We start from the raw sequence: 57671 nt of genomic DNA on the forward strand, positions 1-57671 counted from the left end.
CAAATACGGGGGATTAGCTCAGTTGGCCAGAGCATCTGCCTTGCACGCAGAGGGTCATCGGTTCGACTCCGATATCCTCCACATTTTTGAATTAGTTCTTTACATGATGATAATGGCTTAGGGCCTGCTGGTTCATAATCAGATTATCAACAAAATCCTGAGGATTTGCGCGAGCAGATTTTAGGATCAAGTTCTTTGACATATTGGAAAAATATTGTTAGGAGAGTACCTAACATAACTGATCACAATTTTTGAACATCACACCATTTTTTGGTTGGTCTGAAGAAATGTGGTCGGGTAACAAACTACAATAAACTAATTTTTTAGATCTAGTTTCTAATTTTTTTAAAGCAATTAAGGGCGTACGGTGGATGCCTTGGGTCTGAGAGGCGAAGAAGGACGTGGTAAGCTGCGATAAGCCAGGGGGAACTGCACACGAGTATTACATCCCTGGATTTCCGAATGGGACAACCCGTCATGCTGAAGGCATGACATCCTGCTGTAAGGCAGGAAGCCAACCCGGAGAACTGAAACATCTAAGTACCCGGAGGAAAAGAAAATAACAATGATTCCCTAAGTAGTGGCGAGCGAACAGGGAAGAGCCTAAACCTATGGAGCGTGCTCCATAGGGGTTGTAGGACTGCATTTAGAAATCATCATCAAGTTGAATTTTTTGGAAAATTAAGCCATAGAGGGTGAAAGCCCCGTAAACAGAAATTGATGAGGACGAGCAGTATCCTGAGTAGGGCGGGACCGGAGAAATCCTGCTTGAATCTGCCAGCACCATCTGGTAAGGCTAAATACTCCTCAGACACCGATAGTGAACCAGTACCGTAAGGGAAAGGTGAAAAGAACCCTAAATAAGGGAGTGAAATAGTACCTGAAACCATACGCCTACAAGCGGTCGGAGTCTCGCAGCAATGCGGGATGACGGCGTGCCTTTTGCATAATGAGCCTACGAGTTACTCCTCACTGGCGAGGTTAAGTTTTAAATAACGGAGCCGCAGCGAAAGCGAGTCCAAATAGGGCGAATAGTCAGTGGGGGTAGACGCGAAACTTTGTGATCTATCCATGGGCAGGTTGAAGTTCTGGTAACACAGAATGGAGGACCGAACGCGTTGACGTTGAAAAGTCTTGCGATGACCTGTGGATAGGGGTGAAAGGCCAATCAAACTGAGAGATAGCTCGTTCTCCCCGAAATGTTTTTAGGAACAGCCTCGGATTATGAAGTGTACTAGAGGTAGAGCTACTGATTGGGCTAGGGGGCTTCACCGCCTACCAAACCCTGACAAACTCCGAATGCTAGTACATATCTCCGGGAGTGAGGCTGCGGGCGCTAAGGTCCGTGGCCGAGAGGGAAATAACCCAGAATAGCAGCTAAGGTCCCCAATACATGGTTAAGTTAGTCAAACGATGTGGAGTTTCTATAACAGCCAGGATGTTTGCTTGGAAGCAGCAATTCATTTAAAGAGTGCGTAACAGCTCACTGGTCGAGAGACTCTGCGCGGAAAATAATCGGGTATCAAACCATGAACCGAAGCTCTATGTTTTTCCACTTCGGTGGAAAAGCGGTAGGGGAGCATTGAAACCAGCATCGAAGGTGTGCGGCGACGCATGCTGGAGCGGTTTCAAAAGAAAATGTAGGCATAAGTAACGATAAATAAGGTGAAAAACCTTATCGCCGAAAGTCTAAGGGTTCCTGATCAACGTTAATCGGATCAGGGTTAGCCCGGTCCTTAGTCAAACCCGAAAGGGGTAGACGATGGAGAGCAGGTTAATATTCCTGCGCCTGCTATGCATTAAAAGTGACGAAGAATGCTAGCCACCTAAGCTGACGGATTAGCTGAGCGGATCCTTCGGGTGAGGCGGAGTGGTGAAAGTTCTTCCAAGAAAAGCGAGCATAGCAGCCGGTACCGCAAACCGACACAGGTAGACGGGATGAGTATTCTAAGGCGCTCGGGTGAGCCGTGGAGAAGGAACTAGGCAAATTGACGCTGTAACTTCGGGATAAAGCGTACCCCACTTCGGTGGGGTCTCAGTAAAATGGTTCAACCAACTGTTTAACAAAAACATAGGGCCCTGCAAAATCGAAAGATGACGTATAGAGCCTGACACCTGCCCGGTGCTGGAAGGTTAAGGAAGGATGTTCGAGCCGATTTATCGGCTCAAAGCTTCTGACTGAAGCCCCAGTAAACGGCGGCCGTAACTATAACGGTCCTAAGGTAGCGAAATTCCTTGTCGGGTAAGTTCCGACCTGCACGAATGGTATAATGAGTTGAACGCTGTCTCCTCCACGAGCCCGGTGAAATTGTAGTATCGGTGAAGATGCCGGTTACCCGCCACGGGACGGAAAGACCCCGTGAACCTTCACTACAACTTTGCATTGATTTTGAATTACGGATGTGTAGTATAGTTGGGACGCTACGAAGCCTTGCCGCCAGGTAGGGTGGAGCGGTCGTTGAAATACCAACCTTCTTTGATTTAGAATCTAATCCCTGACGGGAAACAGTGCATGGTGGGTAGTTTGACTGGGGTGGTCGCCTCCTAAAGCGTAACGGAGGCTTGCAAAGGTTCCCTCAGTACGGTTGGTAATCGTACGCAGAGCGCATTAGTATAAGGGAGCTTGACTGTGAGGCATACAGGCCGAGCAGGGACGAAAGTCGGCTAAAGTGATCCGGCGGTTCTGAATGGAAGGGCCGTCGCTCAAAGGATAAAAGGTACTCCGGGGATAACAGGCTGATCTCCCCCAAGAGCTCATATCGACGGGGAGGTTTGGCACCTCGATGTCGGTTCGTCACATCCTGGGGCTGGAGAAGGTCCCAAGGGTTCGGCTGTTCGCCGATTAAAGTGGCACGTGAACTGGGTTCAGAACGTCGCAAGACAGTTCGGTCCCTATCTGTGGTGGGCGTTAGTAAATTGAGAGGACATGACCTTAGTACGAGAGGACCGGGTCGTACATACCGCTGGTGTATCTGTTGTGCCGCCAGGTGCAGTGCAGAGTAGCTAAGTATGGCAAGGATAAACGCTGAAAGCATCTAAGCGTGAAACCTTCCTCAAGATGAGTTTACTTTTAAGGGCCGTCAGAGACTATGACGTTGATAGGCTACAGGTGTAAAGGTGGTAACATCAAAGCCGAGTAGTACTAATTGCCCGTAAGCTTTAATTTTTTTTTAGTTAGGTACTTTTCTAACTTTTCCAATATGTTAAGTTATTAAATGCGGTTAGCCGCATCATCTATTTGTGGTGGTTATACCAAGGGTGTTCACCTCTTCCCATTCCGAACAGAGAAGTTAAGCCCCTTAAGGCCGATGGTACTGCACCAAAATGCGGGAGAGTAGGTAGCTGCCTCATTCTTATTAAGACCCTTCAGTTTTATGCTGAGGGGTTTTTTGTTTTTAGCCGAACAGAGAAGTTGATCCGCCTTTGGCGGACGATGGTGTATAGCTACCTAGTTTTTAAAATCCTGGCAAAAAAAACCTTTAATTACTTATTCTCAGTAACAGGGCTATAACGATTTCGTAGATAATGCAAAGGCATACAGCAAAATGATTTAGGTTTGCCCGGGCGCGTTGGACGCCAGAAGACGATCGCCGCTCTGCAGAAGAATCTTCAAGATCTTAAAAAATTAATGTACTTTTCGCTCATTAATTCAAAAACTAAACGATAAAATGTCCATAAAAATTTTCGAGCAGATTTATTCTAACCGCAACGAACCGCGAAGCGCTCATAGGCGCTAAAATAAATATCAAATAATGCGAGTAAAATTTTCTATGGTAAATTCCCTGCCCCCGCGCGAATCGGACGCATCGTCCGGGCGGGCGTACCGATCTGTACCTGCAGGCAGACATGGCTGCCTCCCGAAGGCAGGTTAATCTCCCGTAGGGAGGTGACCATTAAAAACATAAAAATAAAGAAATGAAAACTAAACTGATCTTACTGCTTCTGCTTATTGCACATGCAGGGTTCTCCCAAAAAAACGACAATACGCTTACCAAACAGGAGCAAAAAAAAGGCTGGATATTATTATTTGATGGTAAAACCTTCGACGGATGGACGACCACCGGAGGCAAGCCGGTTTCAAAGGGTTGGGCAGTTGAGAACGGCAGCCTGTCGACCACCAAGAGCGAGCGTGGAGGCGATATCGTAACCGAACACGAATATGGGAACTTTATTTTTACGGTAGATTATAAGATCGAACCCGGATGCAACAGCGGTATCAAGTACTTCTTCACAAAGTATCAGCAGGGCGGCAACCTGGGACTTGAGTACCAGATCCTGGATGATAAGCTGGCCGAGGATAACCAAAAAGCCAATCATCTTTGTGGTTCCCTATACGATATCTTACCTCCCAATGAGAAAATCAAAAAAGTAAATGCTCCGGGTCAATGGAACACGATCAAAATTGTCTCCAAAAACAATCAGGTGGAACATTGGCTGAATGGTAAACTGATCCTGAAGTTTACCCGTGGCAACAAAGAATTTACCGATGCCGTTGCTCTGAGTAAATTTAACAAAGTGGTGCCAGCGTTCGGAACCGTGGAAAAAGGAAAATTACTTTTGCAGGAACACGGCGGACTCGTTGCATTCAAAAATATCAAAGTGTTGCCTTTATAAATCATCAAAAAATATTTGACAATGAACAAAAGAAGGGAGTTTATTAAAAATGTTGGCCTCGGCGTCGTGGGGCTGGGTCTGAGCGATTCCTTGCTGGGAATGAGCGCCAAAAGCTACCGAAATATCATCGGTGCAAACGACCGGATGAATGTTGCTTGCATTGGACTGAACGGCAGGGGCAACGGAATGGCAAAGACCTTTGCAAATCAACCTAACACAAAAGTATCAGTGCTTTGTGATGTCGATAGCAGGGTTTTCAGCAAAGTAATCAAAACATTAAGTACGTCTCAGCAAAAAGACGAGCCTGCTATTGAAAAAGATTGCAGGAAAGTGATGCAAAACAAAGATGTCGATGCGATCTATATTGCCACACCTGACCACTGGCATGCACCACTTACCATCATGGGATGCAAAGCGGGGAAACACGTGTATGTTGAAAAGCCACTGAGCCACAACCCCCGCGAAGGAGAACTGGCCATCGCTGCTGCCCGGAAATATAAAAAGGTTGTGCAAATGGGCGCTCAACGGCGCTCGGCTCCGGTATTAACACAGGGGATACACGAGTTACACAATGGTGTCATTGGCAGGGTCTATCTCGCTAAGACCTGGTACACCAACACCCGTAAATCAAACTTTCTTAAACCCGGCACTGTGCCCTCCTGGCTGGATTACGACCTGTGGCAGGGACCGGCACCGCGCGTGCCGTTCAAAGATGGCCTCATACATTACAACTGGCACTGGTTCTGGCATTGGGGTACCGGCGAAGCGCTGAACAATGGCACCCACGAAGTGGATGTGGCAAGGTGGGGACTTGGTGTAAATTTCCCAACACGAGTATCCGCTATTGGTGGCCGCTACCATTACAAAGACGACTGGGAAACACCGGATACTGAAATAGTAACCCTGGAATATCCCGGCAGAGTCGCACTAACTTGGGAATGCCGCAGTTCAAACGGCAGAAAGGTTGAAGGTGCCGACAGGGGAATCATCTTCTACGGTGAAAAGGGAAGCCTTGATACCGGTGGCGATAACTATAAAGTGTATGATAACGACGGCAAACTGATCAGGGAAGTCAAATCAAAATCTGATGCAGGTGAGATGGAAGGCAGAAATACTGCAAGCCCCAGCCTCAGCCTGGATAATCTTCATGTGGCCAATTTCATTGATTCCATTCGGAACAATAAATTACCTAATTGCGATGTGGAAGACGGGCACAAAAGCACGGCTGCCATGCTCATCAGCAATATTGCCTGGAGAGTAGGCCGGGATCTTAAGCTCAACCCTGCAAATGGACATATCCTGAATGACCCTGAAGCGCAGAAATTATGGTCGCGCGCTTACCAGAAAGGATGGGAGCCAGTGGTCTGACTGGTTGAATCCAAAGCGATCGTCTTCATCGTGTAAATTAATAAATATACGGACGGTAATAACTTATCTATTACCGCCCGTTTTGTTTTGTTGTAATCCCTGAACAGTAAAAAATAGATTCGAAACCGGCGGAGTCCTGCGTACATCAACAGAAACGTGGTCCCGCATATCATCTGCTGGATTTTGAAATACAGGTGTGGTAACTGGAAGGTCGACCGGGGTTTGGTGCCCATCACATTGTTTAGTAGTTTTACATCAGATCTCATTTAAAAATTTTTAATAGCGGTAAGATGTCATTTCAAAAAATACTGATCGCGGTTGATAACAGCCAGCACGCCATGGAGGCGGCGTTGAAAGGATTTGAGCTCGCAGACCAGGTCAGGGGTTCGGTTGTTGTGGTTTCCGTGGCTGATCCTGCCCGGGAAATCATTCCGGAACTGGCGCTTCCTCTGGAATCCAATCATGAAAAAGCCATGAAAGAAGCAAATGTGATCCTGGACGATTATGCCAGCCGGTTTAAAAACGTGCAAAGTGTACAACGCCTGGATCCCATGGGTCCGCCAAAAGAAGAAATTCTGAAGGTTGCCGAAGATGTCGGAGCAGATCTTATAGTGATGGGCACTCACGGCAGGACGGGCCTGCTAAATTTGCTGCTGGGCAGCGTTGCAGAATACGTCATCAAACACAGTAAAATCCCCGTAATGGTGGTATCACTGCAAACAGGGAGCATATAGCTTGGAGAATAACAAACTGACACCCGGGACCCACAGAAGCCGCCATTACTCCTGGCTCCATTCCGCTGTTGAGATACTGGAGAGTTACAAGGGCGGACAGCCATTTTCCTATTTTCTGAAATCTTATTTCGCAGGGCATAAAAAATTTGGAAGCTCCGACCGCCGACAGGTCAGCCGTTTGTGTTACGCTTATTTCAGACTGGGGAAGTCTTACAAGGGCGAAGAAACGGGCAATCGGATCCTGAGGGGACTCAGAGATTGCTATCCGGATTTGGAAGCAGGATGGCTCCCTTTGTTGGAAGAAGCAGGTCTGAACAAAGCCGGCAGCCCGCAACATATTTTTCCCTGGCGATCTGAATTGAGCGATGGGATAAGGTTTGAAGATTTTGAACGGTCGTTTCTCGTTCAGCCCGATCTTTTCCTGCGGGCAAGGCCGCAATGCGAAGACCTGGTAGAAAGCCGCTTAAGTCAGGCTGGAATAGCGTTTGAGCGGGAGCAATCTTCATTCAGGTTGGGTAACAGCCAGAAGATCGATACGCTATTAACCCTCGATAAAGAGGCCGTGGTACAGGATATTAGTTCACAGAAGACGGGGAAAATATTGGCAGAACTTAAAAATAGGTTCCCGTCGGACAAAGAAATTTCCGTCTTTGATGCCTGTGCCGCCAGCGGTGGTAAGTCCATCCTGGCCTGCGATATCCTGGAAAAAGTGAAACTCACCGTGTCAGATATCAGACCGGCGATTCTCAACAACCTGCGTAAAAGATTTAAACGGGCAGGTATAGAATACTACGATGCCTTTGTTGCTGATCTCACAGCTTGCCGCCCACCAGTTCAGGAGGCATTTGATCTGGTTATCGCAGATGTTCCCTGCACAGGCAGCGGGACATGGTCAAGAACGCCGGAGCAATTATATTATTTTAACCCCGCATCGATCGCTGATTACGCATCCAGGCAGAGAAAAATCATTGAGAATATTATCGGGGTCATCAGGCCGGGAGGATACCTGCTGTACATCACGTGTTCTGTATTTAGAAAAGAAAACGAAGAACAGCTTGCTTATTTTTCGGAGCTCGGATTAACAGTCGAAAAGAAAGTTCTGATTGAAGGCTATGATCAAAAGGCGGACACCCTTTTTGCCGCACTGATGAAGAAGAGCTAAACGATCTGCGCGAATCTGTGCTTTACGTGTGGAGTTTCGTGCGTGCGCCGTTTTGAATAAACGCAAAACTAAAGTCACCGTACGGAGATTATTTTCTCCCAGACTGGATAATTCCCCCGCCTATAACATCATCTCCTTCATAAAACACCGCACTTTGACCAGGTGCAATACCTTTGGCATTCTGATAAAATGATACCCGGATCCGGCCGTCTTCTGGGTGTAAACTTGAAAAAGTCCCGCCATCCCTGTAGCGAATCTTGGTGATCGCTTCCATCCCCGGGGTAACCGTGTCATATTTGATCAGGTTTAATTTCCCCACCGTCATGTCATTCATTTCCAGATCTTCTTCATCACCCAGCGTCACCGTATTGGTTCCGGGATTGATTGCTGTGACAAACACTGGTCTGCCGAGTGCTATATCCAGTCCTTTTCTCTGACCTATCGTATAGAAAGGATAGCCTTTATGCTGACCCAGTACATTGCCTTGTTTATCAATAAAGTTCCCGCCATTTACCCTTTCTTCGAGGCCTTCTACCTTGCGCTTCAGAAAGCCCCGGTAGTCATTGTCCGGCACGAAACAAATCTCGTAGCTTTCGCTCTTTTTTGCCAGTTCAGGATAACCGTAATCCAGCGCCATTTGCCTGACCTGGGACTTTTGGTAACCACCCAGGGGCAGTATCGTTCGTTGCAGAAGATCCTGTTGCAGACCCCATAATACATAACTCTGATCCTTGGTTGGGTCGTCAGCCTTGCTGATCACGTACCTGCCGTTTTCCTGCTGACGGATCTTAGCGTAATGTCCGGTAGCGATGAATTCGCAGTCCAGCGCATCGGCGCGCTTTAACAAAGCCCGCCATTTAATATGCGTGTTGCAGAGTACACACGGGTTTGGAGTCCTGCCGGCCAGGTATTCATCTATAAAATCATTGACCACAAAATCTCCGAATTCTTCCCGGATATCCAGTATATAATGCGGAAAACCGTGTTGCACCGCTGCCATTCGGGCATCGTTGAAACTATCTATATTGCAGCAGCCTGTCTCCTTCCTGCTCCCGCCACTGGCTGCGTAATCCCAGGTCTTCATCGTGATACCCACTACGTCATACCCCTGATCATTCAGCATCAGGGAGACAACGGTGCTGTCGATGCCACCGCTCATGGCTACTAAAACTTTTCCTTTTTTGCTCATTGTGTAATTATAATAGAACGGTTCAACAGGTTAATCTGCAAAGATACGAATTTATTTAACAGACGTTTGGCGACCGGGCTTCCCGCGTTAGGTAGACCTGAGACTCTCCACCCGCGGTGGAGACAGGTATCGGATTGATAATCTTTTGCTTATAACTAAATTTCCCGGATTTCGCAATTATTTTTATATTGCCAATTATTATATTAATATTACAGTATTATTACTTTAAAACTTGAGCACTATGTTAAAAATGCAAATTATCGGAAATCTAGGAAAGGATTGTATTGTCAATACAGTTAACGGAAAGAACGTGATCAATTTCACGGTCGCACATACTGAACGATTCCGGGACAGTCAGGGGAATAATCAGGAAAAGACCACCTGGGTCGATTGTGCGTGGTGGACAGACAGAACAGGTATTTCTCAGTACCTCACCCGTGGAAAGCAAATCTACGCTGAAGGAACGCCTGAGGTCAGGACATTCACCCGCAACGATGGATCAGCAGGTGCTACGCTGTCACTGCGCGTAAGGGAAGTGCAGTTATTAGGTGGCAGGGGCGATGCTGCTCCGGGTACCACTGGCTATAATGCACCGGCTTCGGGGACGGCGTCCGAGCCACCGCACTCCGCTCATGGGGCCGACGAGCCTGCCGCAGCCGACGATCTGCCATTCTAGAGAATGCTTTATTTTTGCCCCGCCCAAATGGTTTGGGGCTTTTTTTTACAAATATTCAGGAGTTAGACAGATGGCACTGGATGCCGTGTTCCCCAACCGGGCTTTACCTTCGGGTAGCAATTTTGAAACTCTTACTGATCACAATCCAGGCCATCCCTGTTATTCATGATTATGAACGAAAAGATTTTTTCCTACGATCAATTATTCGATTTTGCGAAGCGGGTGTTCCGGGCAATAGATTGCCCTCCGGACCAGGCCGCTACGGCTGCTAAAGTATTACTGTCGGCTGATCTCCGGGGAATTGACTCCCATGGAGTTGCCCGTCTGGGCGGTTATGTGCGTCTTTGGGATGTAAAACGGGTGAACGCAAAACCATCCATCCGGGTTATTCATGAGACCATGTCCACCGCAGTGGTGGATGGTGATAGCGGTCTGGGCCTGGTCGTTGCGCCAGATGCCATGCGCATCGCGATAGACAAAGCCAGGGTGGCCGGCACCGGTTGGGTAAGCGTGCAAAACAGCAACCATTATGGCATAGCGGCGGCACACGCGATGCTGGCACTGGAAGAAGATATGATCGGCATTTCGATGACCAATGCCAGTGCCCTGGTTGCACCAACTTTTTCCAACCAGCGGATGCTGGGTACTAATCCAATTTGCGTAGCTGTTCCTGCGGGTGGCCAGCCGCCATTTGTAGCAGACCTGGCTACGACGACCGCGGCCAATGGAAAACTGGAGATCCTGCAACGGAAGAACCAGGACGCACCGATAGGATGGGTGCAGGATGCAGAAGGAAAGGCATCCACTGATTCATCAATTTTAAAAAAGGGCGGCGCACTGCTACCCCTTGGCGGAGACAGGGAACACGGAAGTCACAAAGGTTACGCCCTGGGCGCGATTGCCGATATTTTTTCCGGATTGCTTAGTGGCGCCAATTATGCCCCCTGGGTTCCTCCGTTTCCGGCATATGTACCTCTGCCCGAAAAACAGCCGGGAAAGGGGATCGGGCATTTTTTTGGTGCTATGCGGATTGATGCGTTCCGGTCCGCGGATGCATTTAAGCGGGATATGGATGATTGGATCAGCGGTTTCAGAAATGCCAGCGCATTGCCGGGGCATGAGCGAGTGCTGATACCTGGCGATCCCGAAAGGGAGATGGAGGCGGAGAGACTAAAGAATGGCATTCCGCTGGTGGAGAAGGTGGTTGAGGATCTCGAAAATCTGGCGCAAAGATTTGAACTGGAATTTTGATTTAACGCGGAATGCTTCCGGTTAATCCCATTTCTTTTTCTCTGATTTTTTTCCGAGCGTAAATACCCTGGAGAGGTTGAAGCCAAACCTGATCTCACCCTTGCCCCAACTGTCGGTGGTATTGGTAATAAAAGCCTTTTCATTCATGCCGGCGGAGTTGGAAAAATGTAACTGAAACACATGTCCTCCGGTTTCAATATCAAAACCAAGAGAAAGCGGATTCCGGTAAATATTTCTGTCAATACCTGAGATTACATAATGGTAGTCGCCCACAAATGCCACCCGTTTGGAAAGCTTAAGTCTCGATCCGATTCCCAGGGCATACGTGTCGTTGTAATCAGTAGGCGACTGCACCCTGTTCCGGTGCACGTAAATTGGAGAGAGCTGAAAGCTGAAGCCCTCGCTGAATTTCCGGCCTACTATGAGTTCACTAAAATAACCCATCCGGTAGGTGAGTGACGTGTATTGGGCATCGGGCGGGAATTTCGCGGTGGTAATTGTTGATCCCACAACGCCCAGAAGCGAAATCGGTGAAGCGCCTTTTACGCCCGTAGCTTGTTGAATCATCCGGACTTTAAGAAAACCATCGAGCTCTTTACCAAGCGTGCTTCTACCCACGCCGATGGTGAAGTTCCTGGAAATGCCGTAATCAAACCCCAGGCGCATGCTGGCCTGATCAAGTCCGAAGAAGTTTCCGGCGCCGGTATTCAGAAGGCCAAACCTGTGAAGGATCCTTACATCCAGTACATTTTTCCCCAGCATTTCCATCGACTGACCGTTGATGACCCGACTGGATTTAAAGGAGGATGTGACAAATTCTTTTTTGGGTTTACTGGTAGAATCAAGGGAAGACAACAGGTCATCCTGAGCTGTCGATAATTCTGCGATCACCAACAGTAGTGGCAAAAGGAGGAATTTCATGAATGATTACTTTAATGGGTTATACGTACAGTTCACGGAAATTTCTGCGGTCTTTGCGATCTTATCCCGTACTATTCCCGGGATCCTGATGTTGTAGTCACTTACCGAGACACTGAAACGGGAGGTAATTTTCAGGGTCTGGCCTGAAACAGTTATAGTACCCGGGACAACGATATTTTTCTGCACACCATGAATTTCCAGTACACCGCTAGCAGTTGCCGGGTAGCTGCCATCTTTTTTAAAATTAATAGCTGCCAGATTCTGAATTTTTCCTTTGAAGGTCGCTTTGGGGAACTTGGCACTTTCCATGAAATTTTCATTGAAATGCTCCTGCATCAATGCCTTTCTGAATTCAAAACCTCGGATCAGCACTGCAAATTCTATTTGGCCTGTACCTATATCCACTACACTGGAAACAGATCGGTTCACCGGGTCGATGGTTTCCAAAGCGGTGGAGGCTACAAATGAAATAACACCCGTTCTCGTAAAAAATCGGTTTTGTGAAACAGCCTGCCCGCAAAATAGCAGGACAAGTAAACTAATCGTAACGAGTTGTTTCATTCAATAAGGTTTAATTTCCAATGCTGCATTTGTTCAGCACAACATCGATAAGCTTGCCGGTGCACACTCCCTTGATTTTAATTTGGCTGCCTGGCTGAAGCGTTTTTACAGAATCTGCCTGGTCCTGATAGAAGCTGCAGGTAACCATCGACAGGGGATCGCCTGCGGATAGAACGACGGTAGGATTCCCTGAATCGTCTGTTCTGAGTTCCCCGATTGAACCGCTCACCAGGATTATCTTACCCACATATTTCCGGTTTGCCAATTCTTCATTTTTATTAAAGGCCTCTACCAGTGCAGCAGCAGTCAGTTCTACATCGGGGGTTTCCGACTTCACATCTGCCACTTTTTTGTTGAATAAATAGAAAGCAACGCCCGCCCCGGCTAAGCCGAGAATCAATAAGCCAATGAGTATTTTCTTCCAGTTTGCCAAGCTGAAGCTGTTGAAATCAATTATTTGGAGCGCCCGAACCAACCCAGCATTTTATAATCAGCTTTTCTGTAGCGGTGAGAGAACCGGTCTTGGGCATTCTGCCAGCCTGTACTGCCGAATTGATGGCGGCGGCTTGCGGTGAAATTGCTGCGTAACTAGTCCAGGCAAATCCTCCCGCCATACTGGTAGAATTGTGACAACCGGAAATGGCGCATTTGGTCTGCATCAGCGGGTAAACATCTGCCGTAAATTTCGCATTCACGGAAGCACACTCAGTACCGCCGGGTGGTGGTGGCGTATTTACATAATCTTTCTTTGACGAACAGGAAGTTATGAAAAATATCAATGTCAGACTCATTAATATAATGGAAAACGACAATTTGTTTTTAGTCATAACGTAAGGTTTTTTTGAAATTGTAATGTTGATGGACCAATTTTGGGGATTGTTATGGATGGGGAGCAGTCAACAAATCTTTTACAGCCACCGGCCATATCCCCGGCTGTGGAACTGAGACTCCTTTGGTGGCTCCCATCTTCATTTGATCTTGTCCAAAATAATAAAGGGGCCAGCCTTTATAGGTCAATTGTTTACGGCCAAAAACAGTAATGACACCAAACTGGCTTTTGTCCAGAATGGAGGGAACTACAATTTTGTCCATTTCATAAATCGGCCAGATCGGATTTTTTGTAAAAGCCGCATCCGTGTACGTGTTTGTATTGAATTTGTCGGGTTTGAAAATATACAGCGAGACGCCCATTCCATCAGTGAAATAGGTCGATTTGCCCATACCTTCAGCATAAACCGGAGTTGGTGTACCGCTGGTAAAAATATAGTTCTTCCCATTTGCACCTACAAGCTGAGCCTGGGTCAGCATGATCGTATAATCGGGTTTTGCAACAAACCAGATGCCGTTAACCCCTTCACCCTGTGTGGAGCCTGGCGGTTCGGGTACATAATTGCCGCCATAGAGTGGGGCATAATAGTAAAGCGGGCGGCCCTTGTAGGCCAATTGTTCTCCACCGGTTGACGTGTTCAATTTGGAAAAATCTGACAGGGTCAGTCCGGCGCCGAGGTTCGTTTGGCTAAGGTCTTCAGCATAAAAAGGCGGCCAGACTTTAGCACAGTTTCCCGTACATGTGTTTACGGTGACTGAGTCCTTGGCAAAATAATAAAGTGTTCGACCGTCTTTATCAACCAGGTAAGTTCCCAGGGTGGCACTTGTCTGAAGCTTCACAAGCTGGGTCATTCCGGGAGAATACGCGTTGGATTTCGTACAGGAATAGAAAATCGGAAATGTTAGCAGAAGAATAAGGACCGTAAATTCCCACACGCTGAACCCAATACTGCCAACAGGCAGAAGCCCAGGTGAGTTGTACTTTTTCATGACATGGTGAATTTTTTTTTGTTAACGGATTGTAAAAATCAATGTTTGAACATCGAAATGAGCAACAACAAATTACTTCTTGTTAAATATCTCTTAGCATGCTTATTCAATCACTTCCTGTGTGTAAACTACTTCGGGTTTTGAGACTGAGCGGGCGGGTACCCGGGCGCATGGGTGACTAAGAAAACCACTACTTTCTTTTTACTTTGCCAGCAACTTTTTATTAACCCGCAAAAATGTTGCGGCGCATTTCAACAGCTAATTTACGATTCTAAACAGGGGTTTACCAGTGACCAAAGTCACTTCTCAGGAAATAGTTCAATGCTGTCATGGTGTTGCTTTACCCGGTCAAGTTTCTCAAGTTTTTTAAGTACGCGGCTGACAACCTCGCGGGCAGTGCCGATTTCGTTTGCAATTTCTTTATGGGAGATCTTCACGGGGTTTTTACCCGTAATTTCTACTTTTTTGGTTAGATAGTCCACCACCCGTTTATCAAGCTTATCGTATAAAAGGTGCCGCACTGTTTCAACCAGTTCTGAATAGCGAAGGTCAAACTGTTGATAGAAAAGCTGGTTTAGTTTTGGATATTTTTGAAGCCACAGTTTAAGTTGATCAGCGGAAATAGTCAGAGAAACGGTATCTTCAAGCGTTGAAGCAAACACTTTACTTTTGTCACTGTTTATACACGCTGTGAAAGACATCACACAGCTCTCACCCGGTTGTACATAATATAACAGGACTTCTTTGTCATCTCTTTTTGTGTAAACTTTTACAATCCCTTTTACTACAATGGGCACCATTTTTACATATTGACCATGTCTCAGTATTTCTGTTTTTGCAGGGATCTCTCTGATCTGGCAATGATCAATGATTTCCTGAACCAGATCTTTACCCAGGAACTGCAACTGAGTTTCCACTAAAGATATAAGATCGCTCATTTCGAATTATTTTTAGAAAGACTTCTTTTTGCCAGCCACTCACGTTTCCACTCCTAAAATTAATCAATAATTATAAGTTCGCTGGTGCTTGGCTTGTAAGTTTTGCGGAGACATTAATGATCAAACGGCACACCCAGAGGCGCTCAGAACAAACGCGGAAAAATGGGGAGTTTACCCCTTATCCGAATAATGCCCCCTTTTGTTATTTTGGGTATTAAAAATGTTGCTTAACTTCAACTTAAGAAACGGTACTTAACCCGGATGGGTCGGAGTTGGCAACTAAGGCTCGATTTTTGATAAACAAAAATTGGACCGGTATATGTATCGATATTGTGCTGACACGATTAAATATTAAAAAATCATAATTTATGAATCCTATTTACCCGGCAATCCTGATCGGAGCGTTGGCGATAACTATTGCACCTGCGTTCGGGCAGGGTGGAGACAAATCGAAACGGCCCAGCCCCCCCGAAACGGTTACCCAAAAACTAGAGACCGGGCCTACGGTCACTATTTCATACAGCAGCCCTTCCCTGAAGGGACGGACAATTGGAAAGGACGTGGAGCCCAATGACGGGAAGATCTGGCGTGCAGGAGCTAACGAAGCCACTGTGTTTGAAACAGATAAAGAACTGAAGATTGACGGTAAGAGCCTGCCCGCAGGCAAATACGCCTTGTTTGTTCTGAAAGAAGGTAGTGACTGGACATTCATTTTTAATAAAGTCTGGCAGACCTGGGGTGCATTTCAGTACGAGAAAAACAAGGGTCAGGATGCACTCAAGGTAAAAGTAAAAGAAGAGAAGGCACCAACTTCGGCCGAACACCTCAGTTATGCCATTTCCAAAGCGGGTAAAGTATCCCTCGCGTGGGGGCCCTATATTGCTTCATTCACTGCCAAGTAACGGGGCAAAAACAGTTTTAGTTAGATCGGGTCTGGTTACTGATTGCGCGTAAGTGTTTTGCAAGTAAGCCAACAGGCGGACGACTATAATCAGTTCAGGATCGGATGCATATGGAATTCTCTTGTCCGGTCGAACAGGTACCTGTAGGTGGTAAGTTTCCTGCTGCGGTGTGTGCCCAGAGATTCAGCTACATTGATCATCTTCGGATTGAATTCGCCGATCCACTGCATTTCATAATCCTGGTAAATCTTTTTACCCGATAAAATATAATTACCGTCCTCTATTTTCAGGCCCTGGATAATACGGGCTCCTTCAACAATCATATAGGCGTCAATACCCTTACCCTGGTATGCCGGAGCCACGCCAAATACAAGTCCGATGAACTTTGTACAGGGTTTGGTTTTTTTATACCAGAGAAATTTGAGCTTGTCCAGTAAACCAAAACGCCCGTTAAGATGCTTAAACCATTGATTAATATCCGGGAGATTCAGCCAAACGCTTACCGGTTCGTTTTTATGATATACGATCCAACTGATCCTGTCATCCATTATCGCCTTCATGGACTGAAACATTTTAATCGCTACCCGCTCTTCCATTTGCTTCAGACCGCCATGACCAGCCCAGGCCTTGTTATAAACGCTGGTGAAATCCCGGGCAAACTTCGAGAGATTTTTTTTCGTAATGGGACTTGCTGAATATTCTGGGTTGTTAGCGAAAGCAGCGTGGCGATGATAAAATTTCTCCTGAAGCCTGTCCGCGACTCTTAACGCGAAACAGATTTGGTTGAAAAAAGGCTTGAATCCATAATTTTCAAAAAGTTCGCGGTAATAGGGTTGATTATAGTTCATGGAATAAAGCGGGGGTTCAAAACCCTCCACCAGGAGGCCCCACCACCGGTCGCGTTCCCCAAAATTTATCGGTCCGTCCATGGCGGTCATTCCATTTCCGCGCAACCATTCTTTTGCGGTATCAAACAGTAAATTGGCTGCGTCCTGATCATCGATACAGTCGAAAAAACCAACACCGCCAACCGGACCTTCATCACCTTTAGTTTTATATTTTTTGTTGACGAAGGCAGCTACTCGTCCAATATACTGTCCCTTCCCGTCCTTCAGCAGCCAGCGTACCGCCTTGCCGAAACGAAAGGATTTGTTGTGTGAAGGGTCAAAAACGTCGTTGATATCTTTATCAAGCGGCCGGATATAGTTTGGGTCACCCGCGTTGATATGAACATTCACTAAAATGAATTCCCTGGCCAGTGCAGCATTGGTAACTTCAATAACTTCCATGAAGCGAAAATAATTATTGTGCGATCAATTTCAGCAATTTAGAAACGCCTGTCCTTTTTCACAGGTAAACCAGCGATCTTGACGGGTGATTTAGGTGGCCGATGATCTTTCCGCTGTGTTTCAATATTTTTCAACAGACGGGTAGTGTCCTTTTTGGGTTTGGGAGCAACCTGCGGAGGTCTGACCCTGGTGGTTTTCAGGGCATTCAGGAACATTTTAGTCGCCATTACCCCGTCGTGTCCGTAAATATCCTCCCTGAAATTCAGCACCGAGGAATCATTTACCCATGCAGTAAAATAAGTGATGAGCACCGGTAACGATTTTCTAATACGAATATATTTTTGCTCACCGCTGTGCATCATTGAGTCAATCTTTTCCGAACTCCACCTCACAGTGTCCTGCAATAAATACCCCGCCAGCTTCGCGGGTTCCTTCAGGCGGATACATCCGTGACTAAAACTTCTTTTGTCGCGATTGAAAAGGCTTTTTACCGGTGAGTCATGAAAATAAATATCGTAACTGTTGGGGAAAATAAATTTTACCAGGCCCAGCGCGTTCCAGGGGCCAGGTTTCTGGCGAACGCGACCATTGTCAAAAAACTCGTAATGGTTTCGGACCATATAGGCCCAGCCTTTCGGCAGGATCTCTTTTTTTGCGATGCTTGAAGGGACGTTCCAGTAAGGGCTGAAGACAATGGTACTTAAGCGACCTGTAAAAACGGTCGTTTTGTTTCCTTCCTTGCCTACCACCACATCCATATCCCAGGCGGGTCTCCCTCCTTCGTACACGTGCAGTTTATACTCAGGGATATTGACCAATATCGCCCTGCCGGTGTCACGGGTCTCGGTCGGGATCCAACGCATTCTTTCCATATTGATCAATATTTGCTGGATCCGCTCATCCACTGGTATGTTTACCTCCCGCAGGAAAGTTTTACCCGCAGTCCCGTCCTGTTTGTATCCATAGCTGGCTTTCAGTGCGTTGACTGCACTTGCAAGCTCCGCATTGTAAGTGTTGGTAAAACTGCTGTCTTCCCCTTCCATGAATCCTTCTGCTTTCAGACGCAATTTTAATTCTCTGACGGCCGGATCCCGGTATCCCATTTTCATCACTTCCACTTTGCTATGCACGGTAGGCCAGCCGCCCTGGTTTCGGATCTCTTTATATTTCTGAAGCGTTTCACGCAGTTTCGTGAACTGGGGATTAGTGGGGGCGTTCGAGGGCGCGTATTGCCCCTTTCCCGCAAGCACTGAGTCCACCATAGACTCCAGGGTCATTTTTTTTCTGGGAATATACCATTCCAGGCTCTTCATGTCAAAATTCGGGTCAGTCGCATAGGCATGGTCAGCATACAGATAAAAAGTTCGCGTGAGCTTCAGTTCCAGTCTCCGGAACGCTGAATCATTGCGGATAACCAGGGAGTCGGAATGGATAAGGTCTTCCATTTTTCGGGCAAGACTTTTGTCGTACACCGATGAGTCCCTGGAATAATTCAGATAATTTTTAAGCAGGTTCCAGAAGGAAATCGTGTATTCGGGAATCCCCTCGGGTGAAAACCAGGCAAACTGGAAATTCCGGCTGTTATAAAAACTCCTGATCCGGTTCGTCATCGTATCACCAAGGTTTGCTAAGCTAAGGAATCTGTTGACGGCCGAGCTGTCAAGGAACATCCGGTTGAAGGCATTCGCAGTGTCGATGGTAACATCCACCCTGGTCACAGGTTTCTCAACTCTGATCACTTTATTGTTTTCCTCGTTTTTCCGGTCCAGCAATCCACAGGAGAGGGCACCGGACAACAAAAAGATACAGAGGGTTAGCATTACTTTGTTCCTGTCCATGTTAATTTGGTATCTGTCTGTAAAAATTGTGGTAATAATGTTTTTTACGAATATCATACAAAATTATGCCATAAAAATCAGCTCAACCGAATACCCCGGGAGATGTGTAATAAATATTTGAATTTAGCCGGTTATTATCTCCGGATATCTTAATTTTGCCACCTCTGTAAAAGCATATTGCATACTATATTATGGCAAACGTTGGAAAAATCAAGCAAGTAATTGGAGCAGTGATCGATGTGCAGTTCGACGGCACACTTCCCGAGATTTATAACGCCCTGGAATTGAAAAGGGAAAATGGAGACACACTCGTACTGGAGGTGCAGCAGCACCTGGGCGAGGACAGTGTCAGAACCATCGCTATGGATGGAACCGAGGGTCTCGTAAGAGGAACTGAAGTGAAAGATACCGGAAAAGCGATTTCCATGCCCACTGGTGAACGGATCAAAGGGCGGTTGTTTAATGTTACCGGGGATCCGATCGACGGATTACCACCGGTTTCCAAGGAGAACGGCCGACCGATTCACGCGATGCCGCCTGCGTTTGAGAACCTAAGTACCGCCACAGAAGTGCTGTACACCGGAATTAAGGTCGTTGATCTGATTGAACCCTACGCGAAAGGTGGTAAGATCGGACTTTTTGGTGGCGCCGGGGTGGGGAAAACCGTGTTAATCCAGGAACTGATTAATAATATTGCGAAGGCATATTCGGGGCTTTCTGTATTTGCGGGAGTAGGTGAAAGGACCCGTGAAGGAAACGACCTCATGCGGGAAATGATCGAAGCTGATATCATGAAATATGGGTCAGCATTCAAAAAAAGCATGGAAGAAGGAGGATGGGATTTGAGTAAAGTGAATCCTGAAGAACTTGCAGAATCAAAAGCAACCTTTGTATTTGGTCAGATGAATGAGCCACCGGGAGCCCGCGCCAGGGTTGCGCTGAGCGGACTTACCGTTGCTGAGTACTTCCGCGATGGCGATGGCCAGGGTCAGGGAAAAGATATTCTGTTTTTTGTGGATAATATATTCAGGTTTACCCAGGCCGGCTCCGAAGTCTCCGCCCTGCTGGGTCGTATGCCCTCAGCAGTGGGTTACCAGCCAACGCTGGCTACCGAAATGGGACTGATGCAGGAACGGATCACCTCCACCAAAAACGGGTCAATTACTTCGGTCCAGGCGGTATATGTTCCGGCAGATGATCTCACGGATCCGGCACCGGCAACCACATTTGCTCACCTGGATGCGACTACCGTATTGAGTCGTAAAATTGCCGACCTTGGCATTTACCCGGCTGTGGATCCGCTGGACTCTACGTCAAGAATCCTGATGCCACAGGTAGTTGGTGATGCCCACTACGAGTGCGCCAACAAAGTAAAACGGATTTTGCAGCGCTACAAGGAATTACAGGATATTATCGCAATCCTGGGGATGGATGAGTTGAGCGATGAAGATAAGCAAACCGTGTTCAGGGCCAGAAAAGTACAGAGATTCCTGTCACAGCCCTTCCATGTGGCTGAAGCCTTTACGGGACTCAAGGGCGTGCTTGTACCGATCGACGAGACGATCCGCGGTTTTAATATGATCATGGACGGGGAAGTGGACGAATACCCTGAGGCTGCATTTAATCTCGTGGGAACAATTGATGAAGCAATAGAGAAAGGGAAAAAACTGATGGAACAAGCCGCGTCCTGATAATGTTGCTCGATAACCCCGCGTTTAATTCGTTATAAAAAATAAATTTTTATGCTGGCATTGGATCTGCTGACTCCCGAGGGTAAAATATTTAGTGGAAATGTATTTGGTGTGCAGATGCCCGGCGTTACCGGATCCATAGAAGTGTTGGAAAAACATGCTCCACTTATCGCTGCATTGCAGGAGGGACGGCTGAAAATCCTCCAGGATAAATTGCAGGGCGCTGCAAATTTTTTCGATATCCAGGCTGGATTCGTGGAAGTGCTGAACAATAAGGTAACCGTACTGGTAGAAGGAGCAAAAGAAGTTGCTGCCTGATCATAATCAGTCTAAAGAAATAAAAAGAGCCGGTTTTTAAGCCGGCTTTTCTGTTGAATAGATATTTAGATAATTCGTGGTCAGTAAACGCCTGCCCCTTTATTCTTCAATTGCAGATCGGCATAGCCAAAAACTCTTTTCAACAGATCGGTTTTCCGGTATTCTACTTTCTGCCTGATATTTTCTTCTTCATTAGCCACATAAAGGAACATGGCATCAATGGCCCTGGCCGCGATGAAATTGTTCAGGTTGGGGTCCAGCTTTTTATCCAGGAACGGGATCGCATTATAAGCCGTCGCGATGGACTCATATTCCGTGGCGGCGCCCGATACACGGACAGTGCTGTCCACAATGGGCCTGAATGCAGTCATCAATTGCGGACTCATTGCCATTTTAAAATATTCAGTGGCTGCGTGCTGGTCATTCGATAACAAGATCTTAGACGCATCCCGGATGGTCATTCGTTTTACCGAATTCAAAAATACCGGACGCGCCGCGCGAACGGCCTGTGACATCGCATTAGTAAATTTAGCCGTCACCTGGTTTACAGCCGTAGTAAGGCCCAGTGTTCTCAGGGTAGATTCAATTTTCGCAGCCTCACCCGGAAATGCAAATCTCACTAAGGGGTTACCTTGTTGCGGATTGGCAAAGGCGTCAAAGCCCCGGAACAAGCCTTGCGTAAGGGCATCTCTGAGACCGGCCGCCATTTCATATTCTGATAAAATTCCGGGCAAACCCTTCATGGTGCTGCAACCGGAGAAGCTGAGGGTAATGCCGAGCAATGCTGCCAGGACACCAACGGCTAAAAGGTTTTTGATGTTCATGTGTTAAGGATAAAGTAAAGGTTTAGGTAGAAATTAATGATCAATCGGAGTTTTTAATACGGCGGCACATTCACGGAACAGTCATTTTTACGTAACAACGCTACCCTAAGACGAGTTAACCCCCCAAAACGTTGCAGCCTCAATTGAGTCTGGGGTCAATCGGCGCGTTTAAAATCAATTCAAATTCCCCGCCGAGATGTTTCAACACTGCCTTCCAGAGGCCCGCCTCATCATAATCAAACAAAAAACTCTTAAGAGCAGAGGTTACGATCCAGGTTTTCTCTTCCATCTCGCTGTCAAGCTGGCCTTCACCCCAACCGCTGTAACCCAGGAAAAACCTGATCTTTTCTGTATCAATGGTCCTGGAATTGATCAGACTGATCAATTCGTCAAAATCACCACCCCAATACACGCCTTCAATGACTTCCCGCCCGCCCGATATTTGTTCGGGAAATTGGTGAAGGAAATGCAGGGTGTTCAATTCTACCGGACCGCCTTCGTAAACAGGTAGCTTAAAATCACCTAGTTCCGGTACCAGTTCATCCACTGTAACGGTCAGCTTCCTGTTCAGTACAAATCCAAAACTACCTTCCGGGTCATGCTGGCAAAGAAAGACAACAGTCCTCAGGAAATTGGGGTCGTCCAAATGAGGGTTGGCTATAAGTAAGGTGCCGCTTGCAGGTTCATTCATGATTTCAAATATACCAAAATTTGAAACGCATTCCTAGTGCGCGGGTATTTTATCAAAATGAAGTTAAATGTAAAGCCGCTCACCGGTGACAAAATGTTTTGCCCGACGGGATTGCTATATTTGCCTGAATTTTAACATGTGAAGAAACTGTTTTCACTTATTTCCGCACTGATCACGCTTTCGCTGGTCGGCATCATCTGGCTGCAGGTTTCCTGGATCAAGAACATGATTGCGCTCCGGGAAGACCAGGTAAAGCAGAAGATCGACGGGGTATGGAATACCGTGGGAACAGAGCTGACTCAGCTGAAGTCGCAGTTTACGAGCATTCCGGACGTAGATCCCCTGGGTTTATTGCCAAACATTGGATACAGGGGGGGAGGTGCGTTTGGAATAAACCATTACAATACCATCGGATCCCGGCTCTCTGCCTCAGAAATTCACGACCGGATCAGAAAAGCTTTTAACAGGGCCGGTCTGCCCGACATCGACTTTGAGTATGCCCTAATGGTCGGTTTCCTGTCACCCTTTCCACAGATTGAAAAACAGTCGGTAAACTTCGACCGGGCCCGGATGGACTCGGCGGCCAATTACCTGACGACCGGATATGCCATTGTTTCACAAAGTGGTTCGCCGGGGGAAAATATGAGTTCTGATGAAGCGCTATTCCTGGTTGCGCTGGACTGGAAGTCAGTCGTGTTGCGGTCCCTGGGCTGGAGTATTGTTTTGGGTGTGCTGTTCACGGCGGTTATTGTGGCTGCCTTTTACCTGACTGTTTATACGATGCTGCGGCAAAAGAAACTAGGCGATATCAAGAATGACTTTATCAACAACATGACCCACGAGTTTAAAACGCCGATCGCCACCATTTCGCTGGCGGTTGATGCGCTCAAAAATGACCGAGTCACTTCAGATAAGGACAAGATGAATTATTTCAGCGGTATTATCAAAGAGGAAAATCAACGGATGAACAAACAGGTCGAGGCTATTCTCAAGGCCTCACAGTTTGAGAAACAGGAGACTGAAATTGAGATGAAACCTATCGCTGTACACAAGATTATAAATCATGTCGTAGACAATTTTCAGCTTCAGTTGCGGGAAAAGAAAGGGTTCGCCGAATTCGAGCTTGCGGCCGAGGACGACAGGATTTTGGGTGATGAAGTTCATTTTACCAACCTGATCAGCAACCTGGTTGATAATGCCGTAAAATACTCAAAATTCAATGCGCCGGTTCATCTGGTCATTTCTTCCGGGAATCATGACAACAAGTTGAGCCTGAGGTTTTCAGATAATGGCATTGGTATGAGCAAAGAAACCCAGCGAAGGGTATTTGAAAAATTTTACCGTGCCCACACCGGCAATCTGCATAACGTTAAGGGCTTCGGGCTGGGGTTAAGCTATGTAAAATCAGTAACCGAATCGCACCACGGCCGGATCAGGCTTGAAAGTGTCCTGGGCAAGGGGACGACCTTTTACCTGGACTTTCCACTTAATGGGAAACATGCGTAGCGGGCGGGTGACGCCCGGGTGACAGCGCAAAGTTGCAAACTCAGACTTCGGATTCATTCCATAACAGACTGCCATCTCCATAACTTAAAAACCGGAAATCATTTTTTAACGCGTGGTTATAGATTTTTTTCCATTGCTCTCCGACGAGAGCGGCCACAAGTAACAACAGCGTGGACCGCGGCTGATGGAAATTTGTGACTAGTCCCTTTACGATTTTAAACGCGTATCCGGGTGCAATAATAATTTCCGTTTTTGCAATGAGCCGGTTTAGTTTTTTTTCCTGCATATAAAGCATAATGCGGTCCAGGCTTTCAGCGGCCGTCCACTTTCCTTGGTCGTAGTCGTAAGTCTCCCATTGCAGGACACCAGGAAGCGACTGCTCAAAGGCGGCGGGATTCTCCAGGAGCTTAAATCCCAGCCAGTACAGGGATTCGAGCGTCCTGAGTGACGTGGTGCCTACTGCTACTACGGGCGAGTCAATGTGTTTGCGGAGGGCTCTTATGAACTGCAGATCCATTTCCATGAATTCTGCGTGCATATCATGGTCGGCCATTCGCTCTGCTTTTACGGGTTTAAAAGTACCCGCGCCCACGTGCAGCGTGATGTAGCCGGTATAAACCCCTTTGTTCCTTAGTTTGGTTAATACGGTTTCGGTAAAATGGAGTCCCGCTGTTGGGGCAGCAACGGATCCTTCGAACCTGGCGTAGATAGTTTGATAACGTTCTACATCTTCAGGTTCATCTTTCCGTTTAATATAAGGAGGAAGTGGCACGTGACCCGCGAGGTGGAGAAGCTCTGCGAAACTGAGGTGGTCATCGTCCCAGGTCAGCTCAATCAGGAAGGCCTCATTTCTTTTTTCCAGGTATTTCGCCGCCAGGTGAATTGTTTTATCTCCGTTTCTGAGGGTCTGCGAAAGGATCAGGCCGTTTTTCCATTTTGAAGCGCCTCCTATCAGGCAAAGCCATCTTACTGATCGGACCTGGCTCATCGCATCAGACACACCGGCATACACTGAATCGGGCTCCAGGCAGAATACTTCTATCGCGCCGCCGGTGTCTTTTTTAAACAGCAAGCGGGCCTCAACCACGCGGGTGTTATTAAAAACCATGAAAGTGCCTGCGGGGATATGATCGCTCAAGTTCCGGTAGACGTCGTCGCGGATCAGGCCATCCTTATAAATCAGCAATTTTGACTGATCTCTTTCGGGCAGGGGATGGTAGGCTATCCGGTCTTCCGGAAGCAGGTAATCGAACGGTTCGATGGACAATGCTCCCGGGTGCACACTATACTGTATTTTTTCGTTCATTTTAAAGAAATTGTCTTACGTCGTTCAACCAATTCCTGACCCTTTTTGCCGGTAACTCACAGCTTATCCACCTTAATGCACATATTATTCACAGTCAATTCGTGCAAATCAGGGTATGAATTGGCTGTAATGCTTACCCAGACTGAGTTTCAGCCAGTTTTCCGGCTGTGGATAAAACAAAGAGGGGTAAATTTGGTATTTAAGTGGGAAAAAGTGTTATTTTGTGGTAACAATTGTAATAATTAATTAATGAACCGGATATGACAGGTCTTCTGGGCGAATTCGAGGTAACCATAGACGCAAAAGGTCGCTTTCTGTTGCCGGCAGGCTTCAAAAAGCAACTGTCTGATGGTGATACTGTCCGTTTTGTCATAAACCGGGGATTTGAAAAATGTTTGAGCCTTTATCCGCTAAGCTCCTGGACTCCATTGGCCGAGAAGATAAACGCCCTGAATGATTTTAACCCAAAGGTACGGGAGTTTAAACGCTATTTTCTGAACGGTGCCACATTCGTGGAGCCTGATGTAGCGGGTCGCATCCTGATCCCGCAGAACCTGCGGGAGTACGCCTCGCTCCAGAAAGATGTTGTTATGATGGGTAATAACGACAAGATGGAAATATGGGATAAAAGCAATTACAGAAAGTTCTTTGATTCAATCACAGCGGATTCCTTCAGCGATTTGGCCAACCAGGTGATGGGAGGTTTTTGATAACAGCCGGAAAACACATGACACCGAAAAAGAAAATACCTAAAGCCTCTCAGGAACCTGAAGGAGGGGAAACCTCGTACCATCAGCCGGTCCTTTTAAAAGAAGCCATTGAAGGGTTGCAGGTCCGGCCCGACGGTCTCTATGTAGATTGTACTTTCGGAGGCGGTGGTCATTCAAAAGCGATCCTCGGACTACTGGGCGAAAAAGGCAGACTGCTGGCATTCGATCAGGATGAAGACGCCCGTTTCAACCTTCCGGATCACCCAGGCGTAACATTTATTCCGCATAATTTCAGGCATATCGCCCGCTTTCTCCGGTTAGAGGGATTTGAAAAAGTTGATGGGATCCTGGCCGACCTGGGTGTAAGCAGTCATCAGTTTGACAAAGCGGAACGCGGATTCAGCACAAGATTCAATGCTGACCTGGATATGAGGATGGACCGGCGTCAGCCAAAAACGGCCTTCGATGTAGTGCAACAGTACAGTGAGCCGGAGCTACACCGGATCTTTGAACAGTACGGGGAAGTGACCAATTCGAAAACACTCGCTAAAACCATTATTGAGATCCGGAACCAGGTGTCCCTCCGTACCGTTGATGGATTTAAACACGCACTGAGGGCAATTGTAAAGGGGAATCCCCATAAGTATTTTGCCCAGGTATTTCAAGCGTTGCGCATCGAAGTCAATGATGAAATGGGTGCGCTGAAAGCGCTGCTTGAACAGGCCCCGGGTTTATTAAATACAGGTGGAAGGCTGGCGATCATCACGTTTCATTCCGTTGAGGACAGGCTGGTAAAGAATTATTTCAGGAAAGGTACGGATGAAGAAAAAGTAGTCAATCCTTTCTTAAACGTGGAGCCTGAAACACCCTGGAAGCTGGTAAACAAAAAGCCCATCGTGCCGGGCGATGAAGAAGTAAAATCAAACCCCAGATCCAGAAGTGCGAAACTACGGATCGCGGAAAGAAAAGCAGCGTGACCACAATCAAATTGAAAGCAAGTTATTGACGCATTCAAAAAAAAAGAGATGGCAGTGTTTAAAGAAAAAGAGGTCCGGTTTAACTGGAAAAAATGGCTGAATTATCAGTCGATCGTGAAGCAGATCCCGTTCCTGATCTTCCTGGCTTTTCTGGCTGTCCTCTACATTTATAACGGGCATACTGCCGACAAGACAATAAGAAGAATAAATACGCTGGCTAAAGAAGTTAAAGAGTTGCAATGGGAATACAAGGATCTGAAAAGTGATGTGATGTTCCGGAGTAAGCCCAGTGAAATGGTGAGGGTGCTGGAACCTGCAGGACTCACGGAATTACAGGAATCACCTTATGTATTAAGAGATTCATTACTGGGATATTAAAAATCAGACAGTTCAATTGGAAATAAAGAGGGACATATTATGGCGGGTCTATCTCTGTTTTATAGGGATGATCTTCTTGTCGGTAGTGATTATCGGCAAAGCCGCCTTTATACAAAGAGTGCAGGGCGATCACTGGCGCGGCATGGCAGACAGCATGTACCAGAAAATTCAGGAGATCGGCGCCGATAGGGGAACCATTTTCAGCGAAGATGGTCAGATGCTCAGCACTTCCCTGCCACAGTTTAATCTTTATATGGATTTTATGGCTGATGGGTTACGGGAAAAGAACGGCCGTATATATAAAACATATATAGATTCTTTTGCAACGGCCATGGCAGATTATTTCAAAGACAAGACCGCTAAACAATACCGGACAGAGTTTGATCAGGCTTATAAAAAAGGACAGCGTTATTACTCATTGAAAAAGAAGATTGCTTTCGAAGACTATAAAGTATTCAGGAATTTTCCACTGGTAAGACTCGGGAAAAATAAAAGTGGCATTATCGTGGAAGAAACCAGCCGGCGGGTAACGCCGTTTGGTCTGCTCGCCAACCGGACCATCGGCCTCAGCCGCGAATACACCAGCAGTGACGGGAAATTGAAGAAAATGAATGTGGGCCTGGAAATGAGCTATGACAGCCTGCTGAATGGCCAGAACGGTCAGCGGGTAGTGAGGTATATCGCCGGTGGGGTTGTGCCTGTGGAAGGTTCACAGGTGGAGCCTGAAAACGGAAAAGATATTTACACGACCCTGGATGTAAATATTCAGGATATTACGGAAATGGCTCTTATGCGGATGATGAATTATATCCACGCGCAATACGGCACCTGCGTCGTTATGGAAACGAAAACAGGCAAGATAAAAGCCATTGCCAACCTGGGGCGGGTAAATGGTGATACCACCTATTGGGAAGATGACAACTATGCACTCCATGTGACTGAACCCGGATCCACCTTCAAACTGGTTACATTTATGTCGGTTCTCGATAAAGGATCCTTCAAGCCTGACGGTCTGTTGGAAGTAGGAAGCACCGGCAGGATGCAGGTGGGACCCAGGATGATCACTGATGCAGAACGTTCTCCAAAGTCAGTCATTACGCTCACAGAAGCCCTGGCCCATAGTTCCAACGTGGGAATGGGTATCGCAGCCTATAAAACTTTTCAAAGCAACCCCGCTGAATTCGGTGAGTACATCCGGAAATATCACATGAACACCAAATCCCCCATTGATCTCACGCATATTCCTTCACCCAGGTTTGCTCCGTTCTCAAGAGGAGAAGGCGGATTGATGAACATGATCACCATGAGCTTCGGTTATGCAGTCCAGGTAAGTCCTCTTCAGACTCTTACACTGTACAACGCAGTGGCGAATGGCGGAAAGATGATGAAGCCTTACCTCGTCAGTGCCATCAGAAGCAATGGGGTTCCGGTTAAGCGGATTGAACCGGAAGTGATTGATCCCATGATCTGCAAGGAATCTACGCTGAAAGCTGTTAGAGCAGGTCTTGAAATGGCCGTAAAGGAAGGAACTGGCAAATATGCCTTTAAAGACATGCCATTTTCGGTGGCGGGTAAAACAGGCACAGCACACGTTGCGGATGGTGATATCAAATACCGGAATAATGTTTACCAGGGATCTTTTGTGGGATACTTTCCGGCAGAAAATCCTCAGTATACCTGCATTGTGGCCGTAAGGACCAAACCCGGGGGCGGGCTCCATTATGGAGGCCAGATCGCAGCGCCTGTGTTCAGGGAAATAGCGACAAAGGTTTACGCCATGTTTGTGGACAGGAAGACTCCCAAGAGCTACGAAGGCAGTGTGGACAGCAGCACCTATTTCTATGCAGGGAATGCGGTGTCCGTGAAACAAGTGCTCCAGAGTCTGAATATAAGTTATGTGGATTCAATGAGCAATAGCAAGTGGGTGACCATGTATGCAGGCAATTTCAAACCAGTAGTGAAGACCAACCTCGTGCGGAATAAGATCATGCCCAATGTTAAAGGCATGGGACTGAGAGACGCCGTCCGGCTACTGGAAAACATGGGTCTGAAAATTCAGATTCAGGGAAGCGGAAAGGTAGACGGCCAGTCGATCGCACCGGGGACATCATTTGCAGCCGGGGAGCAGGTGCATCTCAGGCTGGGATAAGCTATAAAATAAATTATTAATATCAATATCAGTGACGCTTCAGGAATTAATATACGGGACCAGCATCAAACAGGTAATCGGCGACTTATCGCGGGATATCACCTCGGTCTGTATTGATTCGCGGAAAGCTAAGCCAGGGTCCCTTTTCGTGGCGATCAAAGGCTATGCTTCCGATGGTCACCTGTTCATTGAATCTGCCATTAAAAACGGCGCCGTAGCGGTTGTTGCTGAAACTATTCCCGCCACCACGAATCCTGAAGTCGTTTATATCCAGGTGGAGAACAGTGCTGCGGCAGCCGGAATCATTTCAAATCAGTTTTTCGGAAATCCATCCCGGAGGCTTAGGGTGGTAGGCGTGACCGGTACGAACGGGAAGACAACCGTAGCTACCTTATTATATAAATTGTTTACGGCACTAGGCTATGATTGCGGGTTGATAAGTACCGTACAGAACATCGTGGGGAACACGGTCATTGAAGCTACACATACCACACCCGACCCGGTGAACCTGAGTGAACTTTTTGACAGAATGGTCCGGGAGGGTTGTACCCATGCGTTTATGGAAGTGAGTTCGCATGCAATCCATCAGCATCGCATTGAAGGACTCCATTTCGCGGGCGGTATTTTTACCAATATCACACACGATCACCTGGATTACCACAAAGATTTCAACGAGTATATCCGGGTCAAGAAATCATTTTTTGATGGGTTGGATAAAAACGCTTTTGCACTGACCAACCTGGACGACAAGCGGGGAGAGGTCATGCTCCAGAACACCCGGGCAAGTAAAAAAACATACAGCCTCAGGTCCATGAGTGACTTCAAGGGAAAGGTCCTCGACGATAGCCTGCTGGGGCTGCATATGTCGATTGATGAGCAGGACGTGCATTTCAGGCTGATCGGCGAATTTAATGCGTATAATCTGCTGGCGGTCTATGGTGCGGCAATCTTACTGGGTGAGGATAAGCACGAAGTGCTGCGGGCGCAGAGCCTGCTGACAGGCGCCGCAGGGCGGTTTGACTGGATGGTTTCACCGCACGAAAAGATCTCTGCCGTGATAGATTACGCGCATACGCCCGATGCCGTCCGGAATGTGCTGGCAACGATCAACAAACTTCGGAAAGGAACGGAACAGGTCATAACGGTGATTGGATGCGGAGGGGACAGGGACAAAACCAAGAGACCGGTGATGGCCGAAGTGGCCTGCACGCTCAGCGATCGGGTGATCTTTACCAGTGACAATCCAAGGTTTGAAGAGCCTGAGGCTATCATCCGGGAAATGGAAGCCGGGGTGCCGCCGGCTTACAGGAGGAAGTTCATTTCCATAACAGACCGGCGGGAAGCAATAAAAACGGCAGTCCACATGGCTGGCTCGGGCGACATTCTGTTGATCGCCGGAAAGGGCCATGAACATTATCAGGAGATAAGGGGCGTCAGAAAGCATTTTGATGACAAGGAAGTAGTCAGCGAATTTTTTGAGTTATTGAATAAGTAGAATTATTGTGTAACCTTTTGCCGGGAGCAGAAGCAATTAAAGCGAGTATATGTTATATCATCTATTTGAATGGTTCAAACTTCAGGGTATCAATTTCCCGGGAAGGAATTTGATGGATTTCATCACATTCCGGGTAATGATGTCTGTGTTGCTGGCTTTAATCATCACCCTGGTTTATGGGAAAAAACTGATCCGGATGCTCCGCAGGCGACTAGTGGGCGAAAGCGTCAGGGACCTTGGTCTCGCCGGCGAGCAGGCAAAAAAAGGTACACCCACGATGGGAGGGATCATTATTATTATGGGTATCCTGATCCCCACCTTGCTTTTTGCGAAGCTGGACACGGTGTATCTGAATGTAATGGTGATTGCAACAATCTGGCTGGGCACTATTGGTTTCCTGGATGATTACCTGAAGTTGCGTGCAAAGCGGCTGGCAAAACAACAAGGTATACCCTATAAAAAAGGTGATAAAGACGGACTGGCTGCCTGGTTCAAGATCCTGGGTCAGGTGGGTTTGGGCATCACCGTGGGCGCAGTGCTTTATTTCAACGGCCATGTAACGATCTGGCGGGAATACATCGGCACGCCCAAGGAAGGCGACACCACGGTTATTGCCAGAACAGTGAACAACCGGACCAAGTACTTTGTGGCTACCAAAGAACCGGTTACAACCATTCCATTCGTGAAGGGTCATGAATTCAATTACTCCAAACTTTTGCCGGCATCTCTTAGGGAATATACCTGGGTACTTTATATCCTGGTGGTGATATTTATTATTACAGCCGTTTCAAATGGCGCCAATATCACCGATGGACTAGACGGACTCGTCACGGGAACCTCGGCGCTTATCGGGGTGCTGCTGGGCATATTCGCGTATGCCAGCGGGAATTTCCTGTTTGCTGATTATCTCAATATCATGTATATCCCCAACCTTGGGGAGTTGTCTATTTTCATTGCAGCCATGATCGGCGCCTGCGTAGGATTCCTATGGTATAATACGTACCCCGCCCAGGTATTTATGGGCGACACAGGGAGTCTTACTCTGGGTGGACTGATCGCTGCCATTGCAATCATTGTACACAAGGAGCTGCTGATACCCATTTTCTGTGGCGTGTTTCTGGTTGAGAATGTGAGCGTCATGCTCCAGGTGGGATACTTCAAGTACACGAAAAGAAAATACGGAGAAGGAAGAAGGATCTTTTTAATGAGTCCCCTGCACCATCATTTCCAGAAACGGGGATATCATGAAGCAAAAATAGTCACGAGGTTTTGGATCATTACCGTATTACTGGTGGTCATCAGCGTGGTGACGCTCAAGCTGAGGTAGATTTTGATGACCAACAGGCACGAGAGGTGGAATTGTAATAAAATGTCGTATTTAATTCAGGAATTGACAGAGAATAACAACATATCGCAACAACCAGGTTCCAAAACCGGCAGGAAATGGAAACTGATCATTCTCGGAGGCGGCGAAAGTGGCGTGGGAGCTGCTCTCCTGGGGAAAAAGGTGGGGTATGATGTGTTTGTTTCCGATGCGGGCGCTATGAAAGAAGTTTACCGGACCGGTTTACGAGAAGCCGGCATCGAATGGGAAGAAGCTCGGCATACCGAGGAAAGAATCCTGATGGCAGATGAGATCATGAAGAGTCCGGGGATTCCGGAAAAAAACGAATTGGTTAAGAAGATCAGGAAGGCAGGCATTCCTGTTATCAGCGAGATCGAACTGGCTTACCGTTTTGCCGGCGACAGCAGGATTATAGCCATTACGGGAAGCAACGGTAAAACAACCACCACTGCGCTGATCCATCACATCTGCAAGACTGGTGGACTGAATGCTGCCCTGGTGGGTAATATCGGCGATTCATTTGCAAAGAGAGTAGCTACAGATCCCTGTCCGGTGTATGTCATAGAAGTCAGCAGTTTTCAGCTCGATGATATCGATCAGTTCAGGCCCTATATCGCAGTTCTTACCAATATTACCGAAGATCACCTGGACAGATACGAGTATGATTTTGAAAAATATATAAAAAGTAAATTTAATGTAATAAAAAATCAACAAAGTGGTGACTTTTTTATCTATAATCAAGATGATGAGGTAACCTCAAAATATCTGAAACAATATAATATTAACTCAACTCAATTACCGATCAGCATGGCAAATGAAAACAGCGCGGCATTTATCAAAGACGGCGATATGTACGTTAGAACAGGAGAAGACTTTATGAAAATGAGTGTTTATGATTTTACCCTGAAGGGCAAGCACAATCAATACAATACGATGGCGGCATGTGTAGCCGGAACAACGATGGACATCCGAAAGGAAAAGATCCGGGACGCAGTGATAACTTTCCAGAATCTGGAGCACCGCATGGAATTTGTGGCCAGTATCCGCGGGGTGGAATTTATTAACGACAGCAAGGCTACCAACATCAATTCTACCTGGTATGCCCTCGAGAGTATGGAGAAGCCTACCATATTAATACTCGGCGGTGTGGACAAAGGCAATGATTACAGCCTGTTAAATGATTTGGTCAAGGAGAAAGTAAAAGCCATCATTTGTCTCGGTATCGACAATAAAAAAATTCACGAGGCTTTTGAGGGCATGGTTCCCGTTATCCAGGACGTGCAAAGTGCTGAAGAAGCGGTCGGTGCCGCGTTTGCACAGGCAAGTAAGGGAGATGTAGTTCTGTTGAGCCCGGCCTGTGCGAGTTTCGACCTGTTCAAAAATTATGAGGATCGCGGAACCCGCTTCAAAAAGGCAGTTATTGAATTATAATTAAATACGGATGTCTCTGATTTCTGACATATCGAGTAAAAATCAATTACCTCAGGTAAACTGGCGGAATAGCCTGAACCGGCACGTCAGGGGCGATAAAGTGATCTGGGCGCTAGCCGTACTCTTGACGCTTTTTTCCCTCCTCGCCATTTATAGCGCCACGGGATCCCTGGCCTATAAGAATTACAAGGGTAACACGGAGATTTATCTTTTTAAACAGGTGGTCCTGATCCTGGTGGGCTTTGGTATCCTGTACTTCGCGCATCAGGTCAATTATACCGTTTATTCCAAGCTGGCAACTATCTTGTTTGCCATCAGTATTCCGTTGCTGGCATACACGCTTTTTTTCGGCGTAAAAATGAATGAGGGTAGCAGGTGGATCAAGCTGCCACTGATCAATATGACGATGCAGACTTCAGACCTGGCAAAGCTGGCCCTGTTCATGTACCTGGCCAGGCTCCTGAGCCGGCGGCAGGCAGTGATCAAGACTTTTAAAAAAGGATTTCTGCCTTTGATCATCCCTATTCTGCTTACCTGCATATTCATAGCACCTGCCAATCTTTCAACAGCCCTGCTATTGGGTGGAAGCTGCATGATATTGCTGTTTATCGGAAGGGTCAATACAAAATACCTGTTGGGCGTAGTAGGTGCGGCCATGATTCCCATCATAGCCCTGATTATTTCGGCAGTAGTGATGCACAATAAATCCGGTTCCGCAAGCAGCCTGGATACGCTCCCGGAAAGGGCAAGATCATCCGGCGGTCTCTTTACCAGGGTGGATACCTGGATAGGCAGGGTGGAAAATTTTATCTATGGCGGCAAAGAGGCTGATAACGATGAAATGTACCAGGTGAACCAGTCGAAGATCGCGATTGCGAAGGGTGGTTTTGTGGGCGTTGGTCCCGGCAACAGCACTACCCGGGATTACCTGCCACAGGCATACAATGATTTCATTTTCGCCATTATTATTGAGGAGTATGGTTTAGCCGGCGGTGCATTTATTTTATTTGTATATATCGTTTTTTTATATAGGTGCATACGGATCTTCAAGAAATGTCCCTATGCTTTCGGAGCTTTTCTAGCTCTGGGATTGAGTTTCACCCTGGTCATACAAGCCCTGGCTAATATGGCCGTTACGGTGAACCTCTTCCCGGTGACAGGCGTCACCCTGCCCCTTGTAAGTATGGGGGGCTCAAGTTTTTTATTTACCTGCCTGACGATCGGTATCATACTGAGTGTTTCAAGGCAGGTGGAAGGTGTGGAAACAAAAAACAATAACCAGCCGGAACTGAGCGCGGTAAATAGTTAAATGGTGGGTAAAAAGATGATCATAGCAGGCGGAGGTACGGGAGGACATATTTTCCCGGCTATCGCAATTGCCAACGCGCTGAAGCAGGAACGGCCCGATATGGAGTTCCTGTTTGTTGGCGCAAGGGGAAAGATGGAAATGGAGCGGGTCCCGCAGGCAGGATACAAGATTCGCGGGATCGATATCGCCGGATTCAACCGGAGTTCACTGCTCAAAAACATCGGGCTTCCTTTCAAGCTGGCTAAAAGCTTTTTGCAGGTCAGGTCGATTTTTAAAGAATTCAGTCCTGATGCAGTTTTGGGTGTGGGCGGGTATTCAACTTTTCCCGTACTGAAATACGCGCAGTCGAAAGGAATCCCCACTTTCATTCATGAGTCAAATTCCCATGCGGGCAGATCGAATATACTGCTGGGAAAACAGGCGGTCAGGATATTTACAGGTACATCAGGTATGGAAAAATTTTTCCCTGCGAAAAAAATAATGGTTACAGGTAATCCTGTCAGAAAAGATATTATTGACTCGACCGTTTCTAAAAGCGATGCGCTGAAGTTCTTTTCACTCGACGAAGGTAAACTCACGCTGCTGGTTCTGGGAGGCAGTCTGGGTGCCAGATCCATCAATGAAGCGGTAGCGACGCATATCGACAAACTGATTCATGCGGGGTTGCAGGTGATCTGGCAAACAGGGAAGACCTACAACCGTGAGGCTATCGATATATCTGTGGAACATAAAGAAGTGTGGGCAAATGAGTTTATCACAAATATGGAATACGCGTATGCGGCTGCAGATATCATCATGGCCAGGGCAGGCGCGATGACCGTGGCAGAAATATGTATCGTGAAGAAACCGGCTGTACTGGTGCCATTCCCTTACGCTGCCGAAGACCATCAGACGGCCAACGCTATGCAATTGGTAAATAATCATGCGGCCCTGATCGTTAAGGACAGCGATGCCAGGAACGAGGCCATCGACCGGGTGCTGGATCTGGCGGGTAATGAAACCCTTCGGGCGACGATGAGCGCCAACCTGGGGAAACTGGCGATCACCGATGCGGGAAAAAGAGTGGCAGATGAAATTTTAAGAATACTGGGTTAATACGGATTATCGAATGTGTATATATGATGGAGAACAATAAAAATATCAACACGATTAAAACGATCTATTTCATCGGAATCGGCGGAATAGGGATGAGCGCAATCGCAAGGTATTTTTATGCGAAGGGTAAAAAAGTGAGCGGTTACGATAAAGCACCTTCGGATCTGACCCTGAGCCTGGAGCAAATCGGTATCCCGATCCATTACCAGGAAGATGCAGATCTCATCCCTAAGGATGCCGACCTGGTTGTGTACACACCCGCGATCCCCGAAGATCATTCGGAACTGAGGTTCTACAGGGAGCATGGGTATTCAATGATGAAGCGAAGTGAAATGCTGGGCTGGATAACCCGGCAGTCTTTCAATATTTGTATTGCCGGCACGCATGGAAAAACGACCACAACCACGATGACTGCCCACTTGCTGAGAGATAGCAGCTATGGGTGTAATGCGTTCCTGGGGGGCATTTCAGCCAATTACGGCACTAATTACTGGGCGGATGAAAGGAACCTTTTTGTGGTGGAGGCTGATGAGTACGACAGAAGCTTTTTGAAACTGGATCCGGATATAGCTGTGATAACAGCGATGGATGCCGACCATCTGGACATTTATGGAACGGAAGAAAACGTGCACCTGGCTTACTTGGAGTTTGCATCACGGATCAAACCAGGCGGGCTCCTCATTAAAAAATTTGGACTCGATCATAAGCTGGGCGGGGATCAAACGCTGACGTATAGCCTTCAAAATGACAGCGCTGATGCGTATGCGGTGAATATCCGTATAAAGGACGGGGCATATCTTTTTGATGCTTCTGTTAAGGGCGACCTGATTGAGGGCCTTCAGTTGCGGATGGGTGGCATGCATAATATAGAGAACATGATCGCAGCCATTTCAGTTGCCGCATACCTCGGTATTGAGCATGAGAAGATCAGAGCGGCAGTGGCCTCTTTCAAAGGCGTAAAAAGACGGTTCGAGTATGTATTAAACGGTGATGCACTGACTTATATCGATGACTATGCGCATCATCCCGAAGAGCTGAAAGCGCTGATCAGGGGTGTGCAGACGCTCTTCAGTCAGAGAAGAATTACGCTGATCTTTCAGCCGCACTTGTATAGCCGCACCCGGGATTTTGCGGATGCGTTTGCGCAGGTCCTGGACATGGTCGATCGGGTGATCCTATTGCCAGTGTATCCGGCCAGGGAGTTGCCCATCGAAGGAGTTGACAGCAGCCTGATTGCTGGTAAAATGAAACGGGCTGCCCGGTGGCTAATGAATCCGGATCAATTGCTCGACTGGGTCCGGCATGAATTTGTTCCAAATCTGAATACTGAATTTGGTGAGGTGATCATTACAGCCGGCGCGGGGAATATCGACCGGCTCGTACCTCAGCTTAAATCTATACTGGAGAGTTAATGTCCAAGTTAAAAAGAATCATACGGTTACTGGTGCTTACTGCAGTCTGGCTGGCTATCGGCGCAGGGATGTTCATGCTGATTTCAGCGGCCATGAAGCATCGGGAAACGAGAACCTGCAAGGGGTACGAAATCCGGATCAAAGGATGGGGGGAAGGCCAGCTGTTCACTACCAAAGCACAGGTCATCACACTGCTTAAAACAGTCACTCGTGGGGAAGTAAAAGGTCAGCCACTTTCAGATTTCTATCTCCCACATATTGAAAACCTTCTTGAGCAGAGCTCCTGGGTTTACAATGCTGAACTATATTTCGACAATAATGATATCCTGTACGTGAATGTAGAAGAAAGAAAACCGCTCGCCAGAATTTTCACCAGTCAGGGAGAATCATTTTATATTGATGAAACCGCGAGAAGGATTCCATTATCCGGAAGAATAACGGTGGACTTACCGGTATTTACGGGATATCCGATACCGGCGGTTAGGAACGCGACTGACAGCGCACTGATCCGGAATATTATTGCTACAGCTTCTTTTATCGGCGGGGATCCGTTCTGGACATCGCAAGTGGCCCAGATCGATATCAAGAACTGCGGACCCGACTGCTGGGAAATGGAGATGATACCTGTAGTGGGCAACCACCGGGTGAACCTGGGCGATGGAAGTGATATAGCCTCAAAATTTCACCGCCTGTATCTTTTTTACGATCAGGTGTTGAAGCGCAAAGGGTTTGACAAATATCAAAAAATTGATCTGCAGTTTTCGGGTCAGGTGATTGGAGTGAAAGGGAATTATACGCATATAGATTCGCTGCAGCTCAGGAAGAATGTGGAGAACCTCCTGCAACTGTCCCGTAGCTCCAATGAACTGATAGATGAGGCTGTCGGGATGCCGCGACCTTACCAGTCCACCATCGACTCAAGTGCAGGAGCCCGGAGTATGTATGAACCCATGGAGCTGGCTTCAGATACATTGTCGCTGATGGGAACGGATTTTTCAGTGGAATCTAAAGAAGGAAAGAAGAAGGAGGCCGTTGAAGTCCCGGTTCCGGCAGCCGGCGTGGAAAAAAAGCATGTCGTGGAAGCGAAGAAAAATGTGCACGAGCCAAAGAAAACCACGCATGATCAGAAGAAGAAGAATGTTCATGAAGCTAAGAAAACGGAGCAATCCGAAAGCCGGGGCGCAAAGAAGAAAGAGGTAAAGACAGAGCATGCCACAAAAGACCACAAAGCGACGCAGAAAGGAAAGGAGCAGAAAAAGACAGGCCCCGACAAGAAAAAGACAGAAGCAGCTCATGCGGTCAATCACCCGGCAAAAAATCACGATGCTAAAAAGACGGAGGCATCGTCAAAACACAGTGACGTGAAGTCGGGCAAAAAAGTGCCGGCAAACGCGAATGATAAACAGAAGAAAGAGCATTGAAATTATACCCAAACAACTTAAATAAAACAGCAATGAATGCAGAACAACCCGTAATTGTAGGACTGGACATAGGGACCACAAAAATCGCCGTGATTGCCGGACGGAAAAATGAATTTGGCAAATTGGAGATCCTCGGTTTTGGGAAGGCCAATTCTAATGGTGTAAAACACGGACAGGTTCTGAATATCGATGAAACGATAAAAGCGATAAAGACCGCCCTTGAAAATTGCCTTACACTGAACCCCGACCTGAAGTTTAACGAGGTTTACGTGGGTATTGCAGGCCACCATATCAAGAGCCTCCAGACTAGGGGAGATATTGTCAGGGAAAATGAGGAGACAGAGATCACCCAGGAGGAAGTGGATATGCTGATCAGCAAACAGTATAAAACCTATATTCCGCCCGGCGATCAGATCATAGATGTAATTCCGCAGGAGTACACGGTGGACAATATGTCCAATATTGTACGCGCCACAGGTTATAACGGAGTGAAGCTGGGTGCAAACTTTCACATTATCACCGGTGATAAGAGCGCCATCCGGAATATCAACAAAAGCGTGGAAAAAGCAGGGCTCATCACCAAAGACCTGGTATTGCAACCGTTGGCTTCAGCCGCTGCCGTTATGGGGCAGGAAGACCTGGAAGCCGGCGTTGCGATTGTGGATGTGGGCGGTGGTACCACGGACCTGGCTGTCTTTTCCGAGGGTGTATTGAGGCATACCGCAGTGATACCTTTTGCCGGCGAGAATATTACCCACGATATCAAGACCGGACTCGGTGTGCTGAAAAGCCAGGCCGAGCAGATGAAAACACAATTCGGAAGTGCGCTGGCAAACGAAGCCCGCTCTAACGCTTATATTACTATTCCGGGACTTCGTGGCATGCCATCCAAAGAAATCAGTGTGAGGAACCTGGCAAATATTATCCAGGCCAGGATGAGCGAGATACTGGATTTTGTCACCTATCACCTAAAACAGATAGGTATGGACAACCACCAGTTGAACGGAGGTATTGTGCTTACCGGCGGTGGATCACAGCTCAAGCACCTGATTCAGTTGACGGAATATGTTACCGGACTGCCCGCCCGTATCGGACTGCCAAACGAACATCTGGCTGCCGGGCATATTGAGGAATTAGCTAAACCGACTTATTCCACCTGCCTCGGGCTGATTCTGAAAGGTTACGACGACTTTGAGCACGACCGCAAGAAATTTGAGAAGACTTTTGAGCCGATCCGTATTCCGAAAGAGCTGCGAAGCGTAGCTGGTCAGGAGTCGGTGCTGGTGGACGATGATGCGCTTTTTGAAGGCGGTAAAGATCCGAAGCTGGCGGGTAGAAGAAAGAGAGAGCCCCTCAGGGACGGCTTCTGGAAGAAATTCAAAGATGGTCTGATCGACATTTTCAAAGAAGAGGAAGACCATCAGTTATAAAATTTTTTGAATTCGAACTATACTAACCCATTTTTCAAAACAGGTATTGCACAGGCAATACTCTAAATTTAAGCAGTATGATACAATTTGATTTACCCAAAGAGCAATCATCCATCCTGAAGGTGGTTGGTGTTGGTGGTGGTGGCGGCAATGCAGTAAACCATATGTACAGCCAGACAATAGAAGGTGTGGATTTCATAATTTGCAATACGGATGCGCAGGCGCTTGCAAATAGCAAGATCCCCAATCGCATTCAGTTGGGCCCCCAGCTTACATCTGGTCTTGGCGCCGGTGCGAACCCGGAGATCGGCAGGCAGGCTACGGAAGAATCGCTCGATGAAATAAAACGCATTATTGAAGTGAACACTAAAATGGTTTTCATCACCGCGGGTATGGGTGGTGGCACAGGAACCGGGGGAGCGCCGATCATTGCGAAAACCTGTAAGGATATGGGTATGCTGACGGTCGGCATCGTGACCATGCCTTTTGCCTATGAGGGTAAGAAACGCCATCTGCAGGCTGAAGAAGGCATTAAGCACCTGAAGCAGTATGTTGACACTTTACTGGTCATCAGCAATGATAAATTGCGTCATCAGTTTGGCAATCTCAAAATGCGCGAAGCATTTGAGAAGGCTGATAATGTGCTCGCAACTGCTGCAAAATGTATCACCGATGTTATTACCACCACAGGACAGATTAATGTGGACTTTGCTGATGTCTGCACCGTGATGAAGAATGGCGGAGTAGCTATCCTCGGTAACGCGGCCGCTTCCGGCGAGAACAGGGCACAGCGTGCTATTGAAGAGGCGCTCAACTCACCTTTGCTGAATGATAATGATATCCGGGGTGCCAAATGGATTCTCATTAATATAAATTCAGCCGAAGGCGATGCAGAGTTTACGATGGATGAGGTGGAAATTATCCAGTCGCACCTTATTAGCCAGACGGGTGAAAATACGGATGTTATCCTGGGGATGGGTTATGACAGCACCCTGGGCGATAATATTGGCATCACTATCATAGCAACCGGTTTCGAAAATAAAAACCTTTTCGTGAAGCCGGTTTTGAAAAAAGAAGAGCTGACAGAAGGAAAAATTGTCATGATGCTGAATGGCGATAAAACGGTGCAACGCCTTCCCAACGGGAAGATAAAGCAGCCGAATGTTCAGGAAGTAGTAGCCTTGCCGGTATCAGTTCCTGTTGAATCACCTGCGGTCAAATTACCGGATCCGATGGCGCCCGTGTTGGTGGATGAAACGCCATTCCAGGATATCCCCATGCCTACGCTGGACGATATTACAGATCATAGGGATTCGGATGAGAGTTCCGCTATTCTTTATGATTTGTCCGGCACGCCGGTGGCTAAGCCAGAGCAGGAAGATCAACCAACCGTGGCAGCGCCGGAAGTGACCAGCGATTCGTTGTTTTATGATCCGCCGGTTCCGGGCGAACGAGTGATTCCTCAGCAGGCAAGAGAAGAGGAAGAGCAGGTCAGGAAACCGCTTCCGTCTTTTCTTTCCAAGCCATTGAACATTTATGAAGAAGAATACAGGGAGCCCGTTGTTCCTGAAATGAGAGCCCCTGAAAAAGAAGATAACGAACCCCTGGAACTGGTTGAAAAAGAGGTCCAGACCGAGTGGCAGGTTCCAAGGATTCAGACGCCTGCACAACGTTTCAGGGCAGAGCGGAGTGAACCGGATGAGATGGAAGTTCAAAAACGGAAACAAATAGACCGCCTGCAAAAATTACGCAGCTTGTCTTTCAATGTGAATACGACCGATCCTACGGATGAGTTCGAAAACATTCCGGCCTACATCAGGCGCAATATGGAATTGTATAACCAGGCCGCTCATATTGAAAGCTTTTATAGCAAGTTCGAGGTTTCTGCAGACGACAAGAACCAGGGCCAGATCAATACCATCAATACGTTTCTGGATGGTAAGAAACCTGACTAGTCCTGTGAAAATTCAATCCCGGTAATACCGGGATATGTTTGGGTGTAGTTTATAGTTGTGCCCTGGTGGATCTCGACCGGGGCATTTTTTTGCCCTTGCCTCAAACAAAAAAGTGACAGGACGCGTGGAAACTTCTATGTCCTAACCGGCTCTCCGACTTTCGACGGCGAGTTAGAAGGTCAGTACCTTGTCACTGTCCACCACCCATTTTGCCAGTTCTTCCATTGTGCTGAGTTCTGCTCCGTCAACCAACTGAACTTCTTTAAGCCCGCGGGCTTCGGCGCAACTCCCGCATATTTTAACCCGAGCATTTTTTGCAATGGACATTCTCAGCATGCGGCCGATATTATAATATCCGTTGGGTGTTGTCTGGTTGGCAATCGCGCAGTTTGCCGCATCGGCCATCAGAAATATTCTAACCTCCACTTCAGGATGGTCTTTTCCTAGCTGGTTGGCCAGTCTCAGTGCGTTATAAGCTTTCTCCGTTCCGTAGGGCCCGTCGTTGACGATGATCAAAGTCTTCATGTTAGTTTATTTAGGTTGTTTAATATTTTTCAAATTAATAATTACAAGACTTCCCTGTTGTGGCGTCAGAAGGCCTTACCTACTATTGCTCTATTACAATTTGGCCAAAAGCTTCTGCCGGCTTTTCAGGGATTCAATAAGCACTTCGCGCATCAGGCTACAGGCTTTTGCCACCTTGGGTGAAGAAAGCCTGAAATACGCATGTAGTCCGTCCCGCCGCTGCTTCAGGATCCCCTTGCTAACCATGACGGAAAGTTGTTGAGATAGGCTCGACTTGCTGACGCCGGTGATCTCTATGATCTCCGAGAAGCCAAGTTCCCCGTCCCGCAGCAGATCAATGACCTGAATGCGCAAGGGATGCCCCAGGGCCTTGCAGACCTCTGCATGCAGTTCATAAATGGACGGATCGGATAGGGTCTTTTTGTTCATTAGTTTACAAAGTTATGAACTAATGAACAATAAAACAAATTCCTACATCTTTTTGTTCCTCACCAATCCAATTCCCAGCACCAATAAAGAAAGTGCAAGTAGCAGGGCACCGACAAAAGCCAGATAAATAAAGGCATTGGGTTTTGTCATTTCTGGCTTGATAACGGAAAAGAAAAATGCCGCCGGAAGAAGAATGGCAGATATCGGTACGCTACTTCTCACCAGTAAGCGGCAGGCAAGGCCCCTACAAAGAAATGAATCGGATTTGGATGACGATCAGGGGGTTTTCAGTTTGTCTTTAAATACTTTATGAAATTTGTCCACCTTCGGGCGGATCACAATAGAGCAATAGGGGTTCTTGTTCTCATTGTTATTGAAATAACTCTGGTGGTAACCTTCAGCCGGATAAAATGCTTTAAACGGCGTGATTTCAGTTACGATGGGATGGTTATAGGCACCGCTCTTATTGAGCTCTTCTTTGTAATAGAGCGCCTTTTCTTTTTGCTGATCGTTGTGATAAAAAACGCCGCTCCGGTACTGAGTGCCCACATCATTTCCTTGTCTGTTTAGCGTAGTGGGATCATGTGTCTTCCAGAAGATTTCAAGCAGCTCATCAAAAGATATCACAGACGGATCATACACGATCTGCAGGCTTTCGGTATGTCCTGTGTTACCCGTGCATACCTCCTGGTATGTGGGATTTTGGGTGTGGCCGCCGGTGTATCCGCTGGTCACACCCAACACTCCCTTCACATCCTGAAAAATCGCCTCGGTACACCAAAAGCACCCGTTGGCAAATGTTGCCGTATCAGTTTGTACATTCATAGTCAAATGCTTAACGGGATCACCGGGCGGGGCATATTTTTTTTGCGCGCAGGCCGTGATGGCCAGCATCACCAAACACCCTAACATAAAGTTGTTTCTGATCATGTTCACCTTGCTGATTTTAAACTCTTCCGGCTCCCTATCAGACAAAACAACTTTTAAACCTGATTGTTGAAATAGATCAATATTTGAACACCTTGCCGCCTACAATCACCTCCTGCGTTTTTTCGTCAAACGTGGCTTTCATACCGGTCCTGGAAGCTGCAGTTGTCATGATATTGGCTATGGAATGGCTGTAACCTGCCTCTGCAGGCGCATTGGTCTGCTTCCGGCTGCGGACACACTCCATCCAGTTGCGCATATGGGCGCTCGTCAGCGAATCTCCTCCGGTATTTGCAGACGTGATGATCTTGGGCGCATTTTCACTCAGGGACACCTCAGGCAACAGGTTTGCCTTCATACCCATCGCCTTTGCAAAATTCTCACGCAGGCCGCCTTTGGGCGATACCTTGTTGGTGATCAGGTTCAATTCGCCGCCGTTTGAATAGTAGATTTCAGCAGGGCTTTCATCTCCATTGTGCATGCGCGACATGAAAACCACCTGGAATCCGCTGTTCTTGTCATTTTCAGGTCCGTATTCAAATACAGCCGTTGTGGTATCCCAGTTCCTCCTGCCGTCTTTCCACTTGTACACACCGCCGTTGGCTACCACGGTGCGCGGATGTTTCAGGCCGCTGAACCAATGCACGGTATCAATCTGGTGGCTCATCCATTGACCTGGCATGCCTGATGAATAGGGCCAGAAAAGCCGGTATTCCAGGTATTTCCGCGGATCCCAGGCTTCAAAGGGTCGGTTCAGCAGATAACGTTTCCAATCAGTATCCTCCTGCCGGAGTTTGGCAACGAGGTCGGGTCTGCGCCAGCGGCCGGGCTGGTTTACGTTCCAGGTGAGCTCAACCATAGTAATATCCCCGAACTTCCCGGTTTTTATAAAGTCCTCGGCTGCCATGTAATTAGGACCGCTTCTCCGCTGTGATCCGATCTGGATAATGCGTTTGGATGACTGTATTGCTTTCAATGCAGCGCGGTTGTCTTCCATTGTTTCGGCAAATGGTTTTTCCACATACGCATCACATTTGGCTTTTACCGCTTCAATAGCATGCAGGGCGTGCTGGAAATCTGCCGTGCTGATAATAACAGCATCGATATCTTTCAGGTTATACAATTCTTCGTTGTTGCGGCAGGCCTTAGGTGTATTGCCCGTCTTGGAACCGATATACTCAACACCCTGATTCCTGCGATAATTCCAGAGATCCGATACAGCGGCGATATCGAAATTGAGGTCTTTATAATGGTTTAAAAAAGAAGGGAACAGCGAGCCCCTGAAACGGTCGGAAAACCCGACGATACCGACCTTTACGCGGTCATTGGCACCCAGAATATTCCCATAGCTTTTGGCGCTAATACCTGATGTGGCAAGCCAGGCGCCTGATGTGGCAAGTGCAGTGTTCTTGATGAACTTTCTTCTTGAAGTGGACATTGTAGAAATTTTTGATGTATTAGAATATTTATTTCAATGGCATTAGTTCGCTTCCCTGATAAAAGCAGCGATCGCTTGGTTGAACTTTTCCGGTTCCTCAAGCATACCAAGGTGGCCAGAGTTCTCTAGAATATGAATATAGGAAATTGCGGGAAGTGTACTCTGTTTAATTGCACCGGCAGGAGAGACGGCCTTGTCATACTTTCCGATAAGGAATAAAACAGGTACCTGCGCGTTTTTCAACACACTGGTCCGGCTCTTTCTCCTAATCATTGCTTCATAATAGGCAATCGCGGCTTCGGCAGAGACCGCCAGTGGTTTGTTGACGATACGTTCTACCAGGTCAGGATGCTCCGAGCGGGTTTTTTCAGAAAACAAGTTAGGATTGGAAGTCCGGAAAAATGCTGCGGAACCATGTTCACGAATGGATTCAATCCCCTTTCTGCGGGTAATCTTTTTTTCTTTCGAATCGGCATAAGCCGTTGAGTGCACCAGACCGAACGCTTTCAGTCTCCCGGCGTACTTATCGGCAAAAGCCAGCGTAATATATCCGCCCATACTATGTCCGAGCATGGTGAAGGTTTCGAAACCCTCCTGGTCCGCGATAGCCAACAGCGCTGCTGCCATCGTCTCCATCGAAGTTTTCGGCAGCAACTCAGAGTTGCCTGTACCCGGGAGCTGGGGAATCACCAGGCGGCAACTGCCTTTCAGGTATTTTTCCAGATTATCCCAAATCGAATCATCCTCGCCAAAGCCATGCACAAGCATCAAGGGAGCTCCCTTGCCTGTAGCCCGGTAGTATATTTTTTTATCCTGATCGATTGCAAACTTCTTTTCCATACTGCTTCTGTCTTCCTCAGGTAAACAGAACGGAAAGTTACTCAAGAATTTTTATTAACCGAAATCAATCAGAGAAAACGTTTTCGTGAAGGTTTCACTGCGGCTTTCACCAGGAGCAACAGGAAAAAGCCTGCCGCCACGATAGAGAATATTCTGGAAAGGTAATCTCCGTGGCGACTGTAAAAAGTCGCCCCCGCATAGGCCGTAATATCCTGTTTGATCACACCCTGTTGTGCCCAGGGCAGCCGCTGGATGATATTTCCCGCCGGATCAATAAAGCAACTGATGCCGGTATTTGCACTCCGTGCCACCCATTTCCGGTTTTCGATGGCGCGCAGCCGCGCGTATTGCATATGTTGCTTGTAGCCCTGGGTATTTCCCCACCAACCGTCATTCGTGATCACGCAGATCAGGGTTGCTCCCCTGCGAGTAAAACCGGTGAGGTAGTCGCTGTAAATACTCTCATAGCAAATGGCTGGGGCTACTTGGAAACTCCGGTTGAAACTGGCGAGTGGCAGTGTGGCCGTGTCCGTGGTATATCCCCCGGTGGTGCCGCCGAATTTATCGAACAGCGGGGACATGAAACCTAAAAATGACGGCAGGACCTCTACCCCAGGGACGAGCTTTGATTTATGGTAGATCCTGAATTCATGCCCGTTGGTCAGTAAGGCACTGTTGTAACTTTCGTAATAACCGTCACCTCCGGGAACTTGTCTGGCGGTCCGGCTGTTTTTGTGATCAAACAACCTGACGCCTTCCAATCCGGTCAGCAGGTTGACCTGTGGATGTACTTTCAGGAAATTCCACACGGGCTCCAGGAGCATGTTGTCGGCAAGCCTGGCCTCATCAGCCTGAAAGGGAATGGCGGTCTCGGGCCAGACCACCAGCGCGGTGTTCGCATCAATTTGCTGTTGGGATAGTGCGATGAGTTTTTGAAGTTGGGCTTCCTGGCTGCCGGCCGCAAATTTCACTGTGTATGGATCAACATTCGGTTGCACAACCACAACATTGTATTTATTCTGTTCCACGAGGGGATTGATAGTGATCAGCCGGGAAACTAAAATGGGCAGCGCCAGTACGGCGATCCAGATCAGCAGGCTTTTGAAATATCCGGTGCTTCGTCCGCCGGCCCGATATTTTTCAAAAACCTGGAAAATCAGGATATTGCTGATCAGGATCCAAAGCGTACCGCCCGAAGCGCCGGTAAATTCATACCATTGCACCCATTCGGGATGCATGGCGAAAGCATTTCCCAGGGTCAGCCAGGGCCAGCTCAGATCCCAGTTGTGGTGTAGGAACTCATAGGCCACCCAGCATGCTGCAAGGGCCATCCCGGATATCAGCAAATTAAAATATCGCCGGAAGAAAAAATACAATAGCCAGGGAATACACATGATCAGGCTATTGACCAAAAACGCGCTGATTCCCCCCGGTATCGTGCTGTTGGCGATCCACCAGGTGGTGAGTACATTCCATAATATCACGGTAATAAAAGTGTACCCTAAAAATTTCTTCCAGTTGGTAACCTGCTCTGTCAGTCTGAACATGGGCAGCCAGGCGATGAAGATCAGGAAGGTGAGGGGTGAGGTCGGCCAGGCGGCCCAGAGAAGAAGGCCCCCCAGGAGGGCGAGCAGGAAGCCGGAGTATTTTGAGTTGATCATGTACAGGAAGTTGGATTTCAAAAATATGGAAAAACTCAATGGTTCAGGAACAAGGTTGCTTAATTGATGTGCCTAATGCCCGGGACGGCTTCTTTTTCCGGCGTATGTCTTATTTTTGCCGCCATGTCAACAGATATCAACAAATTCCAGGCGATCATTTCGCATTGTAAAGAGTACGGATTTATTTTCCCCAGCAGTGAAATCTATGATGGACTGGCTGCCGTATATGATTATGGACAATGGGGATCCGAACTGAAGAAGAACATCAAAGATAACTGGTGGAAGAATATGACCCAGTTGCGCGAAAATATCGTTGGGATTGATGCGGCCATTTTTATGCATCCAACTACCTGGAAAGCCAGCGGGCACGTGGATAATTTCAGCGACCCGATGATCGATAATAAGGACAGCAAGAAGCGCTACCGGGTGGATCACCTGATCGAGACATTTGCTGAAGAGCAGGAAGCACTCGGGAATACGGAAAAGGCAAAGGAAGTACTGGCTGCGATGGATGCACTGTTGGTAAAAGATGATTATGCCGGTCTGAAAGCATTGATCATAGACAATCACATCGTGTGCCCCGTGAGCAAGACGTCAAACTGGACCGACATCCGTCAGTTCAACCTGATGTTCAGTACCCAGCTTGGATCGGTGGCGGAAGATGCCAATGAAATTTACCTGCGTCCTGAAACGGCACAGGGGATCTTTGTCAATTTCTTAAATGTGCAAAAGAGCGGGCGGATGAAAATTCCGTTCGGGATTGCCCAGGTGGGCAAAGCGTTCCGGAATGAAATTGTAGCCCGTCAGTTCTTGTTCCGCATGCGCGAATTTGAGCAGATGGAAATGCAGTTTTTCATAAAGCCCGGTACGCAGAAGGAATGGTACGAGTACTGGAAAGAGACCAGGCTGGAATGGCATAAGAGCTTTGGCGCCGATCCTTCCAAATACCGTTTCCATGATCACGTAAAACTGGCGCACTACGCTGATGCCGCCTGTGATATTGAATTCGAGTTTCCCATTGGATTTAAAGAGGTGGAAGGTATCCACAGCCGGACTGATTTCGATCTGCGCAACCATCAGGAGTACAGCAAGAAGAAGATGCAGTATTTTGATACGGAGTTGAATCAAAATTATATTCCATATGTTATCGAGACCTCAATCGGCCTGGACCGCATGTTCCTATCGGTTGTCAGCAACGCATATACCGAAGAGGACTTGAGCACTGATGAGAAGAAGGACAGCCGGGTGGTGTTGAAGCTGCCGCCGCATGTAGCGCCGGTGAAGCTGGCTGTGTTCCCGCTTACGAAAAAAGATGGACTGCCGGAAATTGCCAGGGAGATCATGACGCAGAACAGGGCCGATTTCAGGTGTTTTTATGAAGAGAAGGATACCATTGGAAAACGCTACAGAAGGATGGACGCGATCGGAGTGCCGTTCTGTGTAACCGTTGACCATCAGACCAAAACCGATGAAACCGTTACGATCCGCCATCGCGACAGCATGGCGCAGGAGCGCATTCCCGTATCAAAGATCGGGGAGTATGTAGGGAAAGCACTTAAGTAAATTTTTTATTGAAAATTTTAAGGGAGATAAATTTAAAAGTCTTAATTTTGCGGTTTAACCATATGGTTAAACTAATTGGTTAGGATGGAATCTGTTCAGCATACTGAAGAACGAATCTTATCGGAGGCACGGAAAATATTCCAGGAAAAGGGGTACAATGGGACGCGTATGCAGGAAATCGCCGACCAATCTGGCGTCAACAAAGCCCTGGTGCATTATTATTTCAGGAACAAGGAAAGCCTGTTCCAGACAGTTTTTGAACAAACGCTGGCGGAGTTCTTACCGATAATATCCGCCTTCGAAACGGAAGAAGTGAGCTGGGAAGAAAAAGTGCAGCAGTTTATCAGAGACATCCGGAACTTTGCACAAAGCGGATCCATGCTGTTCCTGTTGCGGGAAATAAAAAGAAGCCCGGATCTGATCAGGAAAAGAAGTAACCGGCCACCTAAAAACCTGGTTGTTCAGTCCTTTCAAAAATGGATGGATGAAGGGCTGATCAGACAGACTGACCCAAATTTATTATACATATTTATAATTTCATTGAGTACTTTTCCAAGTGTCAATGAAAAAGGGTTCAGGACCACACTCCGGCTTTCGGGGAAGGAGTACGCGAACCTTATGCAGGATTATTACCATGCTGCGGCGCAGTTTTTTATACACGCCGTGCAAGTCAACAAAAATGGATGAAAAAAATATTTCTACTCGCATCCGGCCTGGGCTGTTTTTTCGGCCTGGCCGCCCAGCCAAAGACCGTGACCCTTCAGGATTTAAAAACTGAAGCCATTCAACACTATGCCGCAACCCGGCAAAAAGACCTATACCAGAAAGCTTTGGAGGTTTCTGACAAGATATTGCGCAGCACCTTGTATCCTCGGCTGAACCTGACCGGCTCAGGAACCTACCAGTCTGAAGTGACCTCGCTCAATATCCCAGGATCAAGTTTGGGCCTTCCGGAACAAAAGAAAGATCAATATAAAGCCGGATTGGAAACCCGTTACAATTTCAATGATCTGTTCAATTTTAAGACACAAAAGCAGATCGATCAAACCCAGACGGAATCCCGCCAATTGCAGGCTGATATCGATATCCAGCATCTCAAAGAACAGATAGATTACATATTTGCAAATATATTATACCTGGAGCAAAACAGAAAGATCACGTCGCTGAGGATCCAGGAAATCGGGTCCCGGATGGACAAAGTGACATCGGCGGTTAAAAACGGTGTTTCCCTGCCTTCAAACCTGCTGGCCTTGCAGTCTGATCAGCTTAGCAGTGAGCAAAAGACCGATGAGCTGAACAGCCAGATCCAATCGCTGGTGCAGTCACTGGTGATCCTGACCAACAGGCCGATTGATACCAGTTACACATTTGCATCCGGAGAAGCGCCGGTCAGGGACACCCAGTCGATCAGCCGGCCGGAGACCAGGCTCTTCGAAAAGCAACAGGGATTATATACACTTCAGCAGGAGCTGGTACGGAAGAACAACCGACCGCAGCTCTTTGTTTTTGGACAGGGATATTACGGCCGCCCCGGTTTCAATTTTCTGAATAATGATCTCCGGTTCTACGGCATCGGGGGTGTGGGCATCTCCTGGAATATTAACAGTCTCGCCATCCAGCACAAAAACCAGGAGTTGCTTGAGATCAGCAAGGCTCAGGTCAATGAACAAAAAAGTCTGTTTGATCAGCAGATCCGAATGAAGATCGTGCAGGAGGAAAATGAGATCAATCGTTATAAATCCATCATCGGGAAAGACTCCCTGATCGTTGCGGCGAGGGAAGCTATCCTGAAAGCCGCGGCCAGTCAACTGGAGAACGGTGTCATCACCTCCACAGAATACATCACGGAACTGAACGCACTGGATACGGCGAGGTTGAATGCCGTATTGCATACGGTTCAGTTATTTATTGCTAAACAAAACCTGAATACAACTTTAGGATACTAAAAAGAAATAAATGCAGGAAGGAAATCAATTGGAGCAAGCGCTCAAAAAGAAAGCCGGCAGGACCCGGACTTTATTGATCATACTGGGTAGCCTGGTCGTTGCGGGTGCGGTATTGCTCTACTACCTCAATAGCAGAAAACATGAAGTTACGGACAACGCGCAGGTGGACGGGACCATCCTGTCCGTCAGGCCTGCTGTGGGCGGGTTTGCCCTGAAAGTTTATTTTGAAGATAACCAATTCGTCAAAGAGGGTGATACCCTGGTGAAGATTGATGACCGCGATTATGTCGCGAAACTTGAGCAGGCGAAAGCAGCACTAGCCAGCGCAGTTGCCCAGGTGGATGTCATCAGGTCTGGCGCCCAGGCCGTGGCGCAGACAGCCAGCGCCGGGGCGTTAAGCGCCACCGCCCTAGAGCAAAATATTATTTCCGCACGTACCCAGCTTGAGCGTGCGCAAACCGATTATCAGCGTGCGCAGAACATGTTTAAAGACGCCGCCGTTACACAACAACAGTTGGACAATGCAAAGGCAGATGTAGTTACAGCAGGTGCCCATCTTAACAAGGCGATCGAAGATCAGAAAGTGCAGGTAAAGCAGGCGGGCAGCACCTACCAGTCGGCGGCCACGCAGGAAAAACAAATAAACCCGGCGCAGGCGCTGATAGAACAGCGCAAAGCCGAGCTCGATCTGGCACAGAGTCAGCTTGATCACACAGTGGTCACTGCACCTTTCAGCGGTGTTGTTTCAAAAAAATCCGTGGAGCCGGGGCAGTTGCTGCAAGCCGGACAGCCGGTTTGCGCTGAAGTGGATACGCGGAATATCTGGATCACCGCAAATTTTAAAGAAACCCAGTTGAAATTGATGAGGCCGGGTCAGCCGGTGAAAATCAGCGTGGACGCGTATAATACAAAGTTCACAGGAAAGGTTGAAAGTTTTGGCGGGGCAACAGGCGCGAAGTTTTCGCTGCTGCCGCCCGACAATGCCACAGGAAATTTTGTGAAAGTCACCCAGCGGGTACCAGTGAGGATCAGGATCGACAAGAACCCCGAGCAACTTGGTTTCCGGCTGGATCCCGGCATGAGTGTAAAGGTGGATGTAAAAGTTAAATAGATGGCAACAGCGTTATCCATACCGACTAAAAGAGTGTATCCGGTGGGTCTGGAGCGGATCGTGTTAATTGGAACTGCGATTACGGCATCGCTGCTTCAACTGATAGATTCCTCTATTGTCAACGTCTCCCTCCGGGAGATCGCCGGAAGTATTGGTGCAACGCCCACGGAAGTGGCCTGGATCGTGACGTCCTACGCAGTTTCCAATGTTATCATGATCCCGCTTTCGGGGATCCTGGGTGATTATTTTGGCAGGAAACCTTATTTTACTTTTTCCATTATCCTGTTTACCGTGGCATCTCTGTTTTGCGGAACCGCAAATGGTTTATGGACGATGGTATTCTGGCGATTTCTTCAGGGGTTAGGTGGCGGAGCACTGCTGACTACCGCGCAAACGATCGTCATTGAGTGTTTTCCGCCAGAGAAGCTGAGTATCGGCAACGGAATTTTTGGTGCAGGACTGGTATTGGGACCGACGATCGGGCCCAGCCTGGGTGGTTTTATTACCGACAATTATTCCTGGCACTGGATCTTTTTTATCAATGTACCGATTGGCGTTCTGGCGGCGATCCTTTCCTGGCAGTTCGTAAAAAACCGGGTCGGCGCTGTCAAACCGCGAATGGACTGGGCGGGTATAGCGTTCCTGGTCATGTTCGTGGGGGCCCTGCAATATATTTTGGAGGAAGGTCAGATAAACGACTGGTTTGAGAGCAACCTGATTTTGATTGTGGCGATGATTTCGCTATTGGGCCTTGTGGCTTTCATTTACTGGGAATGGACCTCGCCAAATCCGGCGGTGAATATCCGGTTGCTTAAATACAGGAATATGTGGGCCGGCGGTATTTTCACCGCAGTTTTAGGTATGATCCTTTTGGCTACGGTGTTTGTGTTTCCCCTGTTTGTACAAATAGGTTTGGGGTGGACCGCAACCAAGACGGGTAACTTCATGGTGACGGGTGCATTGGCCTCTGCAGTGGGAATGCTGGCAGTAGGCAGGATGTTGTCCAAGGGCATCAGTGCCAAAACCCTGATGCTGACGGGTGCGGCGATGGTGATCGTGTTTTCGGGGATTATGAGTTTCTCTTCCCCTGATTCGGATTCTGCAAACTTTTTCTGGCCGTTTATTTTGAGAGGATTAGGGATCAGCCTGATGATGTCGCCGGTGATGACGCTGACCATTCAGGGGATGAAGGGATCAGCGCTGGCGCAGTCAGCAGGTATTACAAATATGATCCGTCAGTTGGGGGGAGCAGTCGGGATTGCCGTAATGAATATTTTGCTCAATCACAGAAATGCTGTAAATTACAGTTACCTGTCACAGTACACTAACATTTACAACGACAAATTTTCGGATCGGCTGCAGATGCTTACGCAACAATTTATAGGGAAGGGCTATTACAAAGATCAGGCGGAGATGATGGCTTACCAGTTGTTGAATGGCAGCCTGATAAAGCAGGAATCCCTGGTGAGTTATAATAATATTTTCTGGATGGTGGCAGTGGCAACTTTGTGTGCGGTTCCGCTGATCCTGTTGACCAGGTCAAAGAAGGGAGGCGATTCGCATAGTGAAATGATCATGGATTAAATTTTTTGCAAATGGAAAAAATACTCGCGTGTCTGGATTTCAGTAAAAACAGTGATGAAGTTGAGAAACTTGCTGCCCGTTTCCTTACGGGATCTAATGAATACGAACTTTATTTTCTGACGGTGGTCAATACAAATATAGAATACTATCCTGTTGAGATGGGCATGTTCACAGACCCTTTTGAAGCACGGAGGGCCATTGCCAAAGAACTGCTGACTAAAGTAAAGGAAAAGTTTGGGGCAAACGGTGTACACATTATAACGAGCGCCGGCGATCCAAAAAAAGTGATCCTGGATATTGCCAACAATATCGAGGCGGATTTTATCATGATCGGTACCCATGGCCGCACGGGGTGGTCGCACCTGATGATGGGGAGTAATGCTGAATATGTGGTCCGGCATGCTACGATCCCGGTCATTTCAGTGCCGTATAACAAGCATGCACACTAAATACGTAAAATAATATTATCACTTATTAGTGATAAATAATTCAAGTAGTGATATTTTTGAATTACAAATTACGAAATACGTAAGTCAATTACGAATCACCAATCACCAATCACAAGCGACGGGCTGCGTAGGAAGTGTATTCTCTTAAACGTCTTCTTCCTGGGGCTCCAGGCGGACATAGAGCCGGTTATCCTTTACAAAATTGCACCATTCGCAGTCGGGCTTGCCGCAGCCTGTATAGAATTCTCTGTGTTGGATCTTATCCCAGGTGTCAGTGATCTGTTGTCTGACGGTCTCCAGGTCGGGCTCACTGAACCTGACTAGCGTCTTCTGATAATTACCATCTGAATCAGGCTCTATAAAATCAAATTCCGCGCTGACGGCATTCCAGTTTTTCAGCGGGTAGTTGTCCAGCAATAATTTATAAAATACTGCCTGCCGCCAATAATCGCCACCCTGATTGTTCTTATCATTGGGCGGTAATAATTTTTCTTTCGCTCTCGTCGAATCGCCGGTCTTATAATCTACGATATTGACGTCGTTCCCATGAAATTCCAGCTTGTCCATCTTTCCTTTGACGGGAACGCCTTTCACCACGGTATTGATATTTATTTCGGAGACGATCGTCTTGTTCCAGGTCGAAATATATTTATTGTAATACTCCGGAATAATAATGCTACCCTGTTCCATGCGCCTGTCAAATGCCTCTTTGGTAAAGCTCTCCCGGTTGCGGTTCATGAACCAGGAAAAGTCCGACACCACAACTTCGGCAGGAGGAAAAACGCCGTTGTCCTTCCGCATTTTCGAAAAGAGCTTTTCGAGCGCAAAATGTATGGCACTTCCGAATGTCAGGGCCTCATTCTTTCCCGAAGGTATCCGGATGAGGTTCTGATAATAGAATCGTAACGGGCATTGCAGGTAATTATTCAGTGCAGTCACGTTCATGACAAATTTTTCCAGAAGCTGACCGATGAAATCATCTTCCATCTCCGCCAATACGGGCGATTTCCCTTCCAGCATCACACGCTTGAAATCGAACATGTCCTCATCGCTCATGGAAATTTTTTCCACCGGCAAATCATAATGGTCCTGAATCTCCGCTATAAAACGGGAAGGTTCCCTTTCCCTCAGGTCATCGTGAAACCGGGAGTAAGATATGGTAAGAGATTTTTCCGCCCTGGTAATGGCCACGTAAAAAACCCTCCTCAATTCTTCCAGGTCATCGCCTCGTTGCCCCGATGTGAAAACATTTCCCGGGATAACAAATCCTCCGTTGGGTTTGCTTTTTTTCTCCCATAAATTTGAGTTGGCGCCTGCCAGGAATACGTATTCAAATTCCAAGCCCTTGCTGCCATGAGCCGTGAGGAGATTTACACCCTTATCATTTCCCGTCAGTTGTACCAGGGGTAGCGGGATCTTTTCCTTCACCATCACATCCAGCAGGTTGATCAGCTCACGCAGTGTCAGCCGCGGTTTTCGCCGGTTTTCTTCTTTCACGAAATCAAAAAATCCCGAGAGATATTGCATCAGAGCAGTCTTCTGCTCGTGCTTTAAGATATACCCCAATACACCGGCCCTGCGAATGACATTCTCGATCAGTTGCTGAATGGTTACATTTGGTACGTCTGCAATGAGTTGCTCCAGTGCCTGGCTGGTTTGCAACAAACTTTCGGGCAATCCGGGGTCAAATAAATCAACACCCGGCCGTCTTGCCCGGTCCGCCAAGGACTTCCGGATGGAAGTCGGTTCACCTTTAAAGCGTTGCCGGTTGACTTCCACCGTGATCTTCGCAATTTCTATCGGTGGGATATTAAAAAAATCATAATGCAAGATTTCAAAGAGCCTTTCATCACCACCGTAAGGTGCATCGAGTTCCTCATGAAGATAGCGAAGAATGGAAACAAATTTTCGGATAAAGGGCTGGTCCAGCAGGTTGATCTGGCGCTTGCTGTAAACCGGAATCTCCTTCACAGCAAAATAGCGTTTCAGCTCGTCGCCGTATTTGTTTTGCGCGTAGATTACCGCAATCTTTCCCGGTTCAACACCCTGTTTACAAAGTTCGGACACTTGCAGGCTAATGCCGGCCATCTCCTCTGCCATTGAGTTGTACTCTAGAATTGCTGGTTTGTTCTGTAGTTGATTGATCTTGTCGTTAGCCGCCACCAGGTCTTTGCTCAAACCCGGGATCTGGTTGACCAAACGTTCTTGGTTATTGGTGATCAGCGCCATGGAAACATCTAAGATGGGCTGCGTGCTCCGGTAATTATTGGTGAGAACAATAGTCTTCAGATCATTGACGTATTGATTGGCAAAGTTCAGCATGTTCTCTACGTTGGCGCCCTGGAACCGGTAGATGCTCTGGTCGTCGTCACCCACCACGAAAATATTGGGTTGTTCCCAGTAACGGATCAGCAGCTCTACGATCTGGTTTTGCGTACCGCTGCTATCCTGGAATTCATCGACCAGGATATACTGGAACCGTTCCTGGTAAATG

Annotated in this window: 49 protein-coding genes, 1 tRNA gene and 2 rRNA genes (1 of these 52 cut by a window edge); 32 read left to right on the plus strand and 20 right to left on the minus strand. The window is 47.5% G+C overall.

All coding sequences use genetic code 11. The features are described from left to right. Window positions 1–7: 7 nt before the first annotated feature. The 5 genes from AC3WS5_RS06165 (at window position 8) to AC3WS5_RS06185 (ending at window position 5982) form a co-directional block, all read left to right on the plus strand. Window positions 8–81 (plus strand) — tRNA-Ala (locus AC3WS5_RS06165). 263 nt (window positions 82–344) lie between these two features. After that, a 23S ribosomal RNA gene (locus AC3WS5_RS06170) occupies window positions 345–3166 on the plus strand. A 73-nt stretch (window positions 3167–3239) separates the two neighbouring features. Beyond that, window positions 3240–3351: ribosomal RNA gene (gene rrf, locus AC3WS5_RS06175) — 5S ribosomal RNA — on the plus strand. Between the two features lie 564 nt (window positions 3352–3915). Further along, on the plus strand, window positions 3916–4614 hold the full coding sequence (locus tag AC3WS5_RS06180) for a 3-keto-disaccharide hydrolase (RefSeq protein ID WP_492466379.1): 699 nt from the start codon (window positions 3916–3918) through the stop codon (window positions 4612–4614). A gap of 21 nt (window positions 4615–4635) precedes the next feature. After that, window positions 4636–5982, plus strand: a complete 1347-nt coding sequence (locus AC3WS5_RS06185; RefSeq protein WP_492466380.1) for a Gfo/Idh/MocA family protein — start codon at window positions 4636–4638, stop codon at window positions 5980–5982. Here AC3WS5_RS06185 and AC3WS5_RS06190 read toward each other — a convergent pair. Further along, window positions 5952–6248, minus strand: a complete 297-nt coding sequence (locus tag AC3WS5_RS06190; RefSeq protein ID WP_492466381.1) for a hypothetical protein — start codon at window positions 6246–6248, stop codon at window positions 5952–5954. The two genes, AC3WS5_RS06185 and AC3WS5_RS06190, sit on opposite strands and share 31 nt — an antisense overlap. Window positions 6249–6272: 24 nt before the next feature. Here AC3WS5_RS06190 and AC3WS5_RS06195 point away from each other — a divergent pair, with 24 nt between their 5' ends. Both AC3WS5_RS06195 and AC3WS5_RS06200 read left to right on the plus strand, forming a co-directional pair. Next, the gene (locus AC3WS5_RS06195) at window positions 6273–6716 is read left to right on the plus strand and encodes a universal stress protein (protein ID WP_492466382.1); all 444 of its coding nucleotides are present in this window, start codon (window positions 6273–6275) and stop codon (window positions 6714–6716) included. A 1-nt stretch (window position 6717) separates the two neighbouring features. Continuing rightward, the gene (locus tag AC3WS5_RS06200; RefSeq protein ID WP_492466383.1) at window positions 6718–7878 is read left to right on the plus strand and encodes an RsmB/NOP family class I SAM-dependent RNA methyltransferase; all 1161 of its coding nucleotides are present in this window, start codon (window positions 6718–6720) and stop codon (window positions 7876–7878) included. A gap of 88 nt (window positions 7879–7966) precedes the next feature. Here AC3WS5_RS06200 and mnmA read toward each other — a convergent pair whose 3' ends face one another. Further along, window positions 7967–9067, minus strand: a complete 1101-nt coding sequence (mnmA, locus tag AC3WS5_RS06205) for a tRNA 2-thiouridine(34) synthase MnmA (RefSeq protein WP_492466384.1) — start codon at window positions 9065–9067, stop codon at window positions 7967–7969. Between the two features lie 241 nt (window positions 9068–9308). Between mnmA and AC3WS5_RS06210 the strand changes: the two genes are divergently transcribed. Both AC3WS5_RS06210 and AC3WS5_RS06215 read left to right on the plus strand, forming a co-directional pair. Continuing rightward, window positions 9309–9743: a single-stranded DNA-binding protein gene (locus AC3WS5_RS06210; protein WP_492466385.1), complete on the plus strand. Its 435-nt coding sequence runs from the start codon at window positions 9309–9311 to the stop codon at window positions 9741–9743. Between the two features lie 171 nt (window positions 9744–9914). Continuing rightward, window positions 9915–10994, plus strand: a complete 1080-nt coding sequence (locus AC3WS5_RS06215) for an Ldh family oxidoreductase (protein WP_492466386.1) — start codon at window positions 9915–9917, stop codon at window positions 10992–10994. A gap of 21 nt (window positions 10995–11015) precedes the next feature. On the opposite strand, the gene AC3WS5_RS06220 is transcribed toward AC3WS5_RS06215, so the two are convergent. The 6 genes from AC3WS5_RS06220 to AC3WS5_RS06245 all read right to left on the minus strand — a co-directional run bounded on the left by AC3WS5_RS06220 (window position 11016) and on the right by AC3WS5_RS06245 (window position 15232). After that, entirely contained in the window at window positions 11016–11915 is a 900-nt protein-coding gene (locus AC3WS5_RS06220) for a DUF5777 family beta-barrel protein (RefSeq protein WP_492466387.1), read from the minus strand. A 6-nt stretch (window positions 11916–11921) separates the two neighbouring features. After that, the gene (locus AC3WS5_RS06225) at window positions 11922–12476 is read right to left on the minus strand and encodes a YceI family protein (protein ID WP_492466388.1); all 555 of its coding nucleotides are present in this window, start codon (window positions 12474–12476) and stop codon (window positions 11922–11924) included. A gap of 10 nt (window positions 12477–12486) precedes the next feature. Further along, the gene (locus tag AC3WS5_RS06230) at window positions 12487–12909 is read right to left on the minus strand and encodes an OB-fold protein (RefSeq protein WP_492466389.1); all 423 of its coding nucleotides are present in this window, start codon (window positions 12907–12909) and stop codon (window positions 12487–12489) included. A gap of 16 nt (window positions 12910–12925) precedes the next feature. Continuing rightward, entirely contained in the window at window positions 12926–13303 is a 378-nt protein-coding gene (locus AC3WS5_RS06235; RefSeq protein WP_492466390.1) for a hypothetical protein, read from the minus strand. Between the two features lie 52 nt (window positions 13304–13355). Then, on the minus strand, window positions 13356–14294 hold the full coding sequence (locus tag AC3WS5_RS06240; RefSeq protein ID WP_492466391.1) for a hypothetical protein: 939 nt from the start codon (window positions 14292–14294) through the stop codon (window positions 13356–13358). A 299-nt stretch (window positions 14295–14593) separates the two neighbouring features. Further along, the gene (locus AC3WS5_RS06245; RefSeq protein ID WP_492466392.1) at window positions 14594–15232 is read right to left on the minus strand and encodes a Crp/Fnr family transcriptional regulator; all 639 of its coding nucleotides are present in this window, start codon (window positions 15230–15232) and stop codon (window positions 14594–14596) included. Window positions 15233–15600: 368 nt separating this feature from the next. Here AC3WS5_RS06245 and AC3WS5_RS06250 point away from each other — a divergent pair, with 368 nt between their 5' ends. Next, on the plus strand, window positions 15601–16134 hold the full coding sequence (locus AC3WS5_RS06250; RefSeq protein WP_492466393.1) for a DUF2911 domain-containing protein: 534 nt from the start codon (window positions 15601–15603) through the stop codon (window positions 16132–16134). 89 nt (window positions 16135–16223) lie between these two features. Here AC3WS5_RS06250 and AC3WS5_RS06255 read toward each other — a convergent pair whose 3' ends face one another. Both AC3WS5_RS06255 and AC3WS5_RS06260 read right to left on the minus strand, forming a co-directional pair. After that, window positions 16224–17423 (minus strand): hypothetical protein, encoded by a 1200-nt coding sequence (locus tag AC3WS5_RS06255; protein WP_492466394.1) that lies wholly within the window; start codon window positions 17421–17423, stop codon window positions 16224–16226. Between the two features lie 38 nt (window positions 17424–17461). Then, on the minus strand, window positions 17462–19261 hold the full coding sequence (locus AC3WS5_RS06260) for a L,D-transpeptidase family protein (RefSeq protein WP_492466395.1): 1800 nt from the start codon (window positions 19259–19261) through the stop codon (window positions 17462–17464). A 191-nt stretch (window positions 19262–19452) separates the two neighbouring features. On the opposite strand from AC3WS5_RS06260, the gene atpD reads away from it, so the two are divergent. Together atpD and atpC are read left to right on the plus strand one after the other, a co-directional pair. After that, on the plus strand, window positions 19453–20952 hold the full coding sequence (gene atpD / locus AC3WS5_RS06265) for a F0F1 ATP synthase subunit beta (RefSeq protein WP_492466396.1): 1500 nt from the start codon (window positions 19453–19455) through the stop codon (window positions 20950–20952). 51 nt (window positions 20953–21003) lie between these two features. Next, window positions 21004–21270: an ATP synthase F1 subunit epsilon gene (atpC, locus tag AC3WS5_RS06270; RefSeq protein WP_492466397.1), complete on the plus strand. Its 267-nt coding sequence runs from the start codon at window positions 21004–21006 to the stop codon at window positions 21268–21270. Window positions 21271–21350: 80 nt separating this feature from the next. On the opposite strand, the gene AC3WS5_RS06275 is transcribed toward atpC, so the two are convergent. Both AC3WS5_RS06275 and AC3WS5_RS06280 read right to left on the minus strand, forming a co-directional pair. Next, window positions 21351–22094 (minus strand): DUF4197 domain-containing protein, encoded by a 744-nt coding sequence (locus tag AC3WS5_RS06275; protein ID WP_492466398.1) that lies wholly within the window; start codon window positions 22092–22094, stop codon window positions 21351–21353. Between the two features lie 139 nt (window positions 22095–22233). Further along, window positions 22234–22785 (minus strand): YqgE/AlgH family protein, encoded by a 552-nt coding sequence (locus AC3WS5_RS06280; protein WP_492466399.1) that lies wholly within the window; start codon window positions 22783–22785, stop codon window positions 22234–22236. Window positions 22786–22923: 138 nt separating this feature from the next. Between AC3WS5_RS06280 and AC3WS5_RS06285 the strand changes: the two genes are divergently transcribed. Beyond that, entirely contained in the window at window positions 22924–24291 is a 1368-nt protein-coding gene (locus AC3WS5_RS06285; protein ID WP_492466400.1) for a sensor histidine kinase, read from the plus strand. Between the two features lie 40 nt (window positions 24292–24331). Here the strand turns inward: AC3WS5_RS06285 and AC3WS5_RS06290 are convergent, their stop codons facing one another. Then, window positions 24332–25597, minus strand: a complete 1266-nt coding sequence (locus AC3WS5_RS06290; RefSeq protein ID WP_492466401.1) for an S-adenosylmethionine:tRNA ribosyltransferase-isomerase — start codon at window positions 25595–25597, stop codon at window positions 24332–24334. A 260-nt stretch (window positions 25598–25857) separates the two neighbouring features. Between AC3WS5_RS06290 and mraZ the strand changes: the two genes are divergently transcribed. The 13 genes from mraZ (at window position 25858) to ftsZ (ending at window position 42704) form a co-directional block, all read left to right on the plus strand. Further along, on the plus strand, window positions 25858–26307 hold the full coding sequence (gene mraZ, locus AC3WS5_RS06295) for a division/cell wall cluster transcriptional repressor MraZ (RefSeq protein WP_492466402.1): 450 nt from the start codon (window positions 25858–25860) through the stop codon (window positions 26305–26307). A 17-nt stretch (window positions 26308–26324) separates the two neighbouring features. Further along, complete coding sequence (gene rsmH / locus AC3WS5_RS06300; RefSeq protein ID WP_492466403.1) at window positions 26325–27284, plus strand: 16S rRNA (cytosine(1402)-N(4))-methyltransferase RsmH; 960 nt, start codon at window positions 26325–26327, stop codon at window positions 27282–27284. A 48-nt stretch (window positions 27285–27332) separates the two neighbouring features. Further along, complete coding sequence (locus tag AC3WS5_RS06305) at window positions 27333–27662, plus strand: FtsL-like putative cell division protein (protein ID WP_492466404.1); 330 nt, start codon at window positions 27333–27335, stop codon at window positions 27660–27662. Window positions 27663–27678: 16 nt separating this feature from the next. Next, window positions 27679–29811, plus strand: a complete 2133-nt coding sequence (locus AC3WS5_RS06310; RefSeq protein ID WP_492466405.1) for a penicillin-binding protein — start codon at window positions 27679–27681, stop codon at window positions 29809–29811. 31 nt (window positions 29812–29842) lie between these two features. Continuing rightward, entirely contained in the window at window positions 29843–31306 is a 1464-nt protein-coding gene (locus tag AC3WS5_RS06315) for a UDP-N-acetylmuramoyl-L-alanyl-D-glutamate--2,6-diaminopimelate ligase (RefSeq protein WP_492466406.1), read from the plus strand. A 49-nt stretch (window positions 31307–31355) separates the two neighbouring features. After that, complete coding sequence (gene mraY, locus AC3WS5_RS06320; protein WP_492466407.1) at window positions 31356–32633, plus strand: phospho-N-acetylmuramoyl-pentapeptide-transferase; 1278 nt, start codon at window positions 31356–31358, stop codon at window positions 32631–32633. Between the two features lie 42 nt (window positions 32634–32675). Further along, window positions 32676–34082: a UDP-N-acetylmuramoyl-L-alanine--D-glutamate ligase gene (gene murD, locus AC3WS5_RS06325; protein ID WP_492466408.1), complete on the plus strand. Its 1407-nt coding sequence runs from the start codon at window positions 32676–32678 to the stop codon at window positions 34080–34082. 10 nt (window positions 34083–34092) lie between these two features. Beyond that, entirely contained in the window at window positions 34093–35391 is a 1299-nt protein-coding gene (locus AC3WS5_RS06330; RefSeq protein WP_492466409.1) for an FtsW/RodA/SpoVE family cell cycle protein, read from the plus strand. Further along, window positions 35392–36486: an undecaprenyldiphospho-muramoylpentapeptide beta-N-acetylglucosaminyltransferase gene (gene murG, locus AC3WS5_RS06335; protein ID WP_492466410.1), complete on the plus strand. Its 1095-nt coding sequence runs from the start codon at window positions 35392–35394 to the stop codon at window positions 36484–36486. It begins immediately after the preceding gene. A 23-nt stretch (window positions 36487–36509) separates the two neighbouring features. Beyond that, a complete protein-coding gene (murC, locus tag AC3WS5_RS06340) occupies window positions 36510–37898 on the plus strand; it encodes a UDP-N-acetylmuramate--L-alanine ligase (RefSeq protein WP_492466411.1) in 1389 nt (462 codons plus the stop codon). Then, window positions 37898–39319, plus strand: a complete 1422-nt coding sequence (locus AC3WS5_RS06345) for a cell division protein FtsQ/DivIB (protein ID WP_492466412.1) — start codon at window positions 37898–37900, stop codon at window positions 39317–39319. Before murC ends, AC3WS5_RS06345 begins: the two co-directional genes overlap by 1 nt. Window positions 39320–39351: 32 nt before the next feature. After that, window positions 39352–40749 (plus strand): cell division protein FtsA, encoded by a 1398-nt coding sequence (gene ftsA, locus AC3WS5_RS06350; RefSeq protein ID WP_492466413.1) that lies wholly within the window; start codon window positions 39352–39354, stop codon window positions 40747–40749. 77 nt (window positions 40750–40826) lie between these two features. Further along, on the plus strand, window positions 40827–42704 hold the full coding sequence (gene ftsZ, locus AC3WS5_RS06355) for a cell division protein FtsZ (protein WP_492466414.1): 1878 nt from the start codon (window positions 40827–40829) through the stop codon (window positions 42702–42704). Window positions 42705–42875: 171 nt separating this feature from the next. Here the strand turns inward: ftsZ and AC3WS5_RS06360 are convergent, their stop codons facing one another. The 6 genes from AC3WS5_RS06360 to lnt form a co-directional block, all read right to left on the minus strand. Next, window positions 42876–43229 (minus strand): DsrE/DsrF/TusD sulfur relay family protein, encoded by a 354-nt coding sequence (locus AC3WS5_RS06360; protein WP_492466415.1) that lies wholly within the window; start codon window positions 43227–43229, stop codon window positions 42876–42878. Between the two features lie 93 nt (window positions 43230–43322). Beyond that, on the minus strand, window positions 43323–43658 hold the full coding sequence (locus tag AC3WS5_RS06365) for an ArsR/SmtB family transcription factor (protein WP_492466416.1): 336 nt from the start codon (window positions 43656–43658) through the stop codon (window positions 43323–43325). Between the two features lie 276 nt (window positions 43659–43934). Beyond that, entirely contained in the window at window positions 43935–44633 is a 699-nt protein-coding gene (msrA, locus tag AC3WS5_RS06370; RefSeq protein ID WP_492466417.1) for a peptide-methionine (S)-S-oxide reductase MsrA, read from the minus strand. 31 nt (window positions 44634–44664) lie between these two features. Next, entirely contained in the window at window positions 44665–46023 is a 1359-nt protein-coding gene (locus AC3WS5_RS06375) for a Gfo/Idh/MocA family protein (RefSeq protein WP_492466418.1), read from the minus strand. A gap of 42 nt (window positions 46024–46065) precedes the next feature. Continuing rightward, window positions 46066–46863 (minus strand): alpha/beta fold hydrolase, encoded by a 798-nt coding sequence (locus tag AC3WS5_RS06380; protein ID WP_492466419.1) that lies wholly within the window; start codon window positions 46861–46863, stop codon window positions 46066–46068. Window positions 46864–46931: 68 nt separating this feature from the next. Continuing rightward, window positions 46932–48524, minus strand: a complete 1593-nt coding sequence (gene lnt / locus AC3WS5_RS06385; protein ID WP_492466420.1) for an apolipoprotein N-acyltransferase — start codon at window positions 48522–48524, stop codon at window positions 46932–46934. Window positions 48525–48647: 123 nt separating this feature from the next. Between lnt and AC3WS5_RS06390 the strand changes: the two genes are divergently transcribed. The 6 genes from AC3WS5_RS06390 to AC3WS5_RS06415 all read left to right on the plus strand — a co-directional run bounded on the left by AC3WS5_RS06390 (window position 48648) and on the right by AC3WS5_RS06415 (window position 55177). Beyond that, window positions 48648–50087, plus strand: a complete 1440-nt coding sequence (locus tag AC3WS5_RS06390; RefSeq protein WP_492466421.1) for a glycine--tRNA ligase — start codon at window positions 48648–48650, stop codon at window positions 50085–50087. Between the two features lie 84 nt (window positions 50088–50171). Continuing rightward, window positions 50172–50774 carry a TetR/AcrR family transcriptional regulator gene (locus AC3WS5_RS06395; protein ID WP_492466422.1) on the plus strand — a complete coding sequence of 201 codons (603 nt, stop codon included), beginning with the start codon at window positions 50172–50174 and terminating at the stop codon, window positions 50772–50774. Further along, on the plus strand, window positions 50771–52033 hold the full coding sequence (locus tag AC3WS5_RS06400) for a TolC family protein (protein ID WP_492466423.1): 1263 nt from the start codon (window positions 50771–50773) through the stop codon (window positions 52031–52033). Before AC3WS5_RS06395 ends, AC3WS5_RS06400 begins: the two co-directional genes overlap by 4 nt. 10 nt (window positions 52034–52043) lie before the next feature. Continuing rightward, window positions 52044–53144: an HlyD family secretion protein gene (locus AC3WS5_RS06405; protein WP_492466424.1), complete on the plus strand. Its 1101-nt coding sequence runs from the start codon at window positions 52044–52046 to the stop codon at window positions 53142–53144. After that, window positions 53145–54728, plus strand: a complete 1584-nt coding sequence (locus AC3WS5_RS06410) for a DHA2 family efflux MFS transporter permease subunit (protein WP_492466425.1) — start codon at window positions 53145–53147, stop codon at window positions 54726–54728. A gap of 11 nt (window positions 54729–54739) precedes the next feature. Next, complete coding sequence (locus AC3WS5_RS06415; RefSeq protein WP_492466426.1) at window positions 54740–55177, plus strand: universal stress protein; 438 nt, start codon at window positions 54740–54742, stop codon at window positions 55175–55177. A 144-nt stretch (window positions 55178–55321) separates the two neighbouring features. Here the strand turns inward: AC3WS5_RS06415 and AC3WS5_RS06420 are convergent, their stop codons facing one another. Then, window positions 55322–57671, minus strand: partial view of an ATP-dependent helicase gene (locus AC3WS5_RS06420; protein ID WP_492466427.1) — the 3' portion only. Its footprint extends 785 nt past the window's final position; the window shows 2350 of its 3135 coding nt (coding positions 786–3135); its start codon lies beyond the right edge, outside the window; it ends in the stop codon at window positions 55322–55324.

The sequence above is a fragment of the Niabella sp. CPT15-335-S11 genome (assembly GCF_058792415.1).

Coding starts and splice junctions, on each gene's coding strand:
- AC3WS5_RS06180 (WP_492466379.1), top strand. CDS start 3,916: ATGAAAACTAAACTGATCTTACTGCTTCTGCTTATTGCACATGCAGGG.
- AC3WS5_RS06185 (WP_492466380.1), top strand. CDS start 4,636: ATGAACAAAAGAAGGGAGTTTATTAAAAATGTTGGCCTCGGCGTCGTG.
- AC3WS5_RS06190 (WP_492466381.1), bottom strand. CDS start 6,248: ATGAGATCTGATGTAAAACTACTAAACAATGTGATGGGCACCAAACCC.
- AC3WS5_RS06195 (WP_492466382.1), top strand. CDS start 6,273: ATGTCATTTCAAAAAATACTGATCGCGGTTGATAACAGCCAGCACGCC.
- mnmA (WP_492466384.1), bottom strand. CDS start 9,067: ATGAGCAAAAAAGGAAAAGTTTTAGTAGCCATGAGCGGTGGCATCGAC.
- AC3WS5_RS06210 (WP_492466385.1), top strand. CDS start 9,309: ATGTTAAAAATGCAAATTATCGGAAATCTAGGAAAGGATTGTATTGTC.
- AC3WS5_RS06215 (WP_492466386.1), top strand. CDS start 9,915: ATGAACGAAAAGATTTTTTCCTACGATCAATTATTCGATTTTGCGAAG.
- AC3WS5_RS06220 (WP_492466387.1), bottom strand. CDS start 11,915: ATGAAATTCCTCCTTTTGCCACTACTGTTGGTGATCGCAGAATTATCG.
- AC3WS5_RS06225 (WP_492466388.1), bottom strand. CDS start 12,476: ATGAAACAACTCGTTACGATTAGTTTACTTGTCCTGCTATTTTGCGGG.
- AC3WS5_RS06235 (WP_492466390.1), bottom strand. CDS start 13,303: ATGACTAAAAACAAATTGTCGTTTTCCATTATATTAATGAGTCTGACA.
- AC3WS5_RS06240 (WP_492466391.1), bottom strand. CDS start 14,294: ATGAAAAAGTACAACTCACCTGGGCTTCTGCCTGTTGGCAGTATTGGG.
- AC3WS5_RS06245 (WP_492466392.1), bottom strand. CDS start 15,232: ATGAGCGATCTTATATCTTTAGTGGAAACTCAGTTGCAGTTCCTGGGT.
- AC3WS5_RS06250 (WP_492466393.1), top strand. CDS start 15,601: ATGAATCCTATTTACCCGGCAATCCTGATCGGAGCGTTGGCGATAACT.
- AC3WS5_RS06255 (WP_492466394.1), bottom strand. CDS start 17,423: ATGGAAGTTATTGAAGTTACCAATGCTGCACTGGCCAGGGAATTCATT.
- AC3WS5_RS06260 (WP_492466395.1), bottom strand. CDS start 19,261: ATGGACAGGAACAAAGTAATGCTAACCCTCTGTATCTTTTTGTTGTCC.
- atpD (WP_492466396.1), top strand. CDS start 19,453: ATGGCAAACGTTGGAAAAATCAAGCAAGTAATTGGAGCAGTGATCGAT.
- atpC (WP_492466397.1), top strand. CDS start 21,004: ATGCTGGCATTGGATCTGCTGACTCCCGAGGGTAAAATATTTAGTGGA.
- AC3WS5_RS06275 (WP_492466398.1), bottom strand. CDS start 22,094: ATGAACATCAAAAACCTTTTAGCCGTTGGTGTCCTGGCAGCATTGCTC.
- AC3WS5_RS06280 (WP_492466399.1), bottom strand. CDS start 22,785: ATGAATGAACCTGCAAGCGGCACCTTACTTATAGCCAACCCTCATTTG.
- AC3WS5_RS06290 (WP_492466401.1), bottom strand. CDS start 25,597: ATGAACGAAAAAATACAGTATAGTGTGCACCCGGGAGCATTGTCCATC.
- mraZ (WP_492466402.1), top strand. CDS start 25,858: ATGACAGGTCTTCTGGGCGAATTCGAGGTAACCATAGACGCAAAAGGT.
- rsmH (WP_492466403.1), top strand. CDS start 26,325: ATGACACCGAAAAAGAAAATACCTAAAGCCTCTCAGGAACCTGAAGGA.
- AC3WS5_RS06305 (WP_492466404.1), top strand. CDS start 27,333: ATGGCAGTGTTTAAAGAAAAAGAGGTCCGGTTTAACTGGAAAAAATGG.
- mraY (WP_492466407.1), top strand. CDS start 31,356: ATGTTATATCATCTATTTGAATGGTTCAAACTTCAGGGTATCAATTTC.
- murD (WP_492466408.1), top strand. CDS start 32,676: ATGTCGTATTTAATTCAGGAATTGACAGAGAATAACAACATATCGCAA.
- AC3WS5_RS06330 (WP_492466409.1), top strand. CDS start 34,093: ATGTCTCTGATTTCTGACATATCGAGTAAAAATCAATTACCTCAGGTA.
- murG (WP_492466410.1), top strand. CDS start 35,392: ATGGTGGGTAAAAAGATGATCATAGCAGGCGGAGGTACGGGAGGACAT.
- murC (WP_492466411.1), top strand. CDS start 36,510: ATGATGGAGAACAATAAAAATATCAACACGATTAAAACGATCTATTTC.
- AC3WS5_RS06345 (WP_492466412.1), top strand. CDS start 37,898: ATGTCCAAGTTAAAAAGAATCATACGGTTACTGGTGCTTACTGCAGTC.
- ftsA (WP_492466413.1), top strand. CDS start 39,352: ATGAATGCAGAACAACCCGTAATTGTAGGACTGGACATAGGGACCACA.
- ftsZ (WP_492466414.1), top strand. CDS start 40,827: ATGATACAATTTGATTTACCCAAAGAGCAATCATCCATCCTGAAGGTG.
- AC3WS5_RS06360 (WP_492466415.1), bottom strand. CDS start 43,229: ATGAAGACTTTGATCATCGTCAACGACGGGCCCTACGGAACGGAGAAA.
- AC3WS5_RS06365 (WP_492466416.1), bottom strand. CDS start 43,658: ATGAACAAAAAGACCCTATCCGATCCGTCCATTTATGAACTGCATGCA.
- AC3WS5_RS06375 (WP_492466418.1), bottom strand. CDS start 46,023: ATGTCCACTTCAAGAAGAAAGTTCATCAAGAACACTGCACTTGCCACA.
- AC3WS5_RS06380 (WP_492466419.1), bottom strand. CDS start 46,863: ATGGAAAAGAAGTTTGCAATCGATCAGGATAAAAAAATATACTACCGG.
- lnt (WP_492466420.1), bottom strand. CDS start 48,524: ATGATCAACTCAAAATACTCCGGCTTCCTGCTCGCCCTCCTGGGGGGC.
- AC3WS5_RS06390 (WP_492466421.1), top strand. CDS start 48,648: ATGTCAACAGATATCAACAAATTCCAGGCGATCATTTCGCATTGTAAA.
- AC3WS5_RS06395 (WP_492466422.1), top strand. CDS start 50,172: ATGGAATCTGTTCAGCATACTGAAGAACGAATCTTATCGGAGGCACGG.
- AC3WS5_RS06400 (WP_492466423.1), top strand. CDS start 50,771: ATGAAAAAAATATTTCTACTCGCATCCGGCCTGGGCTGTTTTTTCGGC.
- AC3WS5_RS06405 (WP_492466424.1), top strand. CDS start 52,044: ATGCAGGAAGGAAATCAATTGGAGCAAGCGCTCAAAAAGAAAGCCGGC.
- AC3WS5_RS06410 (WP_492466425.1), top strand. CDS start 53,145: ATGGCAACAGCGTTATCCATACCGACTAAAAGAGTGTATCCGGTGGGT.
- AC3WS5_RS06415 (WP_492466426.1), top strand. CDS start 54,740: ATGGAAAAAATACTCGCGTGTCTGGATTTCAGTAAAAACAGTGATGAA.